Below are 53,045 nucleotides of genomic sequence, written 5' to 3' on the forward strand. Positions count from 1 at the left end.
GCCAGGTGCGCCCCCAGCGGCTGCTGCACCGATCCGGTGTGCTCCTCGAGCCGGCGCAGCGTCGGGGCGCCGGTGACCGGGCGGCGCAGCGTGACGATGCCGAACCCGATCGCCTGCACGTCGCGGGAGGCGAAGTCGTCCAGCCACGCCTCGTACTGCGCGCGCCACGCGGTCCGGTCCCGCTCCGGGCTCGACCCGCCGTCGCGGATCCACGTCTCGGCGTACTCGGCCGGGTCCTGCACCTCGCGCTGGATGACCCAGCCGTCCAGCCCGGACTCCTCGAGCCAGCCGCCGACCCGCTCGTCCCAGGTCTCCCCGGTCCGGACCTCCCAGTTGCCCAGCAGCTGGGCGACCCCGCCCGGAGCCAGCACCTCGCCGACCCCGGTCACCAGGTCCCGCACCACCGCGTCGCCGGACCGGCCCCCGTCGCGGTACTCGTAGGCGGGCACGCCCGCGGCCCGCGGCGTGATGACGAACGGCGGGTTGGAGACGACGAGGTCGAACCGGCGGCCGGCGACCGGGTCCAGCATCGACCCGTGCCGCAGCTCGACGCGGTCCTCCCCCAGCCCGGCCAGGGCGGCGTTGAACCGGGCGAACGCCAGCGCCCGGGCGGAGATGTCCGTGCCGACGACGGCGTCGGAGTGCCGGGCGGCGTGCATGGCCTGGATGCCGCAGCCGGTCCCGAGGTCGAGCACCCGGCCGCGGCGGTCGCGGACGGTGACCTGCGCGAGGGTGGTCGAGGCGCCGCCCACGCCGAGCACGTGGTCCGTCCGCAGCGCCCGCCCCGTGGCGAGCTCGCCCAGGTCCGAGGCGAGCCACCAGTCGACGGTCCCCGCGGCGTCGACGGCCTCGTAGGGACGCAGGTCGACCGCGGCCCGGACCGCGTCGTCGCGGCCGGACCCGGCGGTGGTCACCAGCCCGAGGCGGGCGGCCCCGTCGACGCCGAGGCGACCGAACGCGGCCTCGGCGGTGGCACGGGGGACGTCCGCGCCGAGCACGAACAGGCGCACGAGTGCGGCCGAGGCCGTCGTGGCGTCGAGAGCGGCGGACGCCGCGGTGGGGTGGGGAGCCGCCGACGCCGTGCTGGGGTGGGGAGCCGCGGGGCCGCGTGCGGCGCGGTCGAGCGCCGCGGCGGTGACGCGCAGCGCCGGCACGGGCTCCTCGCGGTGCAGGGCAGCCGACGCGACCGGGCCGAGCAGGTCCTCCACGCCGGCCACGGTGTACCCGGCGTCGTGCAGGTCGGCGCGCAGGTCGTCCAGCAGGCGCGGGTCGGTGCGGGGGACGTCGGGGGTGCGGCTCACCGGCCCATCATCGCCCGGTCGTGGGACGGCGATCGTCCGGGCACCGATCGACGCCTCAGGTCAGGTGGCGGGGACGGGGGCGCCGTCCGCAGCGGACGGCACGTCCAGGTCCACGACGATCGGCAGGTGGTCGCTGCCCCGGCGGGTGTGGTCCCCGGAGACGATGGCGGAGCCGGTGACCCGCACGTCCGGGCTGACGAGGACGGCGTCGAGCCGGCGACGCGGCCGCCGCGCCGTGAACGTCGGCGCGGCGGACTCGACGGCGTCGCGCAGGCCCACCTGCAGCCGCGTCCAGACCGGCCCACCCGGGCGCTCGTTGAGGTCCCCCATGACCACGTGCGGGCGGGGCGCCGCCGCGACGTCGTGCAGCACGAGGTCCAGGTGCATGAGGCGCTCCGGGGAGCCCAGCGGCAGGTGGAGGACGACGACGAGCAGCCCCTCGACCCGCGCGACGCTGTAGCCGCGCCGGACCTGCCCGATCCGCCACGGCAGCGCGCGGGCCCGTGCCTCCTCGACCCGCAACCCGGGTCGCACGAGCAGCGCGGTCGTGCGCGCCGGTCCGTGCCCGACCACGACGCCCAGTCCCGTGCGCTCCGCGAGGTCCGCCAGCCGGCGGCGCCCGAGCAGGCCGCGGGGCGGCTCCTGCAGGCCGAGGACGTCCGGGGCCTGCTCCGTGACGACCTCGACGACGGCGTCGACGTCCAGGTACAGGCCCTTGACGTTGTAGGTCATCATCCGCAGCCGGCTCACCGCCACATCCCACCGCATGGAGCCGGGGGCGGCGCGGCGAGCGAGCGGTCACCGGCGCGGTGGACGGGCGGGCACGGTCCGTCGTCCCCGCCGCTCGAAGCGGGGGGTGGGTCGTCGCCGCCGCCTCGGGCAGGCCGGGGGCGGTCGTCGACGCCGCCTGGGGGCAGGCCGGGGCGTGGTCGTCGACGCGCGCCCCGGCCCGCACCCGGGTCAGTCGCGGACGAGCTCCATCTCGTGCTCCAGCCGGGCGGCGCTGTCGACGCGCGCGGCTCGCACCTTGGACATGACCACGGCGCCGAAGGCGATGGCGGCCGCGAGGACGGCGATCCCCAGCCGGGCGGCGTGGTTCGCGTCGTCGCCGACGCTGATGGTCACGATCGCGGGGGCGATGAGCAGGGCGACCAGGTTCATCACCTTGATGAGCGGGTTGATCGCCGGGCCGGCGGTGTCCTTGAACGGGTCGCCGACGGTGTCGCCGATGACCACGGCGGCGTGCGCGTCGGAGTTCTTCCCGCCGTAGTGGCCGTCCTCGACGATCTTCTTGGCGTTGTCCCAGCTGCCGCCGGAGTTCGCCAGGAACACCGCCATGAGCACCCCGGTCGCGATCGCGCCGGCCAGGAACCCGGCCAGCGGACCGACCCCGAGCCCGAACCCGACGGCGATCGGCGCGAACGCCGCGAGCAGGCCCGGGGTGGCCAGCTCACGCAGCGAGTCACGCGTGCAGATGTCGACGACCTTGCCGTACTCCGGGCGGACCTCGCCGGTCATGATCCCGGGGTTGTCGCGGAACTGGCGGCGCACCTCGAAGACGATGGCGCCGGCCGCGCGGGTGACGGCGTCGATGGCGAGGCCGGAGAACAGGAAGACGGTGCAGCCGCCGAGGATGACCCCGACCAGGGTGACCGGGTTGATGATCTCGTAGCTGAGCATCGCCCCGGTGACACCGGTCGCACCCGCGACGGTCTCCCCGAGGTCGGCCAGCGCCTCGGAGACCGACGCGGCGTACGAGCCGAACAGCGCGGTCGCCGCGAGGACGGCGGTCGCGATGGCGATGCCCTTGGTGATCGCCTTGGTGGTGTTGCCGACGGCGTCGAGGTCGGTGAGGGTGCGGGCACCCTCCTCGCTGACGTCGCCGGACATCTCGGCGATGCCCTGCGCGTTGTCGCTGACGGGGCCGAAGGTGTCCATCGCGACGATGACGCCGACCGTGGTCAGCAGACCGCAGCCGGCGAGCGCGATGAGGAACAGGGCCAGCACGATCGAGCCGCCGGAGAGCAGGAACGCCGCGCAGATCGCGGCGGCGATGATGCCGGCGGTGTAGACCGCGGACTCGAACCCGACGCCGATGCCGGACAGGACCACGGTCGCGGCGCCGGTCCGGGACGTGCGCGCCACGTGCTGGGTCGGCTTGGACGTCGTCCCGGTGAAGTACCCGGTCAGCCACAGGATGACGCCGGCGAGCACGATGCCGATGAGCACGGCGCCGGTCGCGACGATCCGCGGGTCCCCGCCGTGGTCGGCGAGCGACGCCCCGACGCCCGGCAGCGCAGCGAACGTGGACGGCAGGTAGACGAACGCCGCCACCGCGGCGAGCACCGCGGCGACCAGGGCGGAGGTGTAGAAGCCACGGTTGATCGCGGCGAGCCCGCTCTCCGAGCCGCGGACCCGGGTGATGACGACGCCCAGGATCGCGGTCAGGGCCCCGATCGCCGGCACGATGAGCGGGAAGACCAGGCCCTGCTCGCCGAAGGCGGCCTTGCCCAGAATGAGCGCGGCGACCAGGGTCACCGCGTAGGACTCGAACAGGTCGGCGGCCATCCCCGCGCAGTCACCCACGTTGTCGCCGACGTTGTCGGCGATGGTGGCCGCGTTGCGCGGGTCGTCCTCGGGGATGCCCTGCTCGACCTTGCCGACCAGGTCCGCGCCCACGTCGGCCGCCTTGGTGAAGATGCCGCCGCCGACCCGCATGAACATCGCGAGCAGCGCGGCCCCGAACCCGAAGCCCTCGAGCACGGCGGGCGCGTCCCCGCGCCAGATGAGCACGACGATCGAGGCGCCGGCGAGCCCCAGGCCCACGACGCACATCCCGACGACCCCGCCGGTCCGGAACGCGATCCGGGCACCCTCCGCGCGCCCACCCGGCAGCGACGCGGCCGCGGCGACCCGCAGGTTCGCGCGGGTCGCCAGCCACATGCCGAGGTACCCGATCGCCGCCGAGCATCCCGCGCCCAGCAGGAAGAAGACCGACCGCCCCACCTTGATGCCGGTGTCGCCGGGCAGCAGCAGGAGCAGCAGGCAGACGGCGACCGCGAAGAAGACCAGGGTCCGGAACTGCCGGTTGAGGTAGGCGGCGGCGCCCTCCTGCACGGCCTGGGCGATGTCCTGCATCGCCCGGGTCCCCTCGCCCGCGGCCAGGACCTGGCGTCTGAGCACCACGGCGTAGGCCAGGCAGACGACGGCGATCAGGGCGACCGCCCCGACGATGATGAGGCTCGTCGAACCGAGCTCGAGCATGCGTCCTCCTTGAGACCGCGCGGGCCCGCGAGCCCCGCCCCCCTGTGCCGTGCGGCCTCGTTGCCGTCGGACTGGGGCGCAGTCTAGCCATGGCCGTCGACGCGGCACCCGGACCGGCGGAGGCAGGTCAAACCGGTCCCCCCGGGGCCCGGCTCGCCCTGCAGCCGGTCGGGCGGGGCCGTGCGGCGGCGAGCCGGTCGCGCGCGGAGCGGGCACGTCGTCCGAGCCCGTCCGAGGTACCGCGACCGAGCCGCACACCCGGGACCGGTCGAAGCGCCGACCGCCCGAGGCGCCCGTGCGTGCACGCTCACCGGTCAGCGGGGCGCAAGAGGGTCGTCGACCGACCGCGGGTGCGCCCGCGGTGGACGCTGAGGGGCGACCCCACGCCGTCAGCCGACGCGGGACGGGGACCGCTCAGCTGGCGAGCGCGGCGTCCAGCGTCTCGTGGATCGTGAAGACCTGGGTCAGTGCGGTGATCCGGAAGACCTTGATGACCTTCTCCTGGTCGATGACCAGCTGCAGCCGACCGCCGTACCCGCGGACCTTCTTCAGCGCACCGACGAGGACGCCCAGACCGGTGGAGTCCATGAAGGTCACCCCGGTCAGGTCGACGACCACGTCGGTGTGGTCCGCATCGATCAGGTCGGCGAGCTTCTCGCGGAGCGACGCCGCGGTGTACACGTCGATCTCACCGGCAACCTGGACGACGACGACATCGCCGTGCACCACAGTGTGGACAGTGACGTCCATGGCTCACCTCCTCAGGGCAACGACGGTTATCTAACCAAACACCCGGGCGGTCGTGTGCGCCCGTCAGCCTGCACCCCCGGCCACACGGCCGGTCGCACAGGGACCAGTGTCCCACGTCGGTGGGACACTGGAGCCGTGGTCGACGGCGGGCGGGGCGGGGCATGACCTCCTCGACCCCCGGGGCCGGCCGGGCGGAGGACCTGCTCGAGGTGCTGCTGGCGGGCGACCGGCGCGCCGACCGCCTGACGCACGTCCGGCACCTGCCCGCACGTGCCGGGACGCAGACCGCGTGGCCGCACTGGGCCGACCGCGACCTCGTCGCCGGGTACCGCGAGCTCGGGGTGACCCGGCCGTGGACCCACCAGGTGCAGGCGGCCGACGCCGCGTGGTCGGGTCGCCACACGATCGTCGCCACGTCGACGGGCTCGGGGAAGTCGCTGGCCTTCTGGCTGCCCGCGCTCACGTCCGTGCGCGGCGACGTCGGCGCCGCTGCCCTCGACCCCGGACGGATCGAGTCGGCGCGCCGCCGGGGCTCGGTGCTGTACCTGTCCCCCACCAAGGCGCTCGCCGCCGACCAGCTGGCCGGGCTGGAGCGGCTCCTGACCGCCTCCCGCGCCCGCGACGTGCGGGTCGCCACCTGCGACGGCGACACCCCGGTCGAGGAGCGCCGCTGGGTCCAGGACCACGCCGACGTGGTGCTGACCAACCCCGACTTCCTGCACTTCGCCCTGCTGCCGCACCACCGGCGGTGGGTCCGCCTGCTGACCTCCCTGCGCTACGTGGTGGTGGACGAGTGCCACGCGTTCCGCGGAGTCTTCGGCGCGCACGTGGCGGCCGTCCTGCGACGCCTGCGCCGGCTCGCCGCCCACTACGGCACCGGGGACGGTCCGACGTTCCTCATGGCCTCCGCGACGACCGCCGATCCCGCCGCGAGCGCGGGCCGCCTGCTCGGCGTGGCACCGGACGAGGTCCTCGCGGTGACCGGCGACTCCTCGCCCGCGGGCCGCAAGACGTTCGTCCTGTGGCAGCCGCCGGAGCTGCCCGGCGCGGCCGGTCACGAGGAGTCCGACGGCACGTTCGTGCGGACCAGCGGGCCGCTGGAGGAGGACCCGTGGGCCACCGCAGCCCCGGCCGGCGCACCCGCCTCGGCGGCCCCCACCGCGACGGTCCCGCCGGCCCGCGAGGCGCAGGGATCGGTGGTGCGGGCCGCCGTGCTGACGGCCGACCCCGGGCCGAACTTCACCCGAGCGGGCGTCACCCGGTCGGCGGCCGGGACGACCGAGCCGGCCCCTGTGCGGGCCGCCGGGTCGGCTCGGGTCGACGCGCCGCCCGGGGACGACACCACCGAGGTGGACCCGGCGGCTGCGTCGGAGGCGGCGCGGGCGTCCGACGCCGCGGAGGGTCGCCCGCAGGGCAGCGGGTCCGGCGTGGTCGAGGACGACCCCTCCCGTCCCCGCCGCTCCGCGACCGCCGAGATCGCCGACCTGCTGGCGGACCTCACGGTCGCCGGGGCGCGCACCCTCGCCTTCACCCGGTCCCGGCGGGCGGCGGAGTCGGTCGCCACGGTGACCCAGCAGCACCTGCTCGCGGTCGACCGGACGCTGGCCTCGCAGGTGGCCGCGTACCGCGGCGGCTACCTGCCCGAGGAGCGGCGCGCGCTGGAGTCGGCGATCCGGGACGGACGGCTGCGCGCCCTGGCCACCACGAACGCGCTGGAGCTGGGCGTGGACATCTCGGGGCTCGACGCCGTCCTCATCGCGGGGTGGCCCGGCACCCGGGTGTCCCTGTGGCAGCAGGCCGGGCGGGCCGGCCGGGCGGGCGCGGAGGGGCTGGTCGCCCTGGTGGCGCGCGAGGACCCGCTCGACACCTACCTGGTCCACCACCCGGAGGCCATCTTCGACGCAGGCGTCGAGGCGACGGTGTTCGACCCCACGAACCCGTACGTGCTGGCCCCGCACCTGTGCGCGGCGGCCGCCGAGCTCCCGCTGCGGGTCGAGGACTGCGACCTGTTCGGCCCCGGCACCCGTGAGCTGCTCGACGTGCTGGTGGAACGGGGCGCGCTGCGTCGCCGGTCGTCGGGCTGGTACTGGACGCACGCCGACAGCGCGGCCCGGCTCACCGACCTGCGTGGGACGGGCGGCGACCCCGTCCGGGTGGTGGAGTCGGCGACCGGCCGCGTCCTGGGGACCGTCGACGCGTCCTCCGCGGACGCGACGCTGCACCCGGGGGCCGTCTACGTGCACCAGGGCACCACCTTCGTGGTGGAGGACCTGCACCTGGCCGACGGCGTCGCGCTCGTCGCCCAGCGCTCGGTCGACTTCGGCACGTGGGCTCGCTGGCTGACGTCCATCGAGATCCGCGCGACCCGCGAGCACCGCGTGTGGGGTCCGGTCACGTGGGGGCTGGGCGCGGTCGACGTCACGACGCAGGTCGTCAGCTTCCAGCGCAAGCGGATCCCCGACATGCAGGTGCTGGGCACGGAGCTGCTCGACCTGCCCGCCCAGACGCTGTCGACCATGGGGGTGTGGTGGACGGCCCCGCTCGGCGTGCTGGAGCAGGCCGGGCTCACCGAGGACCTCGCCCCCGGCGCGCTGCACGCGGCCGAGCACGCCTCGATCGGGCTCCTGCCGCTGCTGGCCACGTGCGACCGCTGGGACCTGGGCGGCGTGTCGACCGCCATGCACGTGGACACCGAGCACGCCACGGTGTTCGTGTACGACGGGTACCCCGGCGGGGCGGGCTTCGCCGAGCGCGGCTTCCATCTCGGGGCGACGTGGCTCGACGCGACCCGCGAGGCGATCGCCACGTGCCGGTGCAGCAACGGCTGTCCCGCCTGCGTGCAGTCGCCCAAGTGCGGCAACGGCAACAACCCGCTGGAGAAGCACGGCGCCCTGCGACTGCTGGACGCGGTGCTCTCCTACGCCCCGCGCTGACCCGTAGCCCCCGGTCGGGGCTCGTGCCGCGCGGACGGCGGCGGGGTCGAGCGGTCCTGCCCGGGACAGCAGCGCGGTCGCTCGTGCCCCGGGAGCCGGGCGACGGCGGCCCGACGCACGAGCGGTCGCCGGACCGGCCCGCGCCGTCGCCCGGGCGGGGCCGACCCCGCCGTCCCGCACCGTGACGACCCTGACCACGCCGTCCTGGCCGGCGGTGCACGACGTGACGCGGGCGCCGTTGACCGCGGCGACCCGTCGCGCGAGCGCGCAGGCCGTCCCGACGTCCCCCCCGCCGGGCGTGCGGACGAGGCTGTCGGCGGCGGCCAGTGCGGCGAGGTCCGCTGCTGCCTGGGCAGCGGCGCGGCCGCCCTGTGCGCGGGCCAGCAGGCCGATCGCCACCATCAGCACCAGCCCGGCAGCCACCAGTCCGAGCACCAGGACGGTGCCGGACCCCCGGTCCCGCTTGTCCCGCCCGGGCGTCCGCGCCCTCCGGCCGGACGACGGCCTCCTCACGGCTCGACCCGTGCGGTGGCGCGGCCGGCGGCGGTGAGTCCCGCACCGCCCAGCGGCCCGGTGCTCAACGGCCGACGCACCGTGACCGTCACCCACGGGTCGGCCGCCTCGACGGTCACCGTCGCGCCCTGGCCCGCCACCCGCTGCGCGATCGCCACGACGAGCGCGCGGTCCTCGCCGAGTGCAGCAGCCCGGGCACCGGCGCGCGCCGCGTCCGCGCACCGCAGCTGCGACGTGGCCGCCGACGCCAGCAGGAGCACGACGACCAGCAGGCCCACCACCGCGGGCAGCGCCAGCGCCAGCTCGGCGGTGACGCTGCCCCGCTCGGTGCCGGCCCGCGGGGGCGCCGGTGCCGGGCTGCCCGTCACAGCGACAGCGCGGAGCGGATGATGCCGAGCAGCAGCTCGCGGACCTCTCCGCTGCGCAGGATGACGACGAGCAACCCGGCGAAACCGGCGGCCGCGACGGTGGCGATCGCGTACTCCGCGGTCGCCATGCCGCGCTCGCCGTCGTGCCCCTCCACACCGTCCGGCGCGCAGGTGCCCGCGGCGGCACAGGTGCCGCGGCCGTCGACGCCGTCACCGCTCGGACGGTCGACCGCGGCCGGGGGGACCGCCGCGTCGGGGGTCGTGGCGCCGCCCGGGACCGCCGCGTCGTCGGCCGTGGCGCCGGTGGAAGCCGCCGCGTCGCCTGTCGTGGCGCCCGTCGCGGACGCCGCCAGGTCGTCGGTCGACGCGCCGCTGGGCGCGGTGTCGGCCTCGTCCGTCGACCGGTCCGTCGGTCGGTCCGGCAGGGGCGGGTCCACCCGTCGGCGGGCCCGGCCCACCACCCGGGCCAGCTGGCGGCCGGTCACGAGGCGCGTGCGCGCCCACGCCGGTCCCCGGCTGCGGGACCAGGCGGACGGGGTGGACGGCGAGACGGTGGTGGGGGTCATGGCGGGCCTCTCGGGTGGTGGGACAAGCTGGGACGCCCAGGCTCTGCCGTGCCGCAGGGCGGCCGAGAGACCGATCAACGGATCGGTGGACGGACGTTCGGCCGACCGTCCTGGGGGCGGCTCGACCGAGCGGCCACCGCACCAAGGCCGACCCGGGCGCGACCGTCACCGCACCAGTGCCGACCCGAGCGAGACCAACACCGGGACCAGCCCGATGAGGACGAAGGCCGGCAGGAAGCACAGGCCCAGCGGGAGGACCAGCCGCACGCCGAGCCGACCCGCGGCCTCCCGTGCGGCGGTGCGCCGCTCCCGGCGCAGCTGCTCCGCAGCGGCCCGCAGCGCCGGCCCGGGCGCCGCACCCGTGGTCCAGGTGGCCGCCAGGGCAGTGACCACCGGCGTCAGCCGCGGCCCCGCTCCCGACCAGGCGACCTCCCACCCGGCACCCAGGACCAGACCTGCGGACGCCCGCTCCATGGCGTGACCGTCCGCCCCACCCACCGCCCGGCCGACCGCCGCGAGCGCGCGCGGGAGCCCTGCCCCCGACCCGATCGCCGCCTCCAGGAGGGAGAGCAGCACGGCGACGTCCAGGTCGACCGGCGCCGTCTCGTCGTCCGCGGTCCACCGTGGCGACGGGCGGGCGACGACGTCGCGACGCGGCCGACCGCTCCACCACCACGGCAGCACGGCCGCGGCGGCGCACACGCCGCACACCAGCAGCCCCATGAGCGACGTCATGGGATGTGCCCCGACCGTCCGGCGAGGCGCGAGTGACCACCGGCGCCAGCACGGCCAGCGGCACCGGCACGGCCGGCGGCGGTCGCGGCACCGTGACCGGCACCGGCGCGGGCGCCGCTCACGCGCCACGACCCGCCGACGCCGCCATCGCCGCCAGGCGACGGGTCCATTGCCGCCCGGCCCACAGCAGCGCCGTGCCGAGCAGGAGCGCGGCGGACCCGACGCCGCCGTCCAGCAGCACCCCGACCGGGTCCGCGCCGAACGCCGCACCGAGGACGACCCCCAGCACCGGCAGCCAGGTGAGCACGCGGGCAGTGGCGCGCGGGCCCGCCAGCGCGGCACGCCGCTCACCCTCCACCTCCGCCTCGGCGGCGAGCTGCTGCGCGACGCCGTCGAGCAGGGGCGCGAGCGGCGCGCCGAGCTCGACGGCGAGGCGGCCGGCTGCCACCACGACCGCAGCGTGCGCCCGGTCCGGCGTGACCCCGGCCAGGTCCCGCACGGTCGGGACGGCACCGGGCGCCAGGTTCAGGCCGAGCACGTCGCGCCACGCCGTCGCCGGGTCCGCGCCCGCCCGCAGCCGGCCCGCCACCGCGACCGCGACCGTCGCGAGGTCCGGCCCGTCCGCGCGCCGGCGAGCGCCCGCTGACCAGCGGCGCCGCGCACCGGTCGGCGGGACCCCCGGTGGCTCCCGTCGGCGCGGGAGGGACGCCATCGCCGGACGCCCACCCGGGCCGCGGCCCGCGACCACCCCGGCCGCGACCAGGACCCCCACCAGCGCCGCGAGCCCGGTCACCGGTCCCCGCCGTCGCGGCCCAGTCGCCGCTCCAGATCGGCCCACCCCGAGCCGCGCTCGACCTCCCAGGAGGGGACCGGACGGCCCGCGTCCCCGGACGACGTCCACCCGGCACGCACCGCGCGGCGGGACGGTGGCGCCGTGGCCACGCCGACCGCGAGCGCGGTGACCACCTCCACCTCCCCCGACGACGCGCGGCGGACCACACCGACCTCCGTGACCCGGCGCCGCCCGTCCACCCGACGCAGGTGCACGACGGCGTCCACGGCGCTCGCGGTCTGGGCGGCGCACGCCTGCGCGGTCATGCCGGCCAGGGCGGCCAGCGCCTGGAGCCGGACCGGGACGTCGCCGGCCGTGTTGGCGTGCACCGTCGCCCAGCCGCCCTCATGGCCGGTGTTCAGGGCGGTCAGCACCTCACGCACCTCGGCGCCGCGGCACTCACCCAGGACGATCCGGTCCGGGCGCATCCGCAGCGCCTGGCGGACCAGCTCCGGCAGGCCCACCTCTCCGGCACCCTCGACGTTCGCCCTCCGGGTGAGCAGCCGGACCACGTGCGGGTGGGTCGGGGTCAGCTCCCCCGCCTCCTCGATGCACACGACGCGCTCGTCGGGCGGGACCAACGACAGCAACGCCGACAGCAGGGTGGTCTTGCCCGTGCCGGTCGCCCCTGACACCAGCACGTTCGCCCGCGCCGCCACCAGCGCCTCCAGGAGAGGCGCGACCGGCGGGGCGACGGCGCCGCCGGCGACGAGCTCGGCCATCGTGAACGCCCGCCGGCGCAGCACCCGCAGCGAGAGCAGCGTGCAGGGGCCGCCGACCGGCGGCAGGACCGCGTGCAACCGGGTCCCGTCCGGCAGCCGGGCGTCGACCAGCGGGGACGCGTCGTCCAGGCGCTGCCCGCCGGAGGCGGCGAGCCGGACCGCGAGCGCGCGGACGTCACCGTCGCCGCCGAGGTCGACCGCCACCCGGTGCAGGCGGCCGTCCTGCTCGACCCAGACGTCGTCCGGCGCGTTGACGAGCACGTCGGTGACCCCCGGCGTGTCGAGCAGCGCCTGCAGGGGTCCGGCGCCGAGCATCTCGGCCCGCACCGCGGCGACCATCTCGGCCAGGGCGCGGCTGCCGAGGACCGCACCGCACTCGCGGACCACCGCCCGGACGTGGTCGGGGGACGGCGGGTGCCCACCGCGCACCAGTCGCGACCGGACCTCGGCGAGCAGGTCGGGCCCGACCGCCACGTCCGGGCGGTCGGCGCGCTCCGCACGGCTGACCGTCATGCCAGGTCCCCGGCGAGCCCGGCCAGCGCGCGCCCGAACGCGCCGCGTCGCGGGACGACCGGCCCGGCACCGCGCTCGACCAGAGCGGGCAGCCGCCGGTCCCGCCGGACGGCGGCCGCGACGGGCAGGTCGACCACGTGCGCCACCTCCAGGACACCGAGCCCACCGGGCGCGGGGTCGGTCACGACGAGGCGCACGTCGGCGACCGCGGCCTGCAGGGCGTCGCGCATCGCGACGACACCGGCCACGGAGCGCAGATCCCGCGGCGTGACGACCAGGACGGTCGTGCAGCGACCGAGCCCCGGGTCGCCGTCGTGCACGCTGCGCCGGTCCAGGTCCAGGACGACGAGGTCGTGCGCCGACGCGAGCGCGTCCAGGACGTCGGGCACGACGTCGGGCGGGGCCGGGCCGGGGCGCCAGCGGTCCGCGCTGAGCACCGGCATCCCGCGCCAGGCGGGCAGCAGCGCTGCCAGCTCGGTGCCGGAGACCTCACCGCGCGCGTCGGCGAGGTCCGGCCAGCGCACGCCACCGGCGGCCTCGATGCCCAGGTGCACGTCGATTCCCCCGCCGACCGGGTCGAGGTCCACGAGCACCGCACGGGACGGGGCCCCGGGCGTCGTAGCGGACCGGCCGGCCCGGCGGCGCGTCCACCGCACGGGTGCCGCCGGCCCTGCGTCACCGTGGACCCGCACGGCGAGCGCTGCTGCCAGCGTCGAGGCGCCGACGCCCCCGCGCGCGCCGACGACCCCGACGACGGCGGCCGTGGTGGGTCCCGTCACGTGCGTGCCTCCCGTCGTCGACCGCGCTCCGGCTCACGGCGTCCGCACGACGCCGGTCCGACCGTGCCCCGGACCGCCCGGCGACTCGGGCCGGGCGCCCACCGCCTGTGGACGACGACGCGCGCGGCGCGGCCGACGTCGGCACCGTCGGCGCCGAGGGGCAAGATGGCGACATGGGTTCAGCGCCGAGCGTCTCGTCGTCCATCACCGCCCGCCTCGAGGTGGAGGCCCGCCCCACCGCCGTGAGCGAGCTGACCACCGCGATCGAGCGCGAGGGGGGCATCGTCACGGCGCTCGACGTGACCGCGTCCGGGCACGAGCGGATCACCGTCGACGTCACCTGCGCCACCCGCGGGGACTCGCACGCCGAGGCGATCGTCGCCGCCCTGCGGACGCTGCCCGGCGTCCAGGTCGGACGCATCAGCGACCGGACGTTCCTGCTGCACCTGGGCGGCAAGCTGTCCGTGGAGTCCAAGGTGCCCATCCGCAACCGTGACGACCTGTCGATGGTCTACACGCCCGGGGTCGCCCGGGTCTGCGAGGCCATCGCCGCCCGTCCCGAGGACGCGCGCCGGCTCACCATCAAGCGCAACACCGTCGCGGTGGTCACCGACGGCACCGCCGTCCTGGGCCTGGGGGACCTCGGTCCGCTGGCCGCGCTGCCGGTCATGGAGGGCAAGGCGGCCCTGTTCAAGCGGTTCGCGGGCATCGACGCGTTCCCGATCGCGCTGGACACCACCGACGTGGACCAGATCGTGGAGACCGTCGCGGCGATCGCCCCGGTGTTCGCGGGCATCAACCTGGAGGACATCTCGGCGCCGCGGTGCTTCGAGATCGAGCGCCGGCTGCGGGCGCGCCTGGACATCCCGGTGTTCCACGACGACCAGCACGGCACCGCGATCGTCGCGCTCGCCGCCCTGACCAACGCGCTGCGTGTGGTGGAGAAGTCGCTCCCGGACGTGCGCGTGGTCCTCTCCGGGGCCGGGGCGGCCGGCACGGCAGTCCTCAAGCTCCTGCTGGCCGCCGGGGCGCGCGACGTGGTCGTGGCCGACATCGAGGGCGTCATCCACCGCGGCCGGCCGGGACTGGCGCCCGAGCTCGAGTGGACGGCCGAGCACACCAACCCCCGCGGGGTGTCGGGGTCCATCCCGGACGCGCTGGTCGGTGCGGACGTCTTCATCGGCGTGTCCGCGCCCGACGTGATCACCGCCGACGACGTCGCGCGCATGGCGGACCGCTCCATCGTCTTCGCGCTGGCGAACCCGCGCCCGGAGGTCGACCCGGTGGAGGCCGCCCGCTACGCGACCGTGGTCGGCACCGGGCGCTCGGACTTCGCCAACCAGATCAACAACGTGCTCGCGTTCCCCGGCGTCTTCCGGGGACTCCTGGACGCCCAGTCGCACCGGATCACCGACGCGATGCTGCTCGCCGCCGCGACCGCGCTGGCCTCCGTCGTCACCCCGGACGAGCTGAACCCGACCTACATCGTCCCCAGCGTGTTCAACCCGGAGGTCACGACCGTGGTGGCCGCGGCGGTCGAGCGCGCGGCGCGCGAGGCGAACGAGACGGCCGACACGGTCGTCGGATGAGGAGCACCCGATGAGCACGTCCGAGCCGCGACGCCCGCAGGACCCACCCGGAGCGCCCGGCGGGCCGGCCGGCCAGACCGGACCGGCCGGCCGGACCGGCCCGGGAGCCGACCCCGGCACCGTCCAGCCCTCCGGTGCGACCTCGACGTCCACCTCCTCGGCCTCGCCCGACGGGGCCTTTCCCGCGCCGTACGGTCCGCGCACCACCGGCGCCGGTGGGCACGTGCTGGGAGTGCTGATCGGCCTCGTGCTGACGGCCGTGGCGCTGCTCGTGCTGCTGCTGGGCCAGTCCCGCGTGGTGGCGGACGGGATCGGCGGCGAGACCCTGACCGTGGACGCGCTCGGGATCGTCCTGGTGGCGATCGGCGCCGCCCTGGCCGCCCTGGTCGCGCTGCTCGCGGTGCGCACCAGCGCGATCCCGTTCACCGGGGGTCTGCTCGCCCTGCTCGTGGGCGGCGCCTACCTGTTCGCGCCGGTGGCCTCCCAGCGCGAGACGATCCGCCTGCTGGCGACCGCGCAGAACCGCGACGCGGTCCTCAACGCGGTGGGGGTCGCGACGACCGGCACGCCCTTCGTCCTGGGGCTGGTGCTGCTCGCGACCGGCACGGCCGCGTCCCTGGTCCGCCGGCGCGGGATCGAGGTCGGCACCTTCCGCGCGCGCACCGGGGGCGGCACGCCGCCGCGGCGCCCCGGGGACCGGTCGTGACCTGCGCGGACGACGTGTCACCGGCCAGGACTAGAGTGCGCCACGAGCGGTCCGGGACGGGCCGCGCACCCACGCAGCAGCGCCGATGCGGACCGGAGGAACAGTGACCGAGGACTCCCCCACGTCACCCAGCCTGGAGAACCTCCTCACGGAGGAGCGGCGCTTCGCCCCCGACCCGGAGTTCGCCGCGCAGGCCAACGCGCACCCCGAGCTGTACTCCTGGGCGTCGGCGGACCGCACCGGGTTCTGGGCGGACCAGGCCCGCGAGCTGATCTCCTGGCAGCAGCCGTTCACCGAGGTGCTGGACTGGTCCGGCGCCCCCGTCGCGCGGTGGTTCGCCGACGGCCGGCTGAACGCCTGCCACAACGCCGTGGACCGGCACGTCGAGGCGGGCCGCGGGGACCGGGTCGCCCTCCACTTCGAGGGTGAGCCGGGCGACACCCGGGCGTACACCTACGCCGAGCTGCAGCGCGAGGTGTCCCGGGTCGCCAACGTGCTGACCGACCTGGGCGTGCGCACCGGCGACCGGGTCGCCATCTACCTGCCGATGATCGCCGAGGCGGTCGTCGCGATGCTCGCGTGCGCCCGCATCGGGGCGCCGCACTCCGTCGTCTTCGGCGGCTTCTCCGCCGAGGCGCTGCGCTCCCGGATCGAGGACGCCGAGGCCAAGCTCGTCATCACGGCCGACGGCGGCTTCCGCCGCGGCGCCCCCAGCGCGCTCAAGCCCGCGGTCGACGAGGCGCTGGCCGGCGGCGCGTCGAGCGTGGAGCACGTGCTCGTGGTGCGGCGCACCGGGCAGGACGTCGACATCACGGCGGGCCGCGACGTGTGGTGGCACGAGGCGGTCGAGGCCGCCTCGTCCGAGCACACGCCCGTGTGGGTCGAGGCGGAGCACCCGCTGTTCATCCTCTACACGTCCGGCACCACCGGGAAGCCGAAGGGCATCTTCCACACGACGGGCGGCTACCTCACGCAGGCCGCCTACACCCACCTCAACGTCTTCGACCTCAAGCCCGAGTCGGACGTCTACTGGTGCACCGCCGACGTCGGCTGGGTGACCGGGCACACCTACGTCGTCTACGGACCGCTGGTCAACGGCGCGACCCAGGTGATCTACGAGGGCACGCCGGACACCCCGCACCGCGGGCGGTGGTGGGAGATCGTCGCGAAGTACAAGGTGTCGATCCTCTACACCGCGCCCACGGCGATCCGGACCTGCATGAAGTGGGGCGAGGAGATCCCGGCCGGGTTCGACCTGAGCTCGCTGCGGGTGCTCGGCAGCGTCGGGGAGCCGATCAACCCCGAGGCGTGGGTCTGGTACCGCCGGGTGATCGGCGGCGACCGGACGCCGATCGTCGACACCTGGTGGCAGACCGAGACCGGCGCGATCATGATCTCCCCGCTGCCGGGCGCCACCACCCTCAAGCCGGGGTCCGCGCAGGTCCCGCTGCCCGGCATCAGCGCCGACGTCGTCGACGACGAGGCGCACCCCGTGCCGAACGGCGGCGGCGGCTACCTCGTGCTGACCGAGCCGTGGCCGGCGATGCTCCGCGGCATCTGGGGCGACCCGCAGCGGTACGCGGACACGTACTGGTCACGCTTCCGGGGCATCTACTTCGCCGGCGACGGCGCCAAGAAGGACGAGGACGGCGACATCTGGCTGCTCGGCCGGGTGGACGACGTGATGAACGTGTCCGGGCACCGGCTCTCGACCACCGAGATCGAGTCCGCGCTCGTCTCCCACCCGTCGGTGGCCGAGGCGGCCGTGGTCGGCGCGTCGGACGACACCACCGGCCAGGCCGTCGTGGCGTTCGTCATCCTGCGCAGCGGCAACGAGGAGGCGGCGGGCACGGTCGAGGAGCTGCGGGCCCACGTGGCGCGGGCGATCGGCCCGATCGCCAAGCCCCGCAGCATCCTCGTGGTCTCCGAGCTGCCCAAGACCCGGTCCGGCAAGATCATGCGCCGCCTGCTGCGGGACGTCGCCGAGCACCGCACGGTGGGCGACGCCACCACGCTGGCCGACGCGTCGGTCATGGACCTGATCACCCAGGGCCTGAACAAGCCGGCCGCGGCCGCCGTCGAGGACTGACCGCCGGGGCGTGGCGGGGCGGGGTGGCGCCGGCACCACCCCGCCCCCCTCGACCGTGTGCCGGCGCGCGCCCGGCGGGGCGCCGCCCGGCTGCCACGCTCACAGGGCGAGCAGCCGCCGCACGTTCCTGACCGCCTCGCGGCCCGCTCGGTTGGCGCCGATGGTGCTGGCGCTGGGCCCGTACCCGACCAGCTGGACGCGTGGGTCCGCGACGACCTGCGTGCCGTCCATGACGATCCCGCCGCCGTGCCCGCGCAGGCGCAGCGGCGCGAGGTGGTCCAGGCCGGCCCGGAAGCCGGTCGCCCACAGCAGCACGTCCGCGCGCAGGTGCTCGGGCGCCGGAGGGACGTCCCGGGGGTCCCACCGCACGCCGTCGGGCACGATGCGGGCGAACATCGGCAGCGGCACGAGGACCCCGCGGTCGATGCCGCGCTGGTACTCCTCGGTCAGCGGCAGGCCGGTCACCCCCACGACGCTCAGCGGTGGCAGGCCGGCGCGTGTGCGCTCGTCCACCCTGGCGACCACCTCGCGGCCCCACTCCTCGTCGAAGGCACGGGGCAGAAAGGTGGGCGGGGTGCGGGTGACCCAGGTCGTGGTGGTGACGTCGGCGATCTGCAGGAGGAGCTGGACGGCGCTGGTCCCGCCGCCCACGACGACGACATGCCGCCCCAGGAAGTCCGAGGCGGACCGGAAGTCGTGCGTGTGCAGCTGCTGGCCCGCGAAGCCGGACTGCCCCGGGTAGGACGGCCAGAACGGGCGCTGCCACGTGCCGGTGGCGTTGACCAGGGCGCGGGTCAGCCACCGGCCGCGGTCGGTCTCCACGGACAGCAGCCCCTGCCCCGCGTCGCGCACCGCCCCCACCCGCACCGGACGCACCACGGGCAGGGCGAACCGCTGCTCGTAGGCCGCGAAGTAGCGGCCGACCGCGGCCGACGCCGGCTCCTGCGGGTCGAACCCCTCGAGCGGCATGCCGGGGAGCTCGTGCACGGCGTGCGTGTGCTGCATCGTCAGCGAGGGCCATCGGTGCTGCCACGCGCCGCCCGGCTCGGGCGCGTCGTCCAGGAGGACGAACGTGCCGGTGCCGGTCCCCGCGCCCGCGCCGGCCCTGGCGCCGGTGCCGGACGTCGCGTCGTCGACCACCCGGGCCGGCACCCCGTCCCCGGACGCCGCGCCCTCGGACGCCACACCCGACCCGTCACCCGCGCGCAGCCCCGCCCGGCGCAGGTGGTACGCCGCCGACAGACCCGCCTGGCCCGCGCCCACCACGACGACGTCGACGCGCCGCGGCGGGGTGGTGGTCACGCGCCCACGATCCCGTCCGGCCCGCCGATCCGCATCCGCCGTCCCGGTGGCGCGCGGGTCCACCGTCCGTACCGCCCCGGCCGGGCGGCCCTGCCCCCCGCCGCCCGTGGTGGGATGGGGTCATGCCCAGCCGCACCACCCCTGCCGTCCACCGTGGTCCCCTCGACGGGTCGACGGCGGCCGAGGTCCGCGCCCTGGCCCGGGCCGCAGCCGACCACGACGGCGTCGCGCCGCTGTCCGAGCAGCCCCTCCTGCAGCTGGAGTCCGGACCGGACGCCGTGCACCTGCTGACCCGCGCCGAGGACGGCTCCCTGGCGGCGTACGCCCAGCTCGACCTCGGCGCGCCCGAGCTGGCCGGCGCCGAGCTGGTGGTCACGCCGGCCGCCCGCCGCTCCGGGCTCGGGCGCGGGCTGCTCGCGGCCGCCCGGCAGGTCGCCGCGAACGACCCGGCGGCACCGCGATCGCTGCGGGTGTGGGCGCACGGCGACCTGCCCGCCGCCCGCGCGCTGGCCGCCGATGCCGGCATGTCGGTGGTCCGCGAGCTGTGGCAGATGAGCCTCGACCTGCGCGAGCACCCCGTCGCCGCCCGTCCCACCCTGCCGAACGGCGTCGAGGTGCGCGCGTTCGTGCCCGGTCAGGACGAGGAGGCGTGGCGGCGCGTCAACGCGCGCGCGTTCGCCCACCACCCCGAGCAGGGGCGGCTGACCCGCGAGGACCTCGCCGCGCGGATGGCCGAGCCGTGGTTCGACCCCGCCGGGTTCCTCCTCGCCGAGCGCGACGGCGTCCTGCTGGCTTCGGTCTGGACCAAGGTGCACGACGGCGCCGACGGCACGGACGCGGCCGGCGAGATCTACGTCGTCGGCGTCGACCCCGACGCCCAGGGGCTGGGGCTCGGCGGCGCACTGACCGGGCTCGGCGTGGCCCACCTGGCCTCCCGGGGGCTGCCGCGGGTCATCCTCTACACGGACGCGGACAACACCGTCGCCGTGCGGACCTACACCCGAGCGGGGTTCGTCCGCAGCGCGGTCGACGTCCAGTTCGGCTGACCGCTCCGCCACCCGCCGTCCCCCGCACGATGGCACGATGGGTCGATGACGGACGACCCGAGCGCGCCCCCGACCCAGGCCCCGCGACCGCACCTCGCCGCCGTCCCGGCACCGGTGCCCGAGCGCCGCGACCTCCCCGAACCGCCCGGTGACCTGCTGACGGTGGCCGAGGAGGTCGCCGACGCACCGGTGGACCGCTTCGCCGACCGCGAGCTGAGCTGGCTGGCGTTCAACGAGCGCGTGCTGGAGCTCGCCGAGGACCCACGCCAGCCGCTGCTGGAGCGGGTGCGGTACCTGGCGATCTTCGCCTCGAACCTCGACGAGTTCTTCATGGTCCGGGTCGCCGGCCTCAAGCGGCGCATCGCCACCGGTCTGGCCGTGACCGCGGCGTCGGGCCTGAGCCCACGCCGCGAGCTGGAGGCCATCGCCGCGGGCGCGCACGAGCTCGCGGCCCGGCACGCACGGGTCTTCTCCGAGCAGGTCCAGCCGGCGCTCGCCCGGGAGGGCATCACGCTCGTGCGGCTGGACGACCTGGGCGCCGACGAGCAGGAGCGGCTGCACAAGTTCTTCCGCAAGCAGATCTTCCCCGTGCTGACGCCGCTCGCCGTCGACCCCGCGCACCCCTTCCCCTACATCTCCGGGCTGTCGCTGAACCTGGGCGTCGTCGTCGTGAACCCGGCGACCGGCAAGGAGCACTTCGCCCGGGTCAAGGTCCCGCCGCTGCTCCCCCGGTTCATCGCCGTCGACGCGCGTGGCCGGCCCAGCGCCCCCAGCGCGCAGGCCGCCGCACCGGAGAAGGGCCCGATCTCGTTCGTGCCGCTCGAGGACGTCATCGGCCACCACCTCGACCAGCTGTTCCCCGGCATGGAGGTGACCGCGCACCACACGTTCCGGGTCACCCGCAACGAGGACGTCGAGGTCGAGGAGGACGACGCCGAGAACCTCCTGCAGGCCATGGAGAAGGAGCTGCTGCGGCGCCGCTTCGGCCCGCCGGTCCGCCTGGAGCTCGCGGCGGGCATCCACCCGCGGATCCGGGAGCTGATGATCCGCGAGCTCGGCGTCTCCGAGCAGGAGGTGTACGAGCTGCCCGCACCGCTGGACCTCACCGGGCTGAACCTCATCGCCGACCTGGACCGGTCCGACCTGCACTACCCGCGGTTCGTCCCCACGACGCACCGGCACCTCGCGGAGGTGGAGAGCGCACAGGCCTCGGACGTCTTCGCCGCCATCCGCAGCCGCGACATCCTGCTGCACCACCCCTACGACTCGTTCTCCACGTCCGTCCAGACGTTCCTGCAGCAGGCCGCCGCCGACCCGCACGTGCTGGCGATCAAGCAGACGCTGTACCGCACCTCGGGCGACTCCCCGATCGTGGACGCCCTCATCGACGCCGCCGAGGCGGGCAAGCAGGTGCTGGCGCTGGTGGAGATCAAGGCCCGGTTCGACGAGCAGGCCAACATCTCGTGGGCCCGCAAGCTCGAGCAGGCGGGCGTGCACGTGGTCTACGGCATCGTCGGGCTCAAGACGCACTGCAAGCTCAGCCTCGTGGTGCGCCAGGAGTCCGACGGGCTGCGCCGCTACTGCCACGTCGGCACCGGCAACTACAACCCGAAGACGGCTCGCCAGTACACCGACCTGGGGATCCTCACGGCCGACCCCGAGGTGGGCCAGGACCTGACCCGGCTGTTCAACCAGCTCAGCGGGTACGCGCCGCGCACCCGGTTCCACCGGCTGCTCGTCGCCCCGCGCTCCGTGCGCGCCGGGCTCGTCGAGCGGATCGACCGCGAGGCCGCCAACCACCTGGCCGGCCGACCCGCCTGGGTCAAGATCAAGGTGAACTCCGTGGTCGACGAGGCCACGATCGACGCCCTGTACCGCGCGTCCAAGGTGGGCGTCCCGATCGACCTGGTCGTGCGGGGCATCAGCGCAGTCCGGCCCGGCGTCCCGGGCCTGAGCGAGACCATCCGCGTGCGGTCCATCCTGGGCCGGTTCCTCGAGCACTCCCGGGTCTTCGCCTTCGCCGACGCCGACAACGACGGGCCGGAGGTGTACATCGGCTCGGCGGACCTCATGCACCGCAACCTGGACCGCCGCGTCGAGACGCTGGTGCGGATCGGGGACCCGTCGCACATCACCGAGCTCGTCGACATGATCGACCTGTCCATGGACGACCGGACCGCGTCCTGGCACCTGGGCCCGGACGACACGTGGGTGCGGCACCACCTGGACGCCGACGGCGCTCCGCTGCTGGACCTGCAGGAGCGCTACATCTCCGCCCGTCGCCGCAGCAGCCGCAGCCACTGACCGCCCGGGCCGACCCACCGGCCGCGCCGGCGCCGTGCGGGCGCCGGTGCGGGTGGCCCGGATTGCAGCCCGCCCGGTGCGCCGACATCATCGACCGGTGACCGGACAGGAGCCACGTCAGCGTCCGGTCCAGGCGGCCGGTGCGCTCGTCTGGCGTGAGCGCGGGGGGGACCTGCAGGTGCTGCTCGTGCACCGGCCCCGCTACGACGACTGGTCCTGGCCCAAGGGCAAGCTGGACGTCGGGGAGGCCCTGCCCGCGGCCGCCGCCCGTGAGGTCGCCGAGGAGACCGGCGGCCCGATCGTCCTCGGGCCGCAGCTGCCCACGGTGCGCTACCGGACCGCCGACGGCCGCGCGAAGCGGGTGCACCTGTGGGCCGCCCGTCCGGCCGGTACCCGCGACGCGCCGGCGCTGCGCGCGCGCCTCCCCGTGGAGGCCGCCTCCCCGGAGGAGATCGACGACGTCCGCTGGACCACGGTGGCCAAGGCGCGCCGCAAGCTCACCCGCGAGGACGACGCCGTCCCGCTGGACGCACTGGTGGCCATGCACGCCAAGGGGCGCCTGGCCACCGACGCGCTGGTCATCGCCCGGCACGGCCGCGCCCGGCGGCGGTCCGCGTGGAAGGGCGACGAGACCGACCGCCCGCTGACGCCGAGCGGGCGCGCCCAGGCCGAGGCGCTGGTGCCGGTGCTGTCGGCGTTCGGGGTGCGGGACGTGGTGACCAGCCGGTGGGAACGCTGCACCGCCACGGTCGAGCCCTACGCACGGTCGGCGCGGATCGAGCCCGGTGACGCCTACCTGTCCGAGGCCGAGCACGAGCGCTCGCCGGCGCGCGTGGCCGCGGCGGTGCGGACCCTCCTGGAGAGCCGCCGGCACGCGGTCCTGTGCACGCACCGTCCGGTGCTGCCGACGGTCCTGGACGTCCTCGGCGCGCACTCCCGGCGGTCCGTGGCCGACGCCCTGCCGCGGGAGGACCCGTTCCTGCGGCCGGGCGAGGTCCTCGTCGCCCACGTCGGGCAGACCGTCAAGGGTCCCCGCGTCATGGCCGTCGAGCGGTACCTGCCACCCCTGCACTGACACCACGACGGGCGACCGCAGGCGGGCGAGGGTCCGCCACGCGTCCGGCACGTCCGGCGCGGGCGCGATCCACCACGCGCCGGCGCCCGGCTGCCCCCTCCGGGCGCCGCGCGTACACTCGTCGACGACGTCGGGCCGCGTTAGCCCCGGGCTCCACACAAAGCCGCTTCGAGCGGCCTTCGCGCCGACAGGCGCTTCTGCGGTCCGACGTCGCTCACACTTCCGGGAGTGCGGTGAGTTCGCTCACGGTTCACCTTCCCGACGCCTGCAGGTCACGCCTGGTGATTGCGCGTTCACCGAAACGCTGCCCTAGCCTGTCTGCGACATCCCCCCTCCCGTCATCGGAGAACTCCTGTGCGACTGCGCCTGACACCGCGCGACACGTCCTTCTTCGACCTGTTCGCCGCGTCCGCGCAGCACCTGGTCACCGGGGCGAACATCCTCGCGGAGATGCTGGGCGCCGACCGTCAGGCCCGCAAGGTCCTCGCGAAGCGGATGAGCGACGCGGAGCACCTCGCGGACGAGGCCACGCACTCGATCATGCGGCGGCTGAACCAGACCTTCGTCACCCCGTTCGACCGGGACGACATCTACGCGCTCGCGTCGAACCTCGACGACTGCATGGACTTCATGGAGGAGGCGGCCGACCTCATCGTGCTCTACCGGCTCGACGGGCTGCCGCCGCGCGTCGCCGACCAGGTGCAGGTCCTGCAGCGCGCCGCGGAGCTGACGGCGGAGGCGATGCCCCGGCTGCGCTCCATGTCGGACCTGCACGAGTACTGGGTCGAGGTGAACCGGCTGGAGAACCAGGCGGACAAGGCCTACCGCAAGCTGCTCGCCGAGCTCTTCGACGAGGTGACCGACCCGATCCTCCTCATGAAGCTCAAGGAGGTCGTCGAGAAGCTCGAGGACGCGGCCGACGCTTTCGAGAAGGTGGCGAACACCGTCGAGACCATCGCGCTCAAGGAGTCCTGAGCCCCGGTGGAGATTGCTCTCGTCGTCGTCGTCGTCGCGTTCGCCCTGGGGTTCGACTACACCAACGGCTTCCACGACGCCGCCAACGCCATCGCGACCTCGGTCTCCACCCGGGCGCTGACGCCTCGGGTCGCCCTGACCATGGCCGCCGTGTTCAACCTCGTCGGGGCCCTGCTCGGCACGGAGGTGGCCACCACCATCGGGTCCGGGATCATCGAGATCACCGGCGACTCCGGAGCCCACGGGCTCACCATCGTCCTGGCGGGGCTCATCGGCGCCATCGTCTGGAACCTCATCACCTGGTGGCTGGGCCTGCCGTCCTCGTCGACGCACGCCCTCATCGGCGGTCTCACCGGGGCGGGGGTGGCGTCGGCGACGACCGTGCACTGGGACGTGATCCTCAACAAGGTCGCCATCCCGATGATCCTGTCGCCGCTGATCGGCTTCGGGCTGGCCTACCTCCTCATGGTCGCGGTCCTGTGGGTGTTCCGGCGCGCCGCGCCCGCCAAGGCCCAGCGTCGCTTCCGCCTGGCCCAGACGGCGTCCGCCGCCGCCATGTCCCTGGGCCACGGCCTGCAGGACGCCCAGAAGACGATGGGCGTCATCGTCCTCGCCCTGGTGGCCGGCGGGCTGCACGAGGGCGACGAGATCCCGCTGTGGGTCAAGCTCTCCGCCGCCACCGCGATCTCCCTGGGGACGTACTCCGGCGGCTGGCGCATCATGCGCACGCTCGGCCGGCGGATCATCGAGCTGGACCCGGCCCGGGGCTTCGTCGCGGAGACCGTCGCGGCGTCGGTCCTCTACACGACGGCGTTCGTGTTCGCCGCCCCCGTCTCCACGACGCACACGATCACCTCGGCGATCATGGGGGTCGGCGCCACCAAGCGGCTGTCCGCGGTGCGCTGGGGTGTCGCCAAGAACATCGGCCTGGCGTGGGTCCTGACGATCCCGATGGCCGCGCTCGTCGCCGCGATCATGTACTTCGTGCTGCGACCCTTCCTCGGCTGAGCCGCCCGACCCGGGTCGGTCGGCGCCGGTCCGCGACCCCTAGTCCAGCCGGTCCGACCGCCACAGCGCGGCGGCCTGCTCGAGCTCCTCCGCCGTCCGCACGAGCGAGCCGGCACCCCGCGTCATCCGCAGGGCCGCCTCGGCGTCACGGTCCTCCACGTGGTCCGCGTCGAAGGCGGCGCCCGTGGCGAGCACCCGGCAGAACGCCGCTCCCCGCTCGAGCGCGACCGCGAGGTCACCGGCGTAGACGCCGGACAGCACGGCGTCGACCACCTGACGCAGCTCGGCGGGGCCCGGCGCCTCCGCCACGCCCGCCACGACGACGTGCACCGGCGCCGCGGCCACGCCCATCCGGTACCGCTCGGCAAGGGTCTGCGGGTCGCGGCGCACCCACTCGCGGATGACGTAGAGCCGCCACAGGGCACCGGGCAGGGTGTCGGGCGGGCTGTCGGCCCACATCGCCGCGACGACGTCGAGCCCCTCGGCCTCCACGAGCCGGACCAGCCGCTCGACCACCTCGGGGTCGTCCATCGCCCGGGCCTGGTGCACGAGCGCGCCCGCGGTCGTGTGCGCCAGCTCGGACCGGACGGCCGGGTCGATGTCGCCCTGGAGCTCGTCCGCCTGGCGCGGGTCGAGCATCGCGGGACGTCGCGGCCGCCGGGGCGCGCTGGGATCGTGGCTCACCCGACCAGTTTCCACGAGGTGCGCTCCGGTCGCAGAGCGCCCGGACGCGGACGGGCCGGCGCGTGACGGCCCTCACGGGCCCGATCGTTGCACCGGGCAACCATCCGACCTACAGTTGCCCCAAGCAACTATTCGGAGGTGCCCGCATGACCACCGCCTCCTCGCCCCACGCCGGCCTCGTCGCCGCGATCGAGGACATGGCCCGCGCGCAGCGCGAGACCGGCGCCTGGCTCGCCCGGACGCTCGAGTGCGGGCGTGGCGGGCTGTCGGTGATCCGCGTGCTCGACCGTGGTCCACGTCAGGTGAGCGAGCTCGCGCAGCACCTGCGGGTCGACGTCTCGGTCGCGAGCCGCCAGGTGGCGGCACTGGCCGAGGCCGGGCTCGTCGACCGGGACGTCCCGGCGACCGACCGGCGCGCCCGGATGGTCGCCCTGACCGAGTCCGGCCGGGCCCTGGCCGTCCGGTCGTCGGCGGCCTCCGTCGAGCTCGCGGCGGCAGTCTTCGCCGACTGGGACCCGGCAGCGGTCGAGGCCGCGGCCGAGCAGTTCCGCCGGGTCGCCGACGCGGTGAGCCGCCACCACGGGCTCCCCGGCGCCCGCTCCGCCACCGCGACCCCGACCGCGACCACCGCAGCACCCCCCGCGCCACCAGCGCCCCCGGCACGCACAGCAGACACAGCACACGCAGCACCCGAGCCCCTGGAACGAGAGATCGCATGACCACCACCGCCCCACCCGCACCGACGAAGATGACGCACCGGCAGGTGCTCGAGGCGCTCTCCGGCATCCTCCTGGGCATGTTCGTGTCCATCCTGGCCACGAGCGTCGTCTCGTCGTCGCTGCCGCGGATCATCGCCGACCTGGACGGCACGCAGTCCGCGTTCACCTGGGTCGTGACCGCCACCCTGCTGACCACGACGATCTCCACGCCGGTCTGGGGCAAGCTCGCCGACCTCGTCGACCGCAAGCTGCTCATCCAGGTCGCGCTGGTGATCTCCGTCGTCTCCTCGGCGGTCGCCGGGTTCTCGGAGTCCACCGGGATGCTCATCACGATGCGCGCGTTCCAGGGCCTCGGCGCCGGCGGCCTGACCGCTCTGGGCACCGTGCTGATCGCCGACATCATCTCCCCGCGCGAGCGAGGCCGGTACATGGGCCTCATGGGTGCCGTCATGGGCGTCGGCATGGTCGGTGGCCCGCTGCTCGGCGGCGTCATCACCGACGGCCCGGGCTGGCGCTGGAACTTCTTCGTCGGCCTGCCGTTCGCGGTCGCGGCGATCGTCGTGCTGCAGCGCACGCTCAAGCTCCCGCCGTTGCCGCACCGCAAGGTGCAGATCGACTACGCGGGCGCGCTCCTGCTGTCCGGCGGCATCTCCGCCCTGCTGCTGTGGGTCACCTTCGCCGGCAACGAGTTCGACTGGATGTCCTGGCAGACGGCGGCCTTCCTGGTGGGCTCGGTCGCCCTGCTGGCCCTGGCCGTGCGGGTCGAGTCCCGCGCCGCCGAGCCGATCCTCCCGCTGCACCTGTTCCGCAACCGGACGCTGGTCCTCGCCGTCATCGCGAGCGTCGCGGTCGGCGTCGCCCTGTTCGGGACGTCGGTGTTCCTCAGCCAGTACATGCAGGTCGCCCGGGACAAGACGCCCACGCAGTCCGGCCTGCTCACCGTCCCGATGATCCTCGGCCTGCTCGTGTCCTCCACGGTGAGCGGCCGGATCATCTCCCGCACCGGGCGCTACAAGCGCTACATGATCGCCGGGGCGACGGTCCTGACCGCAGGCCTGGCGCTCATGGGCACGATCCGGTACGACACGAGCTTCGTGCTGGTCAGCCTCTACATGGCGATCCTCGGCGCCGGCGTCGGGATGCTCATGCAGAACCTCGTGCTCGCGACCCAGAACACCCTGGACGTCCGCGAGATGGGCAGCGGCACCGCGACGGTCGCGTTCTTCCGGACGCTCGGCGGCGCGGTCGGCGTCTCGGCCCTGGGTGCGGTGCTCGGCGCGCGGATCACCACGCTGCTGCTGCGGGGGCTGCAGGACGTCGGCGTCGACCCGGCCGCCCTGGGCGGCGACACCACCGCCGTCCCGGACGTCTCCACGATCCCCGAGCCGGTGCGCACGGTGGTCGAGTCGGCGTTCGGCGAGGGCATCGCGGACCTGTTCCTCATCGCGGTCCCGCTGGGGATCGTCGCGCTGGTCGCGGTCCTCTTCCTCCACGAGGTGCCGCTGGGCACCCGGTCCGGCGTCGAGCAGCGCCTCGCGAACGACGCCCTCGCGCAGGAGGGCAGCACGGCGGAGTCCACGCTGGACGCCACGCCCCGCACCTGACGCGCACGGCGCCTGCGGGCCGGTCCGCCGGTCCGCCGGCACCCCGACGCCGGCGGTGCACCCTCCCGGGTGCGCCGCCGGCGTCCGTCGTGGTGGGCGACGCGGGCGGCGGCCCGGGCCGGTCCGGCACCCCGTGCCCCGGGGGCCGGCGGGTCGCGGTGCCGGCCACGGGTCGACGCCACGGCAGGATGGGCGCGTGAGCGACCCCAACTCCCGCGTGGAGCGCGAGCTCGGCCTGCTCCTGCGCCGCGCCCACTCGTCGTCGAGCGCCGTCGCGGCACGCGTGCACCCGGACCTGGACGCCGCCGCCTACCCGCTGCTGGTCCGCATCGCGGCCGCCCCAGGGATGCGCTCGAGCGAGCTCGCGGACCACGTCGGCGTCGGCCGCGCGACCATCTCCCGGCAGGTGCGGCGGCTGGAGGACCTGGGCCTGCTCACGCGCCGGCCGGACCCGGACGACTCCCGCGGTCAGCAGCTGGAGCTCACCGCCGAGGGGGCGCGCCGGCTGGCCGAGGCCCAGGAGGCGCGCCGCGCGTGGCTGCGGGCCGCCCTCGCCTCGTGGGACGACGACGCCGTCGCCACGCTCGCCACGTCGCTCGAGCGTCTCAACCTGACGCTGGACCAGGTGACGCGGCGCCCCTGACGGCGGCGCGACCTCGGGGTCGTCCCCCCGCAGGACCCCACCGGCAGCGCCGGCGGCGTCCAGGCAGGCTCAGGCCGTCGGCTCGAAGGTCAGCGACACGGAGTTCATGCAGAACCGGTCACCGGTCGGCGTCTGCGGGGCGTCGTCGAACACGTGTCCCAGGTGCGACCCGCACCGCGCGCAGCGGACCTCCGTGCGCACCATGCCGAGGCTGGAGTCCTGCAGCAGCTCGACGGCGTCGCCGGCCAGCGGGGAGAAGAACGACGGCCACCCGCAGTGCGAGTCGAACTTGGTGTCCGAGCGGAACAGCTCGTTGCCGCACGCCCGGCAGCGGTAGACGCCCTCCCGCTGCTCGTCCAGCAGCGCCCCGGTCCAGGGCCGTTCGGTGCCCGCCCTCCGCAGCACGCTGAACTCCTGGGGCTCGAGCACCAGGCGCCACTCCTCGTCGGACCGCTCCACCTCGTACGGCATCGGTTCGTCCTCCCTCGTCGACCTGCGCCCAGCGTATGTCGGCGCGGGCGGTCGCCGCCCGGCACGCCGGGCGAGCGGGGTGCCCGCCGTCGGGGCTGCACCACCGACCGGGGACGACGCAGCCCGCGCCGGAGCATGGCTCCGACGCGGGCTGCAGGTCGACCGGGGCGCGGCTCAGCGCGAGCGGCGACGACCCGAGGACGCGCCACGGGACATCTCGACGGCACCGCTGCGGCCACCGGTCGAGGAGGAGTACACGGCGGTCGACCCGCCCTGCGGGGCGCGGGCCGGGCGCGCCGCACCCGAGGACGCACCGCCGGACCGGGCGCCGCCGGACCGGGCCTGGCCCGCAGCGGCCGCACCGGCGCCGGAGTGCCGGCGCTGGCCACCGGCGCGGGAGCCACGGCCCCCACCACCCGTGCCGGCGGCACGCGGCTGCGGCACCGACACCGGCTCGGGGGCCGGCATGACGATCGGCGCGACCTCCCCGACCAGCGCCTTGATGACCGGGGAGCCCGGTCCCACGCGCTGCGGGGTGACGGTGATCTTCGCCTGGCGGGTCAGCGTCTTCACGTCGCCGGCCTGCTCCGGGAGCATCACCGTGACGACGGCACCCTCGGCGCCGGCCCGGGCCGTCCGGCCCGAGCGGTGCAGGTACGCCTTGTGCTCGGCCGGCGGGTCGACGTGCACGACGAGCTCGACGTCGTCGACGTGGATCCCCCGCGCGGCGATGTCGGTCGCGCACAGCACGCGCACGTCACCGGAGGAGAACGCCGCGAGGTTGCGCTCACGGGCGGGCTGGCTCAGGTTGCCGTGCAGGTCCACCGCGGGGATCCCCGCGGCGGTCAGCTGCTTCGCGAGCTTCTTGGCCTGGTGCTTGGTGCGCGTGAACATGACCCGGCGGCCGGTGCCCGAGGCGAGCTCGTTGACGACGAGCTGCTTGGAGGCGGCGTCGTGCACGGCCAGCACGTGGTGCGTCATCTTGACGACCGGCGACTCGGCGGAGTCGACCGCGTGCGTCAGCGGGTCGGTCAGGTAGCGCTTGACCAGCAGGTCGACCCCGTTGTCCAGGGTCGCGGAGAACAGCATCCGCTGACCCTTCTTCGGGGTCTTGTCCATGATCCGCTTCACGCCGGGCAGGAAGCCGAGGTCGGCCATGTGGTCGGCCTCGTCCAGCACGGTGATCTCGACGCCGTCGAGCGTCAGCAGCCTTTGGTTGAGCAGGTCCTCCAGGCGGCCCGGGCAGGCGACGAGGATGTCGACGCCGCCGTTGAGGGCGGAGACCTGGCGGCTCTGCGAGACGCCACCGAAGACGACCGTGAGGCTCAGGCGCTCGGCCTTGGCCAGCGGCTCCAGGGTCGCGGCGATCTGGGTCGCCAGCTCACGGGTCGGGGCCAGCACCAGCGCGCGGGGGCGGGCGGGCTTCCGGGCGCTGCCCGACGCGGCCAGGCGGGCGACCATCGGCAGGGAGAACGCGAGCGTCTTGCCGGAGCCGGTGCGGCCACGGCCCAGGACGTCACGGCCCCGGAGGGTGTCCGGCAGGGTCGCGGTCTGGATGGGGAAGGCCTCGGTGATGCCGCCCGCGGTGAGCGAGCGGACGAGGGTCTCGGGCACGCCGAGGTCGGAGAAAGTAGGCATGAAGGTTCGCCTTTCCGGCGGTGGGGGTCGGGGCTCGCCGCGTGAACTCGCAGGTGCTCCACGACGTCGGAGGGCGCAGACAGCACCGCTCCTGCCAGCAAGTATGCCCTACAGGCGCCCGTCGCCCGGTGTGAGACGCGTCTCCCGGCGCGGCGCCGGCGGTCCGACCGCGGCGCCGACGCGGGTCCGGACCGCCCCGGCAGGTGCCGGCCGGCGTGCCTACGGTGGGCGGCGTGACCCTCGATCCGCTGGTGGAGATCTGGCAGCGCGCGACCGCGACGCAGCCGGCGCCGTCGGCTCTCGTGGTGGTGGCCACCGCGCTGCTCGCCGTCGTCGTCGTCGTCGTCCCCGGCGCGTGGCGCGTCGCCCGGCACGGCGTGACGCTCGTGCACGAGGCGGGGCACGCGACCGCGGCCGTGCTGACCGGACGGCGCCTGGCCGGGATCCGGCTGCACGCCGACACGTCCGGGCTGACCACGTCGGTGGGTCGGCCGCGCGGGCCCGGGATGGTCGCCACGGCGCTGGCCGGCTACGTCGCCCCGGGTCTGCTCGGGCTCGCCGCGGCGTGGCTGACCGCCAACGGCTGGGCGGTCGGGATGCTGTGGTGCCTGCTCGTCCTGGTCGTCGCGATCGGGGTGGGCGTCCGCAACCTGTTCGGTCTGTGGTCGGTGCTGGTGACCGGGGCGCTGCTGCTCGTCGTCACGTGGTGGGTCCCGCCGGTGTGGCAGACGGCGGTGGCCTACGCCGTCACCTGGTTCCTGCTGCTGGCCGCGCCCCGTCCCGTCCTGGAGCTGCAGCGCAGCCGGCGGCACGGACCCCGGACGTCGGACGCGGACGTGCTGGCCCGGCTCACGCGGGTGCCGAGCCTGGTGTGGATCGGGGTGTTCCTGGCCGTGACGCTCGCGACCGCGCTCGCCGGCGGCTCCCTGCTCACCAGCGGCACCCGCGGCACCAGCGGCATCAGCGGCATCAGCGGCATCAGCGGCATCAGCGGCACGGTCGGCGTGATCTAGCCCACGGGCGGTGGACCCGCCTCGACCGGCCTGCCTACCCTCGATGGCCACGTCCGGGCGGTGCGGTCCCCGCCGCCGGACACCCCCGACCACCCCCAGGCTCGCCCCCCGTGACTCCGCAGCCCCGCAGACGTCCCCCGCTCACCCGGTACTTCGCCGTCGTGAGCGTCGTCGCCATGCTCGTGCTCGGAGTGGCCCTGGCGACCACGACGACGACGATCATGCGGCGCCAGGCGCTGGCCCAGGCCGTCGAGCAGGCGCAGCACGTCGAGGCGCACCTCCACGCCGCCCTGCCGGTGGACGCCTACCGACTGGGTCTGGTCAGCGAGGAGCAGCGGGCCTCGGTCGGGTCGTCCCTGTCGGAGTTCGCGCCCCGGCTCGTGGGCCTGCGCCTGTGGACGGTCAACGGCGAGGTGCTCTACGACCCGTCGTCCACCGAGCCCACCGGGTTCCCCGACACCACCCGGCTGGACGCCGCCGTCCGGCAGGGGCGCTCGACGGCCGACACCGACGTCCGGCGGGCCGGGCTCCGCCTGGACGTCCCCGCCGCCGACGCGCCCGCCGCGGAGGCCGAGCTCGACGTGGTCAGCGTGTACGTGCCGGTCACCTACGGCGACCAGCGCGTCGGTGCGGCCGAGGTGGTGCTCGACCACTCCGCCACCAGCGCGACGCTGCGCGAGGGGATCCGCACCGTGACCCTGGTGACCATCACCGGGCTGGTCCTGCTGTGGCTGCTGCTGTTCCGGGTGGTGCGGACCTTCTCCAGCCGGCTGCAGTCCAACGCCCTGGAGAACGCCCGCCTGGCGCTGCTGGACTCCCTCACCGGCCTGCCGAACCGGCGGATGCTGCGCGACCGGCTGGACCGCGCGGTGAGCGCCGCCCGCGGGGACGGCACCGGGGTTGGCCTGCTCCTGCTGGACGTCGACCGGTTCAAGGACATCAACGACTCCCTGGGCCACGACCGGGGCGACGTCCTGCTCGAGCAGGTCGCCCGAAGGCTGGAGGGCAGCCTGCGCGAGGGCGACCTCGTCGCCCGGCTCGGCGGCGACGAGTTCGCGGTCCTGCTGCCCGACGTCCCGTCGGTCGAGGACGCCCGCCGGCTCGCCGAGCGCGTGCGCGGGGTGTTCGTCGCCCCGTTCGACCTCGGCGAGATCGAGCTGCACGTGGAGACCTCCATCGGGGTCGCGTGCCTGCCCGAGCACGCCGGGGACGCCTCCTCCCTCATGCGCAAGGCCGACGTCGCGATGTACACCGCCAAGGCGCACCGCCTCGGGGTCGCCGTCTACTCCCCGGACGCGGACGACTCGTCCCCGGCCCGCCTGGTCCTGCTCGGCGACCTGCACCGTGCGCTCGAGCGGCCCGACGAGATGCTGATGCACTACCAGCCGAAGGTCGACCTGAGCACGGGCCTGACGGTCGGCGTCGAGGCGCTCATGCGCTGGGACCACCCCACCCGCGGCACGCTCGGGCCGAACCTGTTCATCCCGCTCGCCGAGCAGACCGGGCTCATCACCACACTCACCCGGTTCGCCCTGGTCACCGCGATCCAGCAGGTGGCCCGGTGGCGCGACTCCGGGGCGGCGCTTCCGGTCGCCGTCAACCTCTCGGCGCACAACGTGACCTCCCTGGACGTCGCGGACCTGATCGAGCAGCTGCTCGCCACCTACGGGGTCCCGGCGTCCCTGCTGCAGGTCGAGATCACCGAGACCGCGCTGGTGGCCGCGCCGTCCCGGATCGTGCCGGTGCTCGACCGGCTGCAGGCCATCGGCGTGCAGGTCGCCATCGACGACTTCGGCATCGGCAACACCTCGATCTCCCAGCTGCGGGACCTGCCGGTGTCCCAGCTGAAGATCGACCGCCTGTTCGTCCAGGACCTCTCGGCCGGCCGCGGCCGGCCCGGGTCCGCGCCGGTCGTGCGGGCGATGGTCGACCTGGCGCACTCGTTCGGGCTGACGGTCGTGGCCGAGGGCGTCGAGGACGAGGTGACCGCCGCCCGGCTGGCCGAGCTCGGCGTCGACCAGGCCCAGGGGTACCTCTACTCCCCCGCCGTCCCGGCCGACGACGTCGCGGCGGCCCGCACCGAGCTGGTCGCCGACCGGCCGCCGGCACCGGCGGGGACCGCGCCGGTGGTCCCTGCGCCGATGGTCCCCACGGCGGCGGCGGCGCCCGCGGCGCTCGCGGAGGCGGCGCCCACCGGGATCGTCGCGTCGGCCGTCCCGGCGGACCGACGGGCGCCCGGCCGCGCGGTTCGTCCGACCTAGCGACACCAATCCGGGCAAACCCCTCAACACGGCCCGTCGCGGTCCGATGGGGGGCACATGAGCAGCCCTGCCCGGCCGGACATGGACGACCTCCTGCAGGAGATGATCGCGCCCGCCACCCCCAGCGCGGCCGACCGCGCCCGGCGTCGCCGGCTGGCCGCGAGCGCCGCGACCGTCGGCCTGGGCCTGGTCGGCGTGACGTCGCTGACCACCTCCGCGCTGTTCACCGACAACGACTCCGTCTCGGGGGGCGGCTTCACGACCGGCACCGTCGACGTCGGCCTCACGGCCGCCGAGACGTTCCTGGAGGTCGCCTCCATGGTCCCCGGGGACGCGGCGTACCAGCCGCTCACGGTGCGCAACGACGGATCGCTCGGGTACCGCTACGCCGTCGAGAAGTCCTTCGCCGACACCGGTGACGCGGCGCTGTCCGGCCAGCTCCAGCTCGCGGTGTACTCCGTCGTGGACGAGGCGTCGTGCACCGCCGACGGCGTCGCGGGCCTGCAGCCGCTGCGGGCACCCGCCCCGGTCGCCGCGGACGGGCCGGTTTTGATCGGCGACCGCACCACCGGCGGCCAGGCCGGCGACCGGCTGGTCGTCGCGACCGACGTGGACGTCCTGTGCTTCGGCCTGTACCTGCCGCCGGAGACCGACAACACCTTCCAGAACGCCTCGACGACCCTGGGCCTGACGGTCTGGGCCGAGCAGTCCGCGCACAACGACTGACCCATGACCCTCCTCCCCGTGCCGACCGCCCCTCGACGGCGACCCGGCCCGCGCCTGCGCCTGCGCCTGCGCCTGCGCCTGCGCCTGCGAAGGGTCGACCGGGGTCGCGCCGTGCGCACCGCGCTGTGGTCGCTCGTCGTGGTGTGCGCCGGCGCGTACGCCGCGTCGCTGCTGGTGCCGTTCTGGTACGGGCTGCACGACCAGCGCCTGCTGATCGTCACGTCCGGGTCCATGGCGCCGGCCTTCCGCGCCGGTGACGCGGTGGTCCTGCAGCCGGTCGAGGACCCGTCCGACCTGCGCACCGGTCAGGTCGTCTCCTTCTGGCCGCCCGGCTCCGACGAGCTGGTGACGCACCGGATCGAGGAGCTCACGCGCCGGCCCGTCCTGGAGCAGCAGGAGGCGACCGGCCGGATGGTCCCCGTGCTGGACCGGGCCGGCCGGCCGATCCTGCGCGAGTACCTGGTCACCCGCGGCGACGCCAATCCCACCCGCGACCCCGACGCCGTCCCGGTGTCCCGGGTCCGCGGCGTCGTGCTCGCGGCCCACGCCCACTGGGGCGCGGTGCTGAGCTGGGCGCACAGCGACCTGGGCCGGCTGGTCATGCTGGCTCCCCCGCTGGCCGCGCTCGCCGGGATGGAGGTCACCGCCGTGGTCCGGGCACGCCGTGAGCGACCCGACCGCGCCGCCCGCGACCGAGGACGGACCGATGAGCTCGTCCTCGACTAGGCACCGGGTCGCGCTCGTCGCCCTGGCCGGGCTCACCTGCCTCGTGCCGGCCGGCCTCGTCGCGGCACCCGAGCGCACGTCGGCGACCTTCACCGCCTCGGCGTCCGCCGGCGGGGCGGTCACGACGACGGCCGCGTGCGTCGGCGACCCGTCCACCTTCACCTCGGGTCGGCTCGACGCCGCCACCCCGCTGCTGCGCTGGAGCTTCTCCCGCCCGGGGGCGGACCCGGCCGTCCCCTCCGGCTCCGCCACGGCCGGCCTGCTGCAGTGCGACCCGGTCGACCTCGCCGCGGGCGGGGACGCCGGGACGTCGGCGGTGCGGTCCCTCGACCTCGCCGGCACCGTGGGCGGCGGCCCCACCTCGGGTCCGGTCCTGCCCGCGGGCCCGGCGACCCTGCTGCTGTGGGTGCAGGTCGGTGCCGGCGACGGCGAGCTGGCCTCGCTCTCGGTCACGACCCCGCAGAGCCTGCCCGCCGACCCTGCGGACGCCGGCGCCCTCCAGGGCCTGTCGGCCTCCGACTCCCTCTCGGACCCGGCTCCCGCGGCAGGCTCCACGCCGTCCGCGACGGCGACCGGGTCCGCCGAGGCCCCGATCGAGGGCGCGCCGGCACCCGACACCGCGCCCAGCACGCCAGACCCGTCGGACCCGTCGGACCCGTCGGACCCGTCCGACCCGGCGGACGAGCCTGCGGACCCGCCCGGCACGCCGTCGGACGCACCCGACGGTCCGGACGCGCCGGCCGCCGGTCCGGACACCCCCCGGCCCGCCGACCTCCTGGTCCTCGGCGTGGCCGGCGACCTCCTGGTCCTGAGCCACGTCCACGCCGACGGGACGACCACCGTCCTGGCGAGCGTCCCGCTGGGGCGGGACGACGTCCACCTCGTCGCGGTCGGACTCGGCGCGGAGGTGGACGGCGCCGCACCCGTCACGCTGGCGGTCGACGACGGCGCAGCCACCGCCCCGGTCCCGTTCGCGGGCACGCCGGCCGGCGCGTCGCTGACCGTGGGCGCCCGGCCCGGTGCGACGCCGCCCGTCGGACGGGTGGACGAGGTGACCCTGCTGTCCGGTGACCTCGACCCGGCGGCGCGCTCGGAGCTGCTGTCGGCCGACCGCTGGTGGTCCCCGACCGGCGCCTGACGGGCGCCTGACCGGCGCCGGCCCCGGTCCGGCCTCGACCCGCGTCAGCCCGCGCGCCGTCGGCCGCGGCGGCCGGCCCCGAGCCGGGACGCGCGCACCACCACCCCGGCGACCAGCACACCGGCCCCCGCCAGCACGGCGGACGGCGGCAGCGTGAGCACGAGCAGCGCGCAGCCGGCCAGCCCCAGGACCTGCAGCCCGCGCGGCGTGCGCCGGTCCGGCCCGACCTGCCCGAACGCCGCCGCGTTCGCGATCGCGTAGTAGACGAGCACCCCGAAGGACGAGAACGCGATCAGGGTCGTCACGTCGGCGACCAGCACGCCGACGACGACCGCCGCCCCCACCACCCCCTGCGCCCGGTGCGGCACGCGGTGGCGCGGGTGCACCGCGGCCAGGGCGCGCGGCAGCTCGCCGTCCTGCGCCATCGCGAACGCCGTCCTCCCCACGCCGGCCACCAGGCCGAGGAGCGCGCCCAGGCACGCCGCGGCGGCACCGACCCGGACCCACCAGAGGCCGCCCGGCGCACCCGCCGCAACGACGACGTCGACCAGGGGCGCCGCGGACGCGGCGAGCCGGTCCGGTCCGAGCACGCCGAGCGCGACCACGGCGACCGCCGCGTAGACCGCCACGACGATCGCCAGGGCGGCGCGGACGGCCTGCGGGATCACCACCCGCGGCCGGACCACCTCCTCGCCGAGGGTCGCGAGGCGCGCGTACCCGGCGAGGGCGAAGAACAGGAGGCCCGCGGACTGCAGCACCCCCAGCACCCCGCCGCCGCACGGACCGGAGGGGCACGGTGGGGCACCCGGTGGAGCCGCGGCGACCGGCCCCGGTCCGGCGGCCGACCACGCACCGACCGTGACGACGGCGCCCAGCACGAGCAGGGTGACGGTGACGAGCACCCGGGTGAGCCGCGCGGTGCGGGTGATCCCCCGCGCGTTCACCGCGACCAGGACGACGACGGCTGCGACCGCGACGGGCCGCTGCACCTGCGGGGCGGCGTACGCCGCGAACGTCATCGCCATCGCCGCGCAGGACGCCGTCTTGCCCACGACGAAGCACCACCCGGCCACGAACCCCGGCCACGGGCCGAGCCGCTCCCGGCCGTACCGGTACGCGCCCCCCGACGTCGGCATGGCGGCGGCCAGCTGCGCGGTCGACATGGCGTTCGCGTAGGCGACGACGGCTGCGACCGCGAGCCCGAGCAGCAGCAGCCGGCCTGCCGCCGCGGACGCCGGGGCGAGCACGGCGAACACCCCCGCGCCGAGCATGGAGCCGACCCCCAGGACGACGGCGTCGCCCAGCCCCAGGCGGCGCACGAGCGTGGGCGGGGTCGAGGCGTCGGCGGACGGCGACGGGGGTCCGGCGGGCACGTGCGCCAGCGTAGGGACGACCGGTGGCGTCCGGCGCCGTAGCGTGAGCGCGTGCCGACCCCTGGAGCGCCGCCGACCCCACCCGGCTCGGCGCTCGCGCTGGCGGCCCTCCTCGCGGGGGCCGGGGTGACCCACCTCGTCCGGCCCCGGCTCTACGAGCGGCTGATCCCGCCCTGGCTCGGCGCCCCCCGGCCGTGGGTCGTGGGCAGCGGCCTCGCCGAGCTGGCCTGCGCCGCGGCGGTCACGGCGCCGCGCACGCGCCGGGCCGGTGCCCTGGCCACGTGCGCGCTCTTCGTGCTGGTCTTCCCGGGCAACGTCCAGATGGCCCTCGACTCCCGTGCCGGCAGCCGGTCGTGGGCCCGTCGCCCCGCCGTGGCATGGGGGCGTCTGCCCCTGCAGGTCCCGCTGGTGCTCTGGGCGTGGCGGGTGGCGCAGCGCGAGGCGTCCGGCGGGCCGGCGACGTAGTCGCCCGTCAGACCCCGACCACGGCGCTGCGTCGCTCGAGCAGCACCACGTCGCGCCACCGGCCGTCGCGCCGGGCGATCCGCTCCCGCACCCCGACGCGCCGGAAGCCGAACCGCTCGTGCAGCGCGAGGCTGGCCACGTTCTCGGGGAGGACGCCGGACTGGATCGTCCAGATCCCGCCCTCCTCGCAGCTGCGCACGAGCCGGCGCATCAGCGCGGCCCCCACCCCGCGGCCACGCGCGGCGCCGGCCACGTAGACGCTGTGCTCGACCACGCCGGCGTACGCGGCCCGCGCACTGACCAGGCTCACCGCGACCCACCCGACCACCGGGCCGGCGCCGCCCGCCGCCGCGGGCGCGATGGCGACGAAGCGGTGGTCGGGCAACCGGGACCTGTCCCACGCGTCCCACGTCGGGACGTCGGTCTCGAAGGTCGCCTCACCGGTCGCGATCCCCTCGGCGTAGACCGCGAGGACCGCGGCCGCGTGGCGGGCCTCCATCGGCTCGACCACGACCGGCGCGTCGGACGACGGGGTCACCCGCCCGGCGCCGCGGGCGACGGCGGTGAGGTCCGGTCCCGGGCGGTCGGGGGTCGTCATGGCGCCATCATGGCGCGCACGGGCAGCCCGCCGGGCGGACGCCCGCGAGGCCCGCCGGACCGACCGGCCGGCGTCCGCGCACGCCCGCCCAGCCCCCTCAGCCGCCCAGCCACCTCAGCCGCCCAGCCACCTCAGCCGCCCAGGGCGGCCAGTCGGCCTAGGCCGAGCGCAGGGGGGCCACGCGGACGTCGTCCGCCTCCGCCGGACGCGGGGCGGGGCGCTCGACGAGCGCCAGGACGCGGCCGGCCATGAACCGCGCGGTCCGGACGGGCGTACCGCCGCGGGTGGTCTCGACGACCTCGACGACGCCGCGGCCGTGGGTGACGTCGACGCGCCGGCCGGCCCGGGTCGCCTCGATCTCGTAGGTAAGGGTGCTGCCCCCGGCGTCGATCACGATCTCGACTCGGTCGCCCTTCATGCGCCAACCTCCTCGTGGCGGGTCCGGCCCGGCGCCGCGCCCATCGGGTCAACGCTCGCCGGGGGTCCGCGCATTCCCCCCGAGCGCCGCGAAAACCGGCGCTGACCTGCACGGACGGATACCCTGACGCCGTGAGTCACGAGTCCGGCGTGCCCTCGGCCGTCCCCGCCTCCCCCGCCGTCCCGGCCGCACCGGCACCCCTGCGCGGTCACGTCGCGGCGTGGGCCCTGTGGGACTGGGGGTCCGCGGCCTTCAACGCCGTCGTCACCACGTTCGTGTTCACGCGCTGGCTCACCAGCGACGCCTTCGCCGACCCCGCCACCGTCGCGGCCGCGGCGCGGGAGGGCGACGCGGGCGGGCCCGCCACCGCCGCCCTGGACGCCGTCCTCGCGCAGCACTCGGCCTGGCTGGGCTGGGGCCTGACGGTCGCCGGGCTCCTCATCGCCCTGCTCGCACCGGTCATCGGCGCCCGCTCCGACGACGCCGGGCGACGACGGCGCTGGCTCGCGGTGCACACCGCGGTGACCGTCGTGATCTGCGCCGCGATGTTCCTCGTGCGCCCCGACCCCGGGTCGCTGACCGAGAACCTGCTGCTCGGCATCGTCCTGCTGTCCGTCGGCAACGTCTTCTTCGAGCTGGCCGGGGTCAACTACAACGGGATGCTGTCGCAGGTCTCCACCCCCGCCACGCGGGGGCGGGTCAGCGGCCTGGGCTGGGGCGCGGGCTACCTCGGCGGCATCGTGCTGCTGCTCATCCTGTTCGTCGGGTTCATCAACCCCGACGTGGGGTGGTTCGGGGTCACCGGCGAGGACGGCCTGGACGTCCGGCTGTCGGTCCTGCTCTCCGCCGTCTGGTTCGCCGTCTTCGCCGTCCCGGTGCTGCTCGCCGTCCCCGAGGCCCCGCCCCACCCGCGCCGCGCGCGCACCGGGATCGTCGCCTCGTACCGCCGCCTGTTCGCCGACATCGCGGCGCTGTGGCGCGAGCGTCGTCCGACCCTGTGGTTCCTGCTGGCCAGCGCCGTCTACCGCGACGGCCTGGCCGGGGTGTTCACGTTCGGCGCCGTCATCGCCTCGGGGACGTTCGGGTTCAGCGCGAGCGGCGTCGTGCTGTTCGCCATCGTCGCGAACGTCGTCGCCGGGGTGTCGACCATCGTCGCCGGCCACCTGGACGACCGGGTCGGCCCCAAGGCGATCATCGTCACCGCCCTGGTGGGTCTCCTCGTGGCGGGCACCGCCGTCTTCTTCCTGCACGACGGCGGCCAGGGCGTCTTCTGGGTGTTCGGCCTCATGCTCTGCGTCTTCGTCGGCCCGGCGCAGTCGTGCAGCCGCTCCCTGCTGTCGCGCGTCATCCCGCCGGGTCGGGAGAGCGAGGTGTTCGGGCTGTACGCGACCACCGGACGCGCGGCGAGCTTCCTGGCGCCGCTCGCCTTCTCGACCTTCGTCGTGGTGTCGGGATCGCAGCACTGGGGGATCGTGGGGCTCATGCTCGTGCTCGCGCTGGGCCTGGCCCTGCTGCTGCCGATCCGGGTCGCCGGGCGCGCTCCCGCGGAGGCGACGCCGTGAGGACCGCGACGACGACCTGGGTCGCGGACCCGCTGGGGGCGGACTGGGAGCAGACCACGCTGAGCCTGGGGACCGATGCCGAGGGTCCGGTGGTCGCCACGCTCGTGCGGCGCCGGCCCGGTGCCGCGCAGGGGTCCGGCACGGCGGGCGCGGCAGGGTCCGCCCGCCCGGCGGTGCTGTACCTGCACGGGTACAACGACTACTTCTTCCAGGCCCACCTGGCCGACCGCAGCGAGGAGCACGGGTACGACTTCTACGCCCTGGACCTGCGCAAGTGCGGACGGTCGCTGCGCCCGTGGCAGACCCCGCACTACTGCACCGACCTCCGCGAGTACCTGCCCGAGCTGGACGCGGCGAGCCGGATGGTCCGCGACCTGGGGCACGACCGGCTCGTGCTCATGGGCCACTCGACCGGCGGGCTGCTGGCGAGCCTCTTCGCGCACAGCGTGCGGCGCAGCCGCCGGGTCGACGCCCTGGTGCTCAACAGCCCGTGGTTCGACCTCAACGCCCCCTGGTTCGACCGGGTCGTCTCGACCCGGCTGGTGGACGCCCTCGGCCCGCTCGCCCCGCAGCGCGTGCTGACCCAGGGCGGGTCGCCGTACTCGCGACGGCTGCACGTGGACCACGGCGGGCAGTGGGAGTACGACCTCGACCTCAAGGCGGCCGCCGGGATCCCGGCCCGGGCCGGCTGGCTGCGGGCCGTCCGGCGCGGGCACGCCCGGCTCGCCCGCGGCCTGGAGATCGCGGTGCCGGTGCTGGTGTGCACCGCCGCGAGCAGCGGCCCGAACCGGGAGGACAACCCGGACCTGGACCGCCAGGACACCGTGCTGGACGTCGACCACATCGCCGCGCGCGCGCCGCGGCTGGGACCGGACGTCACCCTCGTGCGCATCGAGGACGGCATCCACGACCTGAGCCTGTCCGCCGAGCCCGCCCGGACAAGCTTCTTCGACACCGTCTTCGGCTGGCTGGACGGGCACCTGACCCGGTGAGCGCCGCCGTGTGCGTGGCCACCCGCGGATCGGCGAGGATGTGCGGCGACGCGCGGACCGCCCGCGCCCGTGAGCTGGAGCGCGCGTGTCCCCTGACCCGGCCGACGGCCACCCGACCGCGGTGACCGGCGACCACCCCCTCGAGGCGGAGGCGACCGGTCCTGCGCCGGTGACGGCCCACGACGACGGCCCCGACCGCGTCCTGGGTGAGCTGGCCATCGCCGCCGCGCGCATCGGCACGTTCGACTGGGACCTGGTGGGCGGTGTGCTGAGCTGGGACGACCAGCTCATCAGCCTCTTCGGCTACGACACCACGACGTTCGACCGGACGATCGGGGGCTTCGACGCCGCGCTCCACCCGGACGACCGGGCCCGGGTCACGCACGCGCTGGACCAGGCCATCGCCACGTGCGGCGAGTACGAGGCGGAGTTCCGGGTCGTGCTGCCCGACGGCGTCACCCGCTGGGTCGCCGCCCGCGGGCGCGCGCTGGGCGACGAGAACGGGGTCGCGACCCGGATGCTCGGCGCGGCCTACGACAGCACCCACCGCCAGGACGGGGGCGCGGCCGTCGCCCGGGTCCTGGAGGCGATCCCGACCGCGTTCTACTCGCTCGGGCCGGACTGGACCTTCACCTACGTCAACGCCGAGGCGGAGCGGCTGCTGGACCGCTCCCGCGAGGAGCTGCTGGGCGGCAACATCTGGGAGCTGTTCCCGCTCGCTGCCGGGTCCGCGTTCGAGACGAGCTTCCGCCGCGCGCTGGAGGCGAACCGGCCCGTCACGTTCGACGCCTACTACCCCGCACCGCTGGACTCCTGGTACGAGCTGCAGGTGTGGCCCGGCCCGGACGGGCTGTGGGTCTACTTCGTCGACGTCACCGCCAACCGCCTGGCCCGGTACGAGACCGAGCAGAGCGCGGCCCGTGCCGCGCTGCTGGCGGAGGTCACCACCGAGCTGACCCAGACGCTGCAGGGCGACGAGGCGGTCGGCCGGCTCGCACAGATCCTCGTCCCCCGCCTCGCCGACTGGTGCATCGTGTCGCTGGTCGACGACGACGAGCACGCCGGCGCCCGCCGTGGCCTGCGGGACGTGGGCTGCTGGCACACCGACCCCGCGCAGCGTGACCTCGTCTCGCGCTACGCCGCCACCCGGATGGACGACCTCAGCGAGGAGTCCTTCCTGGCCCGAGCGCTGGCGACCGAGCGCCCGGTGGTGCTGCAGAGCGACGCCCTCGCCCAGATCGCGACCGTCCTGCGCCCGGGCGAGGCGCTCGACATGCTGACCCGGCTCGCGCCCGAGTCGGTCGTCATCGTGCCGCTGCGCGGGCGCGGCGGGCCCGTGGGGCTGGTGACGCTCGTCAACGGCGCCGCGCGCGGCACGTTTGGCGACGACGACCTGAGCAGCATCGCGGAGATGGCCGGCCGCGCCGGCCTGGCGCTGGACAACTCCCGGCTGTACCGCCAGCAGCGCCAGGTCGCCGAGGGCCTCCAGCGGTCGCTGCTCACCGAGCCACCCGAGCCGGACCACCTGCAGATCGTCGTCCGCTACGAGCCCGCGGCGCAGGCGGCCCAGGTCGGCGGCGACTGGTACGACGCGTTCCTGCAGCGCGACGGCGCGACCGTGCTGGTGATCGGCGACGTCGTGGGGCACGACATCGCGGCCGCGGCGGAGATGGGCCAGGTCCGCTCGCTGCTGCGGGGCATCGCGGTCGCCACCGGGCTGGGCCCCGCCCAGCTGCTGTCGGAGGTGGACCAGGCGCTGCGCACGCTGCAGGCCGACACGATCGCCACGGCGGTCGTCGCGCGGATCGAGCAGACCGGGTCGGAGCGACGCCGCGGCGTCACCCACGTGCGCTGGTCCAACGCCGGGCACCCGCCCCCCATGGTCATCAACCCCGACGGCACCATCGCGGTGCTCTCCGGCGTGCGCGCCGACCCGCTGCTCGGCGTCCTGCCGGACATCCACCGGGTGGAGTCCGAGGTGGCCCTGGACCGGGGAGCCACGGTGTTCCTCTACACCGACGGGCTGATCGAGCGCCGGGACCGGTCCCTGGTGGACGGCATGGAGGCGCTCCGCGACGCCCTGGAGGAGCTCGCCGGCGCGGACCTGGACACGCTGTGCGACGAGATCCTGGCCCGGCTCCTGCCCGAGCGCCCGGAGGACGACGTCGCCCTCGTCGCCGTCCGCCTGCACCGTCAGGACCGGCCCCGCCCGCCGGAGGCCGGACCGAACGTGATCCCGCCGGACGTGCCGGAGTCCCCGGAGGTCGAGGACCAGCCCGAGTGAGCCGCGGGGCCCGTGACGACCGGCCCCGTCGCTCCCCGGCCGCGCGTCGGGCCGCCCGCCTCAGCCCCGCAGCGCCTCGGCCAGCCGCATCCGCCCACCGGTGTGCAGCACCCCACGCTGGTACACCCGCGCGGCGAGCCACACCAGCACCGGGATCGTCACCGCGCAGATCGCGATCGCCAGCGGCATCTCCCACGGCGCGAGCGCACCGAAGGCGTCCCGCACCGGCATCATGAACGGCGCGAAGAACGGGACCTGCGACAGGACCTTCACCGCGGTGCCGTCGGGGTCGTTCGGGACCAGGAACATGGTCAGGTAGAACGGCGCGAACAGCAGGAACATCAGCGGTGTGGTGACCGAGCTGATGTCCTCCTGGCGGGACACCAGGGCCGCGAAGCCACCGAACAGCAGGGCGAAGACCAGGTACCCCAGCAGGAACCAGATCACGAGCCACATCAGCGCGGCGCCGACGTCGACGGAGATGTCGCTCGCGACCCCCAGGATGCGGGTGGCGAGCACGAGCGCCGCCCCCAGGACGACGACCTGGAGCAGCCCGTACAGGCCGATGCCCAGCACCTTGCCCGCGAGCAGCTGCGTCGGCCGGATGGTGGACAGCAGGATCTCCACGACCCGGGACGTCTTCTCCTCCACGACGCCCATCGCGATCATCGTCCCCGAGCCGATCAGGGCGAACAGCAGCACCGAGATCATCACGGTGGCGACACCGAAGGCCGCACCGTCGAACCCGCCGCCGGAGGCCTCCTGGAGGGTCTCGACCTGCGGGACGGCGGATGCCAGCGCCCGCTCGAAGGCCGCCGGGTCCCCGCCCAGGTCGCCGATCCGCTCGGCGACGACGTACGACCGGACCGCCCCGGTCACCGTCTCCAGCAGCGCGCCGTCCGGCTCGCCCTCCGGGACGACGAGCTGCGGGGACGCCGGGTCGCCGCCGACGAACCCGTCGAGCCGCTCGTCGGCCAGCGCCTGCCGGGCGGCGTCCTCCTCCAGCGTGGACAGCTCCAGGTCCAGGCCGGCGGCGTCCGCCGACGACCGCAGCTGGGGTGCGAGCGCCCCGGCGCCGGCCGACACCGCGACCCGGCTGGTGGGCGGCTCGCCCTCGCGCTCGAGGAAGTAGCGCCCGACGGCGGCGCCGACCAGGATCACGACCAGCATCACGACCATCGAGACGATGTTGGCCTTGGTCATCATGCGGGTCCGCAGCTCGCGCCGGGCCACCAGGACCACCGGGCCGCGCGTGGTCATGCCGCCACCTTCCGCCGGTCGCGGCGTCGTCGGCCGTCCGGCGCGGGCTCCTGCGACGGCTCGCCGGCGGCCTCCCCCGCGGAGACGACGTCGCGGAACAGGTCGGCCAGCGTGGGTCGGACCGGGGAGAACTCGCGCACCGCACCCAGCCGCATCGCGGCGGCCAGCACGGCCTGCTCCGCACCGACGGCGGAGTCGGTCAGCTCCACCACGACCGCCTGCGTGCGCCCCGGGGCGGGTGCGACGAGCACGCCGGGCACCGCGGAGACGGCGGTCACGACGTCGGGCCGGTCGGCCTGGACGTCCAGCCGCCACTGCGGCCGCTCGGTGCGGCGGAGCTCGTCGATCGTCCCCAGCGCCTCCACCTGCCCGGACCGGACGATGCCGACGCGGTCGCACAGCCGCTCGACGAGGTCGAGCTGGTGGGACGAGAAGATCACCGGCACCCCGGCGTCCGCGCGCTCGCGCAGCACCGCGCTCATGACGTCCACGGCGACCGGGTCCAGTCCGGAGAAGGGCTCGTCCAGCACGAGGATGTCCGGGTCGTGGACCAGCGCGGCCGCGAGCTGCACGCGCTGCTGGTTGCCGAGCGACAGCTTCTCCACCGCGTCGCCGCGCCGAGCCCCCACCCCGAGGCGGTCGGTCCAGCGGGTCACCGCGGCGTCGGCGTCGGCCGGGCTCATGCCGTGCAGCCCGGCCAGGAACCGCAGCTGCTCGCCGACCTTCATCTTCGGGTACAGACCGCGCTCCTCCGGCATGTAGCCGACCCGCCGGCGGGTCCGCAGGTCCAGCGGCGCGCCGTTCCAGCGCACCTCCCCCGCGTCCGCCGCGAGCACGCCCAGCATGATCCGCATCGCGGTGGTCTTGCCCGCCCCGTTGGACCCCACGAAGCCGAAGATCTCCCCGGCCTTGACGTCGAAGGTCAGGTCCCGCAACGCCCGCAGGCTCCCGTACGACTTGTGCAGGTGGTCGATCTCGAGCGAGCTCACGCGCGTCCCCCGCGGGTCTGCAGCCGGCCCGCCGGGGCGGGGACGGACGCTCGCCGCGCCGGTGCCCCCGCACGTCCCGGCTGGTCAGCCTGGGTGGATGGTCTCCGCGGCCAAGGTAGCAGCGGCTCCCGGCCGCACCGGTGACCCGCGCGTGACGCCTCGCTACCATCGAGGGATGGTGGCCGCGCGCCACGTGATGGTCGAGGTCGAGCTGGTCGAGGGCCACGACGGGCCGGGTGCCCGCCACCCCCGGGCCCGCCCGCTGCCGGAGGACGACCTGGCGCCGGTCCCGGGCCGACCGGGCACCCGCCACCGGCCACGGCGGTGGGTCGCCGGCATCCTGCTCGTCGTCCTGACCGTCACCAGCGGCCGTCTCGCCGCCGACGCGCAGGCCCGGTCGGCGATGGCGGCGCTCGCGGCGGTGGACGGCGTCCTGCACCCGCTCGACGGTCCGGTCGCGGAGCTGTGGCGGAGCGAGGGCGGGATGCGCCCCGAGCTCCTGCGGGCCGCCGGCATGCTGGTCGCCGTCGTCGGGGGCGAGGGCAGCGCCGACGTGGTCGCCCTGGACCCGGCGACGGGGGCGACCGTGTGGCGGGCTCCCCTGCGTGGGTCGGGTCCCGGTGACGGGGGTGGGGGCATCCGCTGCGTGGTCCCGGGCGCGGACCGGTCCGGCGGCGCCGGCGGGCCCGCGGGCACCGCCCCGCCCACCGACGGCGCCGCGGGTCCGGGTGGCGCCCCCGTCGTGGTCTGCGTCGTGGACCGGTTCCCCCCGTCCCGGCGGGTCCCGCCGGCACCCGACGGCACGACCCTCGACCGGCTCGTCGTGCTGGACGCGCGCACGGGCGCCGTCGTGTCGCAGCGACCCGTGGACCGCAGCACCACCGTGGCGGCGCTGGACGGCGACGTCGTCGTCGCCCACGGGGACGACGACGGGTACGTCCACGTGACCCGCACCGACCCCCTGGGGACCAGGGTCCGGTGGGCGTTCGTCTCGCCGCGACCGCTCCCCGTGCGGCACCCGGGGTGGTCCACCCGGATGGACGTCGTCGAGGGCCTGGTGGTCGTGGACGAGTCCGACGGCTGGGTGCTGGACGGGCGCGGGGACGTCCTGCGCTCGTGGGCGGGCACCGTCGCGGCCCAGGCTGAGGGGACGGCGCACCTCACCGGCGGCCGCCTGCTGACCCGTCCGCACACCACCGGCGGCCCGTACGCGCGCACCCGCGTCACCGACCTGGTGAGCGGGACGGTGTTCACCGTGCGGGGGCGGCCGCTCGAGTCGTGGCCGGACGACGGCTCCCTGGACGGGTCGATGCTCGCGCGCGCCGGTCATGAGCACGGGCTGGCCGCCTACGACCCGGCGACCGGGACCAGGCTCTGGACGGCGCCCGGCCAGGTGGAGGGTCGGGCGATGGTGCTCGACGGGCGCGTCGTCCGCCTCACCCCTCAGGGGCTGGTGGCGGTCGACGGGCGCTCCGGCGCCACCCTCTGGCAGACCCGGTTCGCCCGTCCGGCCCGGAGCACCCTGGTCACCGACGGCCGGCTGGTGGTCGTCACGCAGCTCGACGGCGACCGTGGCCTGGTCCTGGGCGCGTACGGGCTCGACGACGGGCGCCTGCGGTGGACCGCGGACCTCGCCGACGACATCGCGGCGCTCACGGTCGCCGGCCGCCAGCTGTTCGGCTGGTCCCCCGAGCGGCTCGTGGCGCTGACGCCGCCGGGCTGACGGGCCGCCCTGTCGCACCCGACCCCGCCGGGTGTGACGATGCGGCATGCGCCGTTCCGTCCATGCCGGGCTCGAGCTCGACGTCGCCGGCCCGGCCCTGCTCGCGCTCGCCGTCGCGGTGGCCGACGGCGCCCACCACCGCACCGAGACGCTGAGCATCACCCAGGGCGGGCGCCCCCTCGACGTCGTCGAGCTCACCGGGCCGCACGGCTCGCGGCTGCACCAGGTGCAGGCGGCGGCGGGACGTGTGAGCGTCGTCTACGACGCCACCGTGGACGGCGTCGACGACCCACCACCGGTCGACCCGCTGGACCTGCTGACCTACCTGCGGCCCAGCCGCTACGCCGAGTCCGACCGGATCATCGGGCTGGCCGACGCCGAGCTCGGGGGCCTGTCCGGGCGCTCGCTGCTCGACGCGGTCACCGCCTGGGTCGGCTCCCACGTGCGGTACGTGCCGGGGACCAGCGGACCCACCGACGGCGCGAGCCAGACTGTGCTGGGCGGGCAGGGCGTGTGCCGGGACTTCGCGCACGTGACCGTCGGCCTGCTCCGCGCGCTGGACGTGCCGGCACGCACGGCGGCGGTCTACGCCCCCGGGCTGTCCCCGATGGACTTCCACGCGGTGGCCGAGGCCTACGTCGAGGGCGCGTGGCACGTCGTCGACCCGACGCTGCTCGCGCCGCGCTCGACGATGCTGCGGATCTCCACGGGCCGCGACGCCGCCGACACCGCCTTCCTCTCCACCTACCACGCTTGGGTCACCCTGTTGACGTACGAGGTGCGTGCCGTCGTCGACGGGGACCTGCCGGTCGACGACCGCTCCACCCTGGTCCAGCTGCGCTGACCGGGAATGCCGGCGGGCGCTGACCGTTGCTCCTGTGTGAGCAACTCCCCCACCCGTTCCCGCGCCCTCCCCCTGGTCCTGACCGCAGCGGTCGCCGGCGGGCTCGGCCTCGGAGCGGTCGCCCTGGCCGGGCGCTCGCCGTCCGCCCCCGAGGTGGCCGGCGCACCCGAGCAGGTGCAGGACCCCGCCACGTCGCCCACCCCCTCGGCCACCTCCGGTGCGGACCGGTCGGCCCCACCGGCCGACGACGCCGCGCCGCGCATCGCGTTCTTCGGCGACTCCCTGACCGTGGGGGTCGGCGCCCCGCCGGAGCGCGGGTACGCCTGGCAGACCGCCGAGCAGCTGGGGTGGCCGATCGCCGTCGTGGAGGGCGTCTCCGGCAGCGGGTTCCTCGCCTCCGGCGCCGGTCGGCCGATGCCGGACCGGGTGGCGGCCGTCGTCGCGTCCGACCCGGACGTCGTGGTCGTCGCCGGTGGCACGAACGACGCGTTCCAGGGCTACGCGCCCACGGAGGTCGGCGCCGCCGCCGGCGAGCTGCTGGGCGACCTGAGAGCCGCGGATCCGGACCTGGCGATCCTCGTGCTGGGGCCGTTCCCGACCACCCTGGAAACGGCCACGGGTCTGGACCCGGTGAGCGATGCCGTCCGCGCCGCGGCCGACGCGGTCGGCGCGGAGTTCGTCGACGCGCGCGACCTGCTCCTGAGCGCCGGCGCGGGCCCCGAGGAGTGGGAGCAGTACATCAGCGCCGACGGCGTGCACCCCAACGAGGCCGGGTACGGCGTCATGGCCGACGCGCTGGTGGCGGAGCTGCGCACGCTGGTCGGCTGAGGCCGCAGGCCGGGCGAGCCACGCCCGGGCGCGCCACACCCGGGCGGGACGGCACGGCGACGGCGCGGGACGGCGCGGTCCGCAGCCCGCAGGTCCGGACCCCGTCGGGCGCCTACGGTGGCCCCATGCCCGACGTCATGACCGCGACGACGGCCACGACGCGCCCGGCGTCCCTGGCGGCCGCATGCCTCGTCTCGCTGGCCGGGCTGCTCGCCTTCGGCTTCGAGCAGCGTCCGGTGGCCTACGCCGTCCTGGCGGTGGCCGTGGCGCTCGGCCTCGTCGTCGACCGGGCCCTGGGCAAGGACCTCGCCCTGATCGCCGCCGGCCTGGTGGTGATGAGCCTGGTGCCGATTACCACGGACGTCAGCAACGCCCACATGGTCACCATGGGGACGGCGATGGTGCTCGCCGTCGCGATCCCCTACGCCGTGTCCCGGTGGGTCTACGGGGACCACGCGGTGCGCTTCCCGGTGCGCACCGGCGAGCGGTGGACCCGGCTCGAGAAGGGCTACCTCGTCGCGGTGCCGCTGCTCGGCTACGTGCTGCTGCCCGTGTACATGATCGGCACCGGGGTGTACGAGAACTGGCCGGCGGTGTCGGACCCGGAGGGGATCGCCCGGCTGTTCCTGGGCACCAACGTCCTGGGGATCTGGGACGAGCTGTTCTTCATCTGCACGGTCTTCACGCTGCTGCGCCGGCACCTGCCGATGTGGCAGGCCAACCTGCTCCAGGCGGTGCTCTTCACGTCGTTCCTCTTCGACCTGGGCTTCCACGCCTGGGGGCCGGTGATCATCTACGCGTTCGCGCTCGTGCAGGGCTACATCTTCCAGCTCACGCGGTCCCTGACCTACGTGGTCTGCGTGCACCTGCTGTTCGACTTCGTGCTCTTCCTCGTCCTGGTGCACGCGCACAACCGCAGCTGGATCGACGTGTTCGTGTACTGACCCCCACGGCTCGACGGACGCGCACTAGCGTGACGCCCGACAGGCCGACGAGCGAGGACAGGAGCGCAGCCGTGCCCGGGACCGCGGCCGCAGGGGACGTCGTGGACCTCGCCGGGATGGCGGCCGAGCTGTACGCGTGCCCGCCCGGCGACTTCACCGCGACGCGCAACGCCCGCGCCAAGCAGGTCCGCGCCGACGGGGACCGCGACCTCGCCACGCAGGTCCAGGCGCTGCGCAAGCCGTCGGTGGCCGCCTGGGCCGTCAACGCGCTGGTGCGGCGCCGTCCGGCCGAGGTCGAGGAGCTCCTCGCGCTCGGGGCGCAGCTGCGCGACGCGCAGGCCGCGCTCGACGGCCGGCGCCTGCGCGAGCTCGACCGACGGCAGCACGAGCTCATGGCGGGCCTGCGCCGGAACGCCGAGACGCTCGCGTCCGAGGTGGCGCAGTCCCTGACCGACGCCGTCGCGGTGCAGGTCGAGGGCACGCTGCGCGCCGCGATGACCGACCCCGACGCCGAGGCCGCCGTTCGCAGCGGGCTGCTCACCGGCGAGCTCCTGAGCACGGGGTTCGGGCCGGTGGAGGTCGGCGACGCCCTCGCGGTCCCCGGTGCACCGCCCGTGCTGGTGCCGGGCCGGGTGGCACCGACGCCCGCACCCTCCCCCGCGGCGGTCCCCCCGCCGTCGCGTCCGGCCCCGCCACCCCGGCGCTCCCGGGTCACGGTGGCCGACGAGCCGGCCGCGTCACGGACCGCGGGGGAGAGGACGGCGGCCCGCGGGAAGAAGGAGGCCGTCCGCGAGGCGGAGTCCGGCCGCCGGGCGGAGTCCGGCCGCGGGGCGGAGTCCGGCCGCCAGGCGGAGGCCGCCCGCCGGGCGGAGGCCGCCCGCGAGGCGGAGACTCGCGCGGAGGCCGCCCGCCAGGCGAAGGAGGCCCGCGCCGAGGCGGCCCGGCAGGCACGCCGGGAGGCCGCGGTGCAGGACGTCGCCCTCGCCGAGGGCGCGGCCGCCGAGGCCGACGGGGCGCTGCGTGCGGCCGAGGACGCCGTCGCGGACCTCGCCCGCCGGCACGCCGAGCTGACCGCGGAGCTCGAGCGGCTGACCGCCCGGCTGCACGAGGTCGAGGCGCAGCGCACCACCACCGGCCGCGACCAGCGGCACGCGCAGGCGGCGCGCGAGGCGGCGGCCCGCGCCGCGGAGAGCGCCCGACGCCGGGCGAGGACGGCCCGGCGGCAGCTCGACGACCTCGACTGACCCGGCGCCGGTGCGGTCGGACCCCGGTCGCGGACGCACCAGGGCGCGGCGCCCTGGTGAGCACCGCGCCCCTGTGTCGAGCGGCCCTGCGGTCTCAGTGCCGCGCGCCCCGCGCCGCGGGGGCCCTGCGGACCACGACCCGCTCCTCCAGCTCGACGTCGCCGGAGTGGGCCACGAGCATGAAGACGCCCTTGACGTCCCGGTCGACGGGCAGGGCGGCCGTGACCGACCCGTCCGTACCGACCGTGACCTCACCGAGGTGCACCGTCTCCGTGGGACGGGTACCGCGCCTGGACTCCAGGCTCACGTGCACCGTGCTGCCCGGCGCGAAGCCGGTCAGCTCGAGGTCCAGGTCGTCGCCCGCCCGGACGACGCGCTCGACCGCCATCGACGGGTCGAGGACCGGGTCGGGACCCGGCGTCTCCTCCGGGAGGCCGCCCTGCGGCAGGGTGAACGTCCACCCCTCGGCCAGCTTCTCGGTGACGACCGTGCGGACCGCCTTGATCCCGTTCTCCCGGTTGCCACCTC

General features: G+C 75.7%; 45 protein-coding genes and 2 pseudogenes (1 of these 47 running past the window's edge). 26 read left to right on the forward strand and 21 right to left on the reverse strand.

Features of this window, described 5'->3' with window-relative positions; genetic code table 11:
* From CAE01nite_RS13480 to CAE01nite_RS13495, 4 genes are all read right to left on the reverse strand, one after another.
* Positions 1-1,301: the 5' portion of a DUF7059 domain-containing protein gene (locus tag CAE01nite_RS13480; protein WP_146905483.1), read on the reverse strand. Its footprint begins 358 nt before the window's first position; only the first 1,301 of its 1,659 coding nucleotides appear in the window; it begins with the start codon at positions 1,299-1,301; the stop codon falls past the left edge of the window.
* A gap of 60 nt (positions 1,302-1,361) precedes the next feature.
* Positions 1,362-2,051 (reverse strand): endonuclease/exonuclease/phosphatase family protein, encoded by a 690-nt coding sequence (locus CAE01nite_RS13485; RefSeq protein WP_186816587.1) that lies wholly within the window; start codon positions 2,049-2,051, stop codon positions 1,362-1,364.
* Between the two features lie 210 nt (positions 2,052-2,261).
* Positions 2,262-4,565: a sodium-translocating pyrophosphatase gene (locus tag CAE01nite_RS13490; RefSeq protein ID WP_146905487.1), complete on the reverse strand. Its 2,304-nt coding sequence runs from the start codon at positions 4,563-4,565 to the stop codon at positions 2,262-2,264.
* 414 nt (positions 4,566-4,979) lie between these two features.
* Positions 4,980-5,315, reverse strand: coding sequence for an STAS domain-containing protein (locus CAE01nite_RS13495; protein WP_146905490.1), 336 nt, complete (start codon positions 5,313-5,315; stop codon positions 4,980-4,982).
* Between the two features lie 161 nt (positions 5,316-5,476).
* Between CAE01nite_RS13495 and CAE01nite_RS13500 the strand changes: the two genes are divergently transcribed.
* Positions 5,477-8,248, forward strand: a complete 2,772-nt coding sequence (locus CAE01nite_RS13500) for a DEAD/DEAH box helicase (protein WP_146905493.1) — start codon at positions 5,477-5,479, stop codon at positions 8,246-8,248.
* 141 nt (positions 8,249-8,389) lie between these two features.
* Here the strand turns inward: CAE01nite_RS13500 and CAE01nite_RS18825 are convergent.
* From CAE01nite_RS18825 to ssd, 7 genes and pseudogenes are all read right to left on the reverse strand, one after another.
* Positions 8,390-8,857, reverse strand: a pseudogene (locus CAE01nite_RS18825) (Rv3654c family TadE-like protein); the annotation flags it as partial.
* Positions 8,758-9,129 carry a TadE family type IV pilus minor pilin gene (locus CAE01nite_RS13510; protein ID WP_146905496.1) on the reverse strand — a complete coding sequence of 124 codons (372 nt, stop codon included), beginning with the start codon at positions 9,127-9,129 and terminating at the stop codon, positions 8,758-8,760. The gene CAE01nite_RS13510 and the pseudogene CAE01nite_RS18825, both read right to left, overlap by 100 nt.
* On the reverse strand, positions 9,126-9,695 hold the full coding sequence (locus CAE01nite_RS18615; RefSeq protein ID WP_246131202.1) for a DUF4244 domain-containing protein: 570 nt from the start codon (positions 9,693-9,695) through the stop codon (positions 9,126-9,128). The genes CAE01nite_RS13510 and CAE01nite_RS18615 overlap by 4 nt, the downstream gene beginning before the upstream one ends.
* Positions 9,696-9,860: 165 nt before the next feature.
* Positions 9,861-10,430: a type II secretion system F family protein gene (locus CAE01nite_RS13520; RefSeq protein ID WP_246131203.1), complete on the reverse strand. Its 570-nt coding sequence runs from the start codon at positions 10,428-10,430 to the stop codon at positions 9,861-9,863.
* Positions 10,431-10,548: 118 nt separating this feature from the next.
* Positions 10,549-11,223, reverse strand: a complete 675-nt coding sequence (locus CAE01nite_RS13525) for a type II secretion system F family protein (RefSeq protein ID WP_246131204.1) — start codon at positions 11,221-11,223, stop codon at positions 10,549-10,551.
* Positions 11,220-12,497: a TadA family conjugal transfer-associated ATPase gene (locus tag CAE01nite_RS13530; RefSeq protein ID WP_146905499.1), complete on the reverse strand. Its 1,278-nt coding sequence runs from the start codon at positions 12,495-12,497 to the stop codon at positions 11,220-11,222. Before CAE01nite_RS13530 ends, CAE01nite_RS13525 begins: the two co-directional genes overlap by 4 nt.
* The gene (ssd, locus tag CAE01nite_RS13535; RefSeq protein WP_146905502.1) at positions 12,494-13,276 is read right to left on the reverse strand and encodes a septum site-determining protein Ssd; all 783 of its coding nucleotides are present in this window, start codon (positions 13,274-13,276) and stop codon (positions 12,494-12,496) included. The genes CAE01nite_RS13530 and ssd overlap by 4 nt, the downstream gene beginning before the upstream one ends.
* 173 nt (positions 13,277-13,449) lie before the next feature.
* Between ssd and CAE01nite_RS13540 the strand changes: the two genes are divergently transcribed.
* The 3 genes from CAE01nite_RS13540 to acs all read left to right on the forward strand — a co-directional run bounded on the left by CAE01nite_RS13540 (position 13,450) and on the right by acs (position 17,660).
* On the forward strand, positions 13,450-14,865 hold the full coding sequence (locus tag CAE01nite_RS13540) for an NAD-dependent malic enzyme (RefSeq protein WP_146905505.1): 1,416 nt from the start codon (positions 13,450-13,452) through the stop codon (positions 14,863-14,865).
* A 10-nt stretch (positions 14,866-14,875) separates the two neighbouring features.
* Positions 14,876-15,571 (forward strand): hypothetical protein, encoded by a 696-nt coding sequence (locus CAE01nite_RS13545; RefSeq protein ID WP_146905508.1) that lies wholly within the window; start codon positions 14,876-14,878, stop codon positions 15,569-15,571.
* 85 nt (positions 15,572-15,656) lie between these two features.
* Positions 15,657-17,660, forward strand: a complete 2,004-nt coding sequence (acs, locus tag CAE01nite_RS13550; protein WP_146905511.1) for an acetate--CoA ligase — start codon at positions 15,657-15,659, stop codon at positions 17,658-17,660.
* A gap of 99 nt (positions 17,661-17,759) precedes the next feature.
* Here acs and CAE01nite_RS13555 read toward each other — a convergent pair whose 3' ends face one another.
* Positions 17,760-18,962, reverse strand: coding sequence for an NAD(P)-binding domain-containing protein (locus CAE01nite_RS13555; protein ID WP_246131205.1), 1,203 nt, complete (start codon positions 18,960-18,962; stop codon positions 17,760-17,762).
* Between the two features lie 122 nt (positions 18,963-19,084).
* On the opposite strand from CAE01nite_RS13555, the gene mshD reads away from it, so the two are divergent.
* The 5 genes from mshD (at position 19,085) to CAE01nite_RS13585 (ending at position 25,370) form a co-directional block, all read left to right on the forward strand.
* The gene (gene mshD, locus CAE01nite_RS13565; protein ID WP_146905514.1) at positions 19,085-20,008 is read left to right on the forward strand and encodes a mycothiol synthase; all 924 of its coding nucleotides are present in this window, start codon (positions 19,085-19,087) and stop codon (positions 20,006-20,008) included.
* 45 nt (positions 20,009-20,053) lie between these two features.
* Positions 20,054-22,312 carry an RNA degradosome polyphosphate kinase gene (locus CAE01nite_RS13570; RefSeq protein WP_146905517.1) on the forward strand — a complete coding sequence of 753 codons (2,259 nt, stop codon included), beginning with the start codon at positions 20,054-20,056 and terminating at the stop codon, positions 22,310-22,312.
* Positions 22,313-22,409: 97 nt separating this feature from the next.
* Positions 22,410-23,387 carry an NUDIX hydrolase gene (locus tag CAE01nite_RS13575; RefSeq protein ID WP_146905519.1) on the forward strand — a complete coding sequence of 326 codons (978 nt, stop codon included), beginning with the start codon at positions 22,410-22,412 and terminating at the stop codon, positions 23,385-23,387.
* Positions 23,388-23,741: 354 nt separating this feature from the next.
* Positions 23,742-24,362 (forward strand): DUF47 domain-containing protein, encoded by a 621-nt coding sequence (locus tag CAE01nite_RS13580; protein ID WP_146905522.1) that lies wholly within the window; start codon positions 23,742-23,744, stop codon positions 24,360-24,362.
* Between the two features lie 6 nt (positions 24,363-24,368).
* Complete coding sequence (locus tag CAE01nite_RS13585; protein ID WP_146905524.1) at positions 24,369-25,370, forward strand: inorganic phosphate transporter; 1,002 nt, start codon at positions 24,369-24,371, stop codon at positions 25,368-25,370.
* 39 nt (positions 25,371-25,409) lie between these two features.
* On the opposite strand, the gene CAE01nite_RS13590 is transcribed toward CAE01nite_RS13585, so the two are convergent.
* Complete coding sequence (locus CAE01nite_RS13590; protein WP_146905647.1) at positions 25,410-26,009, reverse strand: hypothetical protein; 600 nt, start codon at positions 26,007-26,009, stop codon at positions 25,410-25,412.
* A 191-nt stretch (positions 26,010-26,200) separates the two neighbouring features.
* Here CAE01nite_RS13590 and CAE01nite_RS13595 point away from each other — a divergent pair, with 191 nt between their 5' ends.
* The 3 genes from CAE01nite_RS13595 to CAE01nite_RS13605 all read left to right on the forward strand — a co-directional run bounded on the left by CAE01nite_RS13595 (position 26,201) and on the right by CAE01nite_RS13605 (position 29,020).
* Complete coding sequence (locus CAE01nite_RS13595; RefSeq protein WP_146905526.1) at positions 26,201-26,773, forward strand: MarR family winged helix-turn-helix transcriptional regulator; 573 nt, start codon at positions 26,201-26,203, stop codon at positions 26,771-26,773.
* Complete coding sequence (locus CAE01nite_RS13600; protein WP_246131206.1) at positions 26,770-28,377, forward strand: MDR family MFS transporter; 1,608 nt, start codon at positions 26,770-26,772, stop codon at positions 28,375-28,377. Before CAE01nite_RS13595 ends, CAE01nite_RS13600 begins: the two co-directional genes overlap by 4 nt.
* Before the next feature lie 196 nt (positions 28,378-28,573).
* The gene (locus CAE01nite_RS13605) at positions 28,574-29,020 is read left to right on the forward strand and encodes a MarR family winged helix-turn-helix transcriptional regulator (RefSeq protein ID WP_146905529.1); all 447 of its coding nucleotides are present in this window, start codon (positions 28,574-28,576) and stop codon (positions 29,018-29,020) included.
* Positions 29,021-29,089: 69 nt separating this feature from the next.
* Here the strand turns inward: CAE01nite_RS13605 and msrB are convergent, their stop codons facing one another.
* Positions 29,090-29,491 carry a peptide-methionine (R)-S-oxide reductase MsrB gene (gene msrB / locus CAE01nite_RS13610; RefSeq protein ID WP_146905532.1) on the reverse strand — a complete coding sequence of 134 codons (402 nt, stop codon included), beginning with the start codon at positions 29,489-29,491 and terminating at the stop codon, positions 29,090-29,092.
* A 174-nt stretch (positions 29,492-29,665) separates the two neighbouring features.
* On the reverse strand, positions 29,666-31,129 hold the full coding sequence (locus CAE01nite_RS13615) for a DEAD/DEAH box helicase (RefSeq protein ID WP_146905535.1): 1,464 nt from the start codon (positions 31,127-31,129) through the stop codon (positions 29,666-29,668).
* A gap of 233 nt (positions 31,130-31,362) precedes the next feature.
* On the opposite strand from CAE01nite_RS13615, the gene CAE01nite_RS13620 reads away from it, so the two are divergent.
* From CAE01nite_RS13620 to CAE01nite_RS13640, 5 genes are all read left to right on the forward strand, one after another.
* Complete coding sequence (locus CAE01nite_RS13620) at positions 31,363-32,142, forward strand: M50 family metallopeptidase (RefSeq protein WP_222595928.1); 780 nt, start codon at positions 31,363-31,365, stop codon at positions 32,140-32,142.
* 110 nt (positions 32,143-32,252) lie between these two features.
* Entirely contained in the window at positions 32,253-34,403 is a 2,151-nt protein-coding gene (locus tag CAE01nite_RS13625; protein WP_246131207.1) for a putative bifunctional diguanylate cyclase/phosphodiesterase, read from the forward strand.
* 57 nt (positions 34,404-34,460) lie between these two features.
* Entirely contained in the window at positions 34,461-35,129 is a 669-nt protein-coding gene (locus tag CAE01nite_RS13630) for a TasA family protein (protein WP_146905538.1), read from the forward strand.
* A gap of 3 nt (positions 35,130-35,132) precedes the next feature.
* Positions 35,133-35,855: a signal peptidase I gene (locus tag CAE01nite_RS13635; protein ID WP_146905540.1), complete on the forward strand. Its 723-nt coding sequence runs from the start codon at positions 35,133-35,135 to the stop codon at positions 35,853-35,855.
* The gene (locus tag CAE01nite_RS13640) at positions 35,836-36,993 is read left to right on the forward strand and encodes a hypothetical protein (RefSeq protein WP_146905543.1); all 1,158 of its coding nucleotides are present in this window, start codon (positions 35,836-35,838) and stop codon (positions 36,991-36,993) included. Before CAE01nite_RS13635 ends, CAE01nite_RS13640 begins: the two co-directional genes overlap by 20 nt.
* 44 nt (positions 36,994-37,037) lie before the next feature.
* Here CAE01nite_RS13640 and CAE01nite_RS13645 read toward each other — a convergent pair whose 3' ends face one another.
* The gene (locus CAE01nite_RS13645) at positions 37,038-38,366 is read right to left on the reverse strand and encodes an APC family permease (RefSeq protein ID WP_246131208.1); all 1,329 of its coding nucleotides are present in this window, start codon (positions 38,364-38,366) and stop codon (positions 37,038-37,040) included.
* 51 nt (positions 38,367-38,417) lie between these two features.
* Here CAE01nite_RS13645 and CAE01nite_RS13650 point away from each other — a divergent pair, with 51 nt between their 5' ends.
* Positions 38,418-38,831 (forward strand): DoxX family protein, encoded by a 414-nt coding sequence (locus tag CAE01nite_RS13650; protein WP_146905545.1) that lies wholly within the window; start codon positions 38,418-38,420, stop codon positions 38,829-38,831.
* Positions 38,832-38,838: 7 nt separating this feature from the next.
* Here CAE01nite_RS13650 and CAE01nite_RS13655 read toward each other — a convergent pair whose 3' ends face one another.
* Both CAE01nite_RS13655 and CAE01nite_RS13660 read right to left on the reverse strand, forming a co-directional pair.
* A complete protein-coding gene (locus tag CAE01nite_RS13655; RefSeq protein WP_146905662.1) occupies positions 38,839-39,330 on the reverse strand; it encodes a GNAT family N-acetyltransferase in 492 nt (163 codons plus the stop codon).
* A gap of 256 nt (positions 39,331-39,586) precedes the next feature.
* Positions 39,587-39,847, reverse strand: coding sequence for a DUF8836 family protein (locus CAE01nite_RS13660; RefSeq protein WP_146905548.1), 261 nt, complete (start codon positions 39,845-39,847; stop codon positions 39,587-39,589).
* A 131-nt stretch (positions 39,848-39,978) separates the two neighbouring features.
* Here CAE01nite_RS13660 and CAE01nite_RS13665 point away from each other — a divergent pair, with 131 nt between their 5' ends.
* The 3 genes from CAE01nite_RS13665 (at position 39,979) to CAE01nite_RS13675 (ending at position 44,685) form a co-directional block, all read left to right on the forward strand.
* Entirely contained in the window at positions 39,979-41,409 is a 1,431-nt protein-coding gene (locus CAE01nite_RS13665) for an MFS transporter (RefSeq protein ID WP_146905551.1), read from the forward strand.
* On the forward strand, positions 41,406-42,401 hold the full coding sequence (locus CAE01nite_RS13670) for an alpha/beta hydrolase (RefSeq protein ID WP_186816588.1): 996 nt from the start codon (positions 41,406-41,408) through the stop codon (positions 42,399-42,401). Before CAE01nite_RS13665 ends, CAE01nite_RS13670 begins: the two co-directional genes overlap by 4 nt.
* A gap of 85 nt (positions 42,402-42,486) precedes the next feature.
* Positions 42,487-44,685, forward strand: a complete 2,199-nt coding sequence (locus CAE01nite_RS13675) for a SpoIIE family protein phosphatase (RefSeq protein WP_246131209.1) — start codon at positions 42,487-42,489, stop codon at positions 44,683-44,685.
* A gap of 60 nt (positions 44,686-44,745) precedes the next feature.
* Here the strand turns inward: CAE01nite_RS13675 and CAE01nite_RS13680 are convergent, their stop codons facing one another.
* Both CAE01nite_RS13680 and CAE01nite_RS13685 read right to left on the reverse strand, forming a co-directional pair.
* Positions 44,746-45,945, reverse strand: coding sequence for an ABC transporter permease (locus CAE01nite_RS13680; RefSeq protein WP_146905556.1), 1,200 nt, complete (start codon positions 45,943-45,945; stop codon positions 44,746-44,748).
* Entirely contained in the window at positions 45,942-46,934 is a 993-nt protein-coding gene (locus CAE01nite_RS13685) for an ABC transporter ATP-binding protein (protein WP_146905559.1), read from the reverse strand. Before CAE01nite_RS13685 ends, CAE01nite_RS13680 begins: the two co-directional genes overlap by 4 nt.
* A 175-nt stretch (positions 46,935-47,109) precedes the next feature.
* Here CAE01nite_RS13685 and CAE01nite_RS13690 point away from each other — a divergent pair, with 175 nt between their 5' ends.
* From CAE01nite_RS13690 to CAE01nite_RS13710, 5 genes are all read left to right on the forward strand, one after another.
* On the forward strand, positions 47,110-48,657 hold the full coding sequence (locus CAE01nite_RS13690) for an outer membrane protein assembly factor BamB family protein (RefSeq protein ID WP_146905562.1): 1,548 nt from the start codon (positions 47,110-47,112) through the stop codon (positions 48,655-48,657).
* Between the two features lie 46 nt (positions 48,658-48,703).
* Positions 48,704-49,501: a transglutaminase-like domain-containing protein gene (locus tag CAE01nite_RS13695; protein WP_146905565.1), complete on the forward strand. Its 798-nt coding sequence runs from the start codon at positions 48,704-48,706 to the stop codon at positions 49,499-49,501.
* Between the two features lie 36 nt (positions 49,502-49,537).
* A complete protein-coding gene (locus tag CAE01nite_RS13700) occupies positions 49,538-50,329 on the forward strand; it encodes an SGNH/GDSL hydrolase family protein (RefSeq protein WP_146905568.1) in 792 nt (263 codons plus the stop codon).
* Between the two features lie 125 nt (positions 50,330-50,454).
* Complete coding sequence (locus CAE01nite_RS13705; RefSeq protein WP_246131210.1) at positions 50,455-51,273, forward strand: CPBP family intramembrane glutamic endopeptidase; 819 nt, start codon at positions 50,455-50,457, stop codon at positions 51,271-51,273.
* A gap of 71 nt (positions 51,274-51,344) precedes the next feature.
* Positions 51,345-52,517, forward strand: coding sequence for a hypothetical protein (locus CAE01nite_RS13710; protein WP_146905571.1), 1,173 nt, complete (start codon positions 51,345-51,347; stop codon positions 52,515-52,517).
* 94 nt (positions 52,518-52,611) lie between these two features.
* On the opposite strand, the pseudogene CAE01nite_RS18220 reads toward CAE01nite_RS13710, so the two are convergent.
* Positions 52,612-53,045: pseudogene (locus CAE01nite_RS18220) on the reverse strand (hypothetical protein); the annotation flags it as partial.

The sequence above is a fragment of the Cellulomonas aerilata genome (assembly GCF_007991755.1).
GTDB classification, from domain to species: Bacteria; Actinomycetota; Actinomycetes; order Actinomycetales; family Cellulomonadaceae; genus Pengzhenrongella; species Pengzhenrongella aerilata.

Bases quoted from the DNA above. Each gene is read 5' to 3' on its own strand.
- CAE01nite_RS13490 (WP_146905487.1), bottom strand. From the start codon at position 4,565: ATGCTCGAGCTCGGTTCGACGAGCCTCATCATCGTCGGGGCGGTCGCC.
- CAE01nite_RS13495 (WP_146905490.1), bottom strand. From the start codon at position 5,315: ATGGACGTCACTGTCCACACTGTGGTGCACGGCGATGTCGTCGTCGTC.
- CAE01nite_RS13500 (WP_146905493.1), top strand. From the start codon at position 5,477: ATGACCTCCTCGACCCCCGGGGCCGGCCGGGCGGAGGACCTGCTCGAG.
- CAE01nite_RS18615 (WP_246131202.1), bottom strand. From the start codon at position 9,695: ATGACCCCCACCACCGTCTCGCCGTCCACCCCGTCCGCCTGGTCCCGC.
- CAE01nite_RS13520 (WP_246131203.1), bottom strand. From the start codon at position 10,430: ATGACGTCGCTCATGGGGCTGCTGGTGTGCGGCGTGTGCGCCGCCGCG.
- CAE01nite_RS13530 (WP_146905499.1), bottom strand. From the start codon at position 12,497: ATGACGGTCAGCCGTGCGGAGCGCGCCGACCGCCCGGACGTGGCGGTC.
- CAE01nite_RS13540 (WP_146905505.1), top strand. From the start codon at position 13,450: ATGGGTTCAGCGCCGAGCGTCTCGTCGTCCATCACCGCCCGCCTCGAG.
- CAE01nite_RS13545 (WP_146905508.1), top strand. From the start codon at position 14,876: ATGAGCACGTCCGAGCCGCGACGCCCGCAGGACCCACCCGGAGCGCCC.
- acs (WP_146905511.1), top strand. From the start codon at position 15,657: ATGCGGACCGGAGGAACAGTGACCGAGGACTCCCCCACGTCACCCAGC.
- mshD (WP_146905514.1), top strand. From the start codon at position 19,085: ATGCCCAGCCGCACCACCCCTGCCGTCCACCGTGGTCCCCTCGACGGG.
- CAE01nite_RS13570 (WP_146905517.1), top strand. From the start codon at position 20,054: ATGACGGACGACCCGAGCGCGCCCCCGACCCAGGCCCCGCGACCGCAC.
- CAE01nite_RS13590 (WP_146905647.1), bottom strand. From the start codon at position 26,009: ATGCTCGACCCGCGCCAGGCGGACGAGCTCCAGGGCGACATCGACCCG.
- CAE01nite_RS13595 (WP_146905526.1), top strand. From the start codon at position 26,201: ATGACCACCGCCTCCTCGCCCCACGCCGGCCTCGTCGCCGCGATCGAG.
- CAE01nite_RS13600 (WP_246131206.1), top strand. From the start codon at position 26,770: ATGACCACCACCGCCCCACCCGCACCGACGAAGATGACGCACCGGCAG.
- msrB (WP_146905532.1), bottom strand. From the start codon at position 29,491: ATGCCGTACGAGGTGGAGCGGTCCGACGAGGAGTGGCGCCTGGTGCTC.
- CAE01nite_RS13615 (WP_146905535.1), bottom strand. From the start codon at position 31,129: ATGCCTACTTTCTCCGACCTCGGCGTGCCCGAGACCCTCGTCCGCTCG.
- CAE01nite_RS13630 (WP_146905538.1), top strand. From the start codon at position 34,461: ATGAGCAGCCCTGCCCGGCCGGACATGGACGACCTCCTGCAGGAGATG.
- CAE01nite_RS13635 (WP_146905540.1), top strand. From the start codon at position 35,133: ATGACCCTCCTCCCCGTGCCGACCGCCCCTCGACGGCGACCCGGCCCG.
- CAE01nite_RS13640 (WP_146905543.1), top strand. From the start codon at position 35,836: ATGAGCTCGTCCTCGACTAGGCACCGGGTCGCGCTCGTCGCCCTGGCC.
- CAE01nite_RS13655 (WP_146905662.1), bottom strand. From the start codon at position 39,330: ATGGAGGCCCGCCACGCGGCCGCGGTCCTCGCGGTCTACGCCGAGGGG.
- CAE01nite_RS13660 (WP_146905548.1), bottom strand. From the start codon at position 39,847: ATGAAGGGCGACCGAGTCGAGATCGTGATCGACGCCGGGGGCAGCACC.
- CAE01nite_RS13680 (WP_146905556.1), bottom strand. From the start codon at position 45,945: ATGACCACGCGCGGCCCGGTGGTCCTGGTGGCCCGGCGCGAGCTGCGG.
- CAE01nite_RS13690 (WP_146905562.1), top strand. From the start codon at position 47,110: ATGGTGGCCGCGCGCCACGTGATGGTCGAGGTCGAGCTGGTCGAGGGC.
- CAE01nite_RS13695 (WP_146905565.1), top strand. From the start codon at position 48,704: ATGCGCCGTTCCGTCCATGCCGGGCTCGAGCTCGACGTCGCCGGCCCG.
- CAE01nite_RS13705 (WP_246131210.1), top strand. From the start codon at position 50,455: ATGCCCGACGTCATGACCGCGACGACGGCCACGACGCGCCCGGCGTCC.